At 73.4% G+C, this 42855-nt stretch carries 35 protein-coding genes; 20 read left to right on the plus strand and 15 right to left on the minus strand.

The window, feature by feature from the left end:
* The 5 genes from E1211_RS09200 to E1211_RS09220 all read left to right on the plus strand — a co-directional run.
* Nucleotides 1-2716: ATP-binding protein (locus E1211_RS09200; RefSeq protein ID WP_132347427.1), on the plus strand; the 2716-nt coding region annotated here is incomplete at its 5' end.
* A gap of 1 nt (nucleotide 2717) precedes the next feature.
* Complete coding sequence (locus E1211_RS09205) at nucleotides 2718-4655, plus strand: MFS transporter (RefSeq protein WP_132347429.1); 1938 nt, start codon at nucleotides 2718-2720, stop codon at nucleotides 4653-4655.
* Complete coding sequence (locus tag E1211_RS09210) at nucleotides 4652-5209, plus strand: hypothetical protein (protein WP_132347431.1); 558 nt, start codon at nucleotides 4652-4654, stop codon at nucleotides 5207-5209. The genes E1211_RS09205 and E1211_RS09210 overlap by 4 nt, the downstream gene beginning before the upstream one ends.
* On the plus strand, nucleotides 5206-6375 hold the full coding sequence (locus E1211_RS09215; protein WP_132347433.1) for a M23 family metallopeptidase: 1170 nt from the start codon (nucleotides 5206-5208) through the stop codon (nucleotides 6373-6375). The genes E1211_RS09210 and E1211_RS09215 overlap by 4 nt, the downstream gene beginning before the upstream one ends.
* A gap of 13 nt (nucleotides 6376-6388) precedes the next feature.
* Nucleotides 6389-6988 carry a hypothetical protein gene (locus tag E1211_RS09220; protein WP_132347435.1) on the plus strand — a complete coding sequence of 200 codons (600 nt, stop codon included), beginning with the start codon at nucleotides 6389-6391 and terminating at the stop codon, nucleotides 6986-6988.
* Nucleotides 6989-6992: 4 nt separating this feature from the next.
* Here E1211_RS09220 and E1211_RS09225 read toward each other — a convergent pair whose 3' ends face one another.
* Entirely contained in the window at nucleotides 6993-7553 is a 561-nt protein-coding gene (locus E1211_RS09225; RefSeq protein WP_132347487.1) for a hypothetical protein, read from the minus strand.
* 194 nt (nucleotides 7554-7747) lie between these two features.
* Here E1211_RS09225 and E1211_RS09230 point away from each other — a divergent pair, with 194 nt between their 5' ends.
* On the plus strand, nucleotides 7748-10357 hold the full coding sequence (locus E1211_RS09230) for an FtsK/SpoIIIE domain-containing protein (RefSeq protein ID WP_132347437.1): 2610 nt from the start codon (nucleotides 7748-7750) through the stop codon (nucleotides 10355-10357).
* Nucleotides 10354-11118 (plus strand): hypothetical protein, encoded by a 765-nt coding sequence (locus E1211_RS09235; protein WP_243709454.1) that lies wholly within the window; start codon nucleotides 10354-10356, stop codon nucleotides 11116-11118. Before E1211_RS09230 ends, E1211_RS09235 begins: the two co-directional genes overlap by 4 nt.
* A gap of 82 nt (nucleotides 11119-11200) precedes the next feature.
* Here E1211_RS09235 and folE read toward each other — a convergent pair whose 3' ends face one another.
* The 4 genes from folE to E1211_RS09255 form a co-directional block, all read right to left on the minus strand.
* On the minus strand, nucleotides 11201-11863 hold the full coding sequence (gene folE / locus E1211_RS09240; protein ID WP_132347439.1) for a GTP cyclohydrolase I FolE: 663 nt from the start codon (nucleotides 11861-11863) through the stop codon (nucleotides 11201-11203).
* Nucleotides 11864-11901: 38 nt separating this feature from the next.
* Complete coding sequence (gene ftsH / locus E1211_RS09245; RefSeq protein ID WP_132347441.1) at nucleotides 11902-13917, minus strand: ATP-dependent zinc metalloprotease FtsH; 2016 nt, start codon at nucleotides 13915-13917, stop codon at nucleotides 11902-11904.
* A 533-nt stretch (nucleotides 13918-14450) separates the two neighbouring features.
* Complete coding sequence (hpt, locus tag E1211_RS09250; protein WP_132347443.1) at nucleotides 14451-15026, minus strand: hypoxanthine phosphoribosyltransferase; 576 nt, start codon at nucleotides 15024-15026, stop codon at nucleotides 14451-14453.
* Between the two features lie 101 nt (nucleotides 15027-15127).
* Nucleotides 15128-15316, minus strand: coding sequence for a hypothetical protein (locus tag E1211_RS09255; RefSeq protein WP_132347445.1), 189 nt, complete (start codon nucleotides 15314-15316; stop codon nucleotides 15128-15130).
* Nucleotides 15317-15416: 100 nt separating this feature from the next.
* Here E1211_RS09255 and E1211_RS09260 point away from each other — a divergent pair, with 100 nt between their 5' ends.
* A complete protein-coding gene (locus E1211_RS09260; RefSeq protein ID WP_132347447.1) occupies nucleotides 15417-16379 on the plus strand; it encodes a GlxA family transcriptional regulator in 963 nt (320 codons plus the stop codon).
* Nucleotides 16380-16405: 26 nt separating this feature from the next.
* On the opposite strand, the gene tilS is transcribed toward E1211_RS09260, so the two are convergent.
* The 3 genes from tilS to dacB all read right to left on the minus strand — a co-directional run bounded on the left by tilS (nucleotide 16406) and on the right by dacB (nucleotide 20254).
* Nucleotides 16406-17389: a tRNA lysidine(34) synthetase TilS gene (tilS, locus tag E1211_RS09265; RefSeq protein ID WP_132347449.1), complete on the minus strand. Its 984-nt coding sequence runs from the start codon at nucleotides 17387-17389 to the stop codon at nucleotides 16406-16408.
* A gap of 10 nt (nucleotides 17390-17399) precedes the next feature.
* Nucleotides 17400-18467, minus strand: coding sequence for a zinc-dependent metalloprotease (locus E1211_RS09270; protein ID WP_132347451.1), 1068 nt, complete (start codon nucleotides 18465-18467; stop codon nucleotides 17400-17402).
* A 95-nt stretch (nucleotides 18468-18562) separates the two neighbouring features.
* A complete protein-coding gene (dacB, locus tag E1211_RS09275; RefSeq protein WP_132347453.1) occupies nucleotides 18563-20254 on the minus strand; it encodes a D-alanyl-D-alanine carboxypeptidase/D-alanyl-D-alanine-endopeptidase in 1692 nt (563 codons plus the stop codon).
* 360 nt (nucleotides 20255-20614) lie between these two features.
* On the opposite strand from dacB, the gene E1211_RS09280 reads away from it, so the two are divergent.
* Entirely contained in the window at nucleotides 20615-21121 is a 507-nt protein-coding gene (locus tag E1211_RS09280) for an inorganic diphosphatase (RefSeq protein WP_076467154.1), read from the plus strand.
* 34 nt (nucleotides 21122-21155) lie between these two features.
* On the opposite strand, the gene eccD is transcribed toward E1211_RS09280, so the two are convergent.
* Nucleotides 21156-22553 (minus strand): type VII secretion integral membrane protein EccD, encoded by a 1398-nt coding sequence (gene eccD, locus E1211_RS09285; RefSeq protein ID WP_132347455.1) that lies wholly within the window; start codon nucleotides 22551-22553, stop codon nucleotides 21156-21158.
* Nucleotides 22554-22656: 103 nt separating this feature from the next.
* Between eccD and eccCa the strand changes: the two genes are divergently transcribed.
* From eccCa to E1211_RS09300, 3 genes are all read left to right on the plus strand, one after another.
* Nucleotides 22657-26649: a type VII secretion protein EccCa gene (gene eccCa, locus E1211_RS09290; protein ID WP_132347457.1), complete on the plus strand. Its 3993-nt coding sequence runs from the start codon at nucleotides 22657-22659 to the stop codon at nucleotides 26647-26649.
* 76 nt (nucleotides 26650-26725) lie between these two features.
* Nucleotides 26726-28057: a type VII secretion-associated serine protease mycosin gene (mycP, locus tag E1211_RS09295; RefSeq protein ID WP_132347459.1), complete on the plus strand. Its 1332-nt coding sequence runs from the start codon at nucleotides 26726-26728 to the stop codon at nucleotides 28055-28057.
* 45 nt (nucleotides 28058-28102) lie between these two features.
* Nucleotides 28103-28861, plus strand: a complete 759-nt coding sequence (locus tag E1211_RS09300) for a phosphatase PAP2 family protein (RefSeq protein WP_132347461.1) — start codon at nucleotides 28103-28105, stop codon at nucleotides 28859-28861.
* 141 nt (nucleotides 28862-29002) lie between these two features.
* Here E1211_RS09300 and E1211_RS09305 read toward each other — a convergent pair whose 3' ends face one another.
* The 6 genes from E1211_RS09305 to E1211_RS09330 all read right to left on the minus strand — a co-directional run bounded on the left by E1211_RS09305 (nucleotide 29003) and on the right by E1211_RS09330 (nucleotide 34301).
* Nucleotides 29003-30181 (minus strand): MarP family serine protease, encoded by a 1179-nt coding sequence (locus tag E1211_RS09305; protein ID WP_132347463.1) that lies wholly within the window; start codon nucleotides 30179-30181, stop codon nucleotides 29003-29005.
* 63 nt (nucleotides 30182-30244) lie between these two features.
* Entirely contained in the window at nucleotides 30245-30937 is a 693-nt protein-coding gene (locus E1211_RS09310) for a CoA pyrophosphatase (RefSeq protein ID WP_132347465.1), read from the minus strand.
* A complete protein-coding gene (locus tag E1211_RS09315) occupies nucleotides 30934-31578 on the minus strand; it encodes a TlpA disulfide reductase family protein (protein WP_132347467.1) in 645 nt (214 codons plus the stop codon). Before E1211_RS09315 ends, E1211_RS09310 begins: the two co-directional genes overlap by 4 nt.
* The gene (gene nth / locus E1211_RS09320; protein ID WP_132347469.1) at nucleotides 31575-32363 is read right to left on the minus strand and encodes an endonuclease III; all 789 of its coding nucleotides are present in this window, start codon (nucleotides 32361-32363) and stop codon (nucleotides 31575-31577) included. The genes E1211_RS09315 and nth overlap by 4 nt, the downstream gene beginning before the upstream one ends.
* Nucleotides 32364-32418: 55 nt before the next feature.
* Nucleotides 32419-33582 (minus strand): CapA family protein, encoded by a 1164-nt coding sequence (locus tag E1211_RS09325; protein WP_132347471.1) that lies wholly within the window; start codon nucleotides 33580-33582, stop codon nucleotides 32419-32421.
* A gap of 56 nt (nucleotides 33583-33638) precedes the next feature.
* A complete protein-coding gene (locus E1211_RS09330) occupies nucleotides 33639-34301 on the minus strand; it encodes an adenosylcobinamide amidohydrolase (RefSeq protein ID WP_132347473.1) in 663 nt (220 codons plus the stop codon).
* 215 nt (nucleotides 34302-34516) lie between these two features.
* Between E1211_RS09330 and E1211_RS09335 the strand changes: the two genes are divergently transcribed.
* The 8 genes from E1211_RS09335 to E1211_RS09370 form a co-directional block, all read left to right on the plus strand.
* Nucleotides 34517-35194: a Crp/Fnr family transcriptional regulator gene (locus tag E1211_RS09335; protein WP_076467173.1), complete on the plus strand. Its 678-nt coding sequence runs from the start codon at nucleotides 34517-34519 to the stop codon at nucleotides 35192-35194.
* 155 nt (nucleotides 35195-35349) lie between these two features.
* Nucleotides 35350-36093 carry a metallophosphoesterase gene (locus E1211_RS09340; RefSeq protein ID WP_132347475.1) on the plus strand — a complete coding sequence of 248 codons (744 nt, stop codon included), beginning with the start codon at nucleotides 35350-35352 and terminating at the stop codon, nucleotides 36091-36093.
* 233 nt (nucleotides 36094-36326) lie between these two features.
* Entirely contained in the window at nucleotides 36327-36932 is a 606-nt protein-coding gene (locus E1211_RS09345; RefSeq protein ID WP_132347477.1) for a TetR/AcrR family transcriptional regulator, read from the plus strand.
* A 38-nt stretch (nucleotides 36933-36970) separates the two neighbouring features.
* On the plus strand, nucleotides 36971-37804 hold the full coding sequence (locus E1211_RS09350) for a TIGR03084 family metal-binding protein (protein ID WP_132347479.1): 834 nt from the start codon (nucleotides 36971-36973) through the stop codon (nucleotides 37802-37804).
* Entirely contained in the window at nucleotides 37801-39471 is a 1671-nt protein-coding gene (locus tag E1211_RS09355) for an acyclic terpene utilization AtuA family protein (protein ID WP_132347481.1), read from the plus strand. The genes E1211_RS09350 and E1211_RS09355 overlap by 4 nt, the downstream gene beginning before the upstream one ends.
* Complete coding sequence (locus E1211_RS09360) at nucleotides 39468-40664, plus strand: acyl-CoA dehydrogenase family protein (protein ID WP_132347483.1); 1197 nt, start codon at nucleotides 39468-39470, stop codon at nucleotides 40662-40664. The genes E1211_RS09355 and E1211_RS09360 overlap by 4 nt, the downstream gene beginning before the upstream one ends.
* On the plus strand, nucleotides 40661-42262 hold the full coding sequence (locus E1211_RS09365) for an acyl-CoA carboxylase subunit beta (protein WP_132347485.1): 1602 nt from the start codon (nucleotides 40661-40663) through the stop codon (nucleotides 42260-42262). Before E1211_RS09360 ends, E1211_RS09365 begins: the two co-directional genes overlap by 4 nt.
* 125 nt (nucleotides 42263-42387) lie before the next feature.
* Nucleotides 42388-42855: biotin carboxylase N-terminal domain-containing protein (locus tag E1211_RS09370; protein ID WP_305792199.1), on the plus strand; the 468-nt coding region annotated here is incomplete at its 3' end.

Below are 42855 nucleotides of genomic sequence, written 5' to 3' on the forward strand. Positions count from 1 at the left end.
GCCCGAACCCCGCCGACCGGCGGAGAGCCAGGCGGAACACCCCGAGCGCCCCGCGTCGACGTCCAATGGGCGCGAGGTCGCGCCGCCACGGCAGCGTTCACCCCAGCGGCGGGACAAACCGATCAAGCCGACCCGGGTGAAGCCGCCGAAGATCAAGTTCGGTGACCGCGACCCGTCGGTCGAGCTGGCCATCACCGAGATCGCCGGCCACCTCACCTTCACCCCGAACACCGTCACCGCCTGGTACTGGCTGCCCGAGGTCCGCTGGGCGTTCCGGCCGGACGCCGAGCGCGAGGCGCTGCTGGCCGCCATCGCCGAGCAGTACGCGGGCCTCGCCGGCTTCCGGTTGCACCTGCGCCGCACCACCCGGCCGTTCCCGGCTGACGAGTGGGCCCGCACCGTCGACACGCACACCGTCGCCCCGCTGCCCGACGTGCCCGGCACACCCAGCTGGGCCGATCACCTCGTCGCCGCGCAGCGACACCTGATGTCGGTCAACCACGCCGAGGGGCAGACGTACCTCGGGGTTACCTTCGCCCGCCGTTCCCTCGGCGACTCGCTCAGCGAGCGGCTGTTGCGGACCTTCGGCCGGGGCGTCGCCGAGGGCGAACGCCGTCGCCTGGGCCGCACGGTCGAGCAGTTCGACGAGGTGCTCGGCGCGTTCGGCATGCGCGGGCGACGGGTGACCGCGCAGGAACTGGAGTGGCTGCTCTACCGCTCGGTGGCGCTCTGCATGTCGCCGCCCGGGGCGCTCTCGCCGGTGACCAACGGGCGGTGGGAACGCGGCGACCTGCTCGCGCTCACCGAACAGATCGAGCGCTACCGCACGCCGTACGGCTCGACCGTGAAGCTGGTCAATCGGATGACCGGCGAGGAGCGACACGTCGCCGTGCTGGCCGTGGGGCGGATGGAGCCACTCGAGATCCCCGAGCGGCACGAGCCCTGGCTGCACTTCCACGAGCGGCTGCCCTGGCCGATGGAGCTGTCGACCCGGGTCGACATCCTCGGCTCGGGCGACTCGTTCCGCAACCTCGAGCACCGCCTGCGCATGATCCGCTCGCAGCAGCTCGACTACGCCGAACACGGCATCGACGCCCCGCCGGAGCTGGAACGGCTGGCCAAACGGGCGCTCGTGATCGGCGACGAGATGACCACCGGCCTGCCGGTCGACTCGGCCCGCGCGCACGGCTGGCACCGCCTCGCGGTCGGCGGCCGGACCCGCGAGGAGTGCATGGAGCGAGCCCGCCGGCTCATCCAGCTCTACTCGCGGGAGCTGCGCATCTCCCTGCAACACCCGAAGAACCAGGACTGGCTGGCCCGGGAGTTCATCCCAGGTGAGCCCATCGCCAACACCGGCTACGTCCGCCGGATGCCGGTGCCGCTGCTCGCCGCCGCCCTGCCGCAGGCCGCGTCCACCGTCGGTGACCGGCGCGGCGACCTGATCGGCCGCACCGCGGGGACCTGCCGTCGGCCCGTCTTCCTGGACCTGCATTACCCCATGGAGGTACGCGAGCGCTCCGGCCTGGCCGTCTTCGTCGCCGAGCCGGGCGGTGGCAAGTCCACCCTGCTCGGTGCGCTCGGCTACCTCGCCGCCCGGCGGGGCGTCCAGGTGACGCTGCTCGACCCGTCCGGGCCGCTCGCCCGGCTCTGCACCATGCCGGAGCTGGCCCCCTACTCCCGGGTGCTCAACCTCACCGGCTCCGAGCACGGCACCCTCGCCCCGTACGCGCTCATCCCGACGCCGCGGCGCAGCGAGTTCGGCACCGGCGCCGCGGGCGACCGGGAGTACGAGATCGCCGTCTCCAACGCGCGGGCCGAGCGGCGGATGCTCGTCCAGGACATCTGCATGATGCTGGTGCCGCCGCAGGTCGCCCGGGAGGCGTCGACCGCCACGCTCTTCCGGCACGCCGTACGCCAGGTGCCCGCCGAGGAGACGTCCACCCTGGACGACGTGGTGACCACGCTCAGCCAGCTCGACGACGACACCGGCCGGGAACTCGCCAACCTCCTGCTGGACACCGCCGAGATGCCGCTGGCGATGCTCTTCTTCGGCCGGCCACCCGAAGGGATGCTCGGTCCCGACGCCGCGCTCACCGTGATCACCATGGCCGGCCTGCGGCTGCCCGACCTCAAGATCGAGCGCGAGTACTGGTCGGCCGAGGAGGCGCTCGCCCTGCCGATGTTGCACACCGCGCACCGGCTCGCCGTACGCCGCTGCTACGGCGGGTCGATGTCGTCCCGGAAACTCGTCGGCCTGGACGAGGCGCACTTCATGGAGGGGTGGCGCTCCGGCCGCTCCTTCCTCGTACGACTCGCCCGGGACTCCCGCAAGTGGAATCTGGCCGCGCTGGTCGCCTCCCAGAACCCGCGCGACATCCTCGGCCTCGACGTGCAGAACCTCGTCTCGACCGTCTTCGTCGGCCGGATCGCCGAGGACAACGAGATCGCCTCGGAGGCGCTCCGCCTGCTGCGGGTACCGGTCAACGACGGCTACGAGGCCACCCTCGCCTCGCTCTCCACCGCCGATGCCACGTCCTCCACCCGGCTGGGCTTCCGCGAATTCGTCATGCGGGACGTCGACGGGCGGGTGCAGAAGGTCCGGGTGGACGTCTCGTACGTCGACGGGCTGCTGGAACACCTCGACACCACGCCCGCCGCGGTCGCCGCGGCTGCCGGGGTGTTGCCGAGCGTCCCCCTGCCGGATCTGGAGGCGTGACATGGCGAGGGCCCGAGCACGGATCACGGCGTTCCTGCTCGCGCTCGGCCTGCTGGCCGGAGCCACCATCGCGTGGCCGCTGATCGGGGCGTCCCCAGCCTCCGCCGCCCCGGCGGTCGCACAGGCGCAGGCCGACCTCTGCACCACCGAGGAATGGCAGGCCGACTTCCGCGCCTGCCTCAAGCAGCTCCAGCAGGTCGCCGAAACGGAGATCGAGTGCCGTAGGCCGCCAACCCCCAGCGCACCCGATTCCGGCCTCGCCGGATGGTTCGCCTCACGACCGGATTCCTCCAAGCAGCCCGGCCCGAAGGGCGTGTACAGCGACTACGGCTACGCCGGATACAGCTACACCACCTACGACATCGGCGGGTGCGCCTCCTCGGTGCTGCACCCGGACTACAAGTTCAGCAACACCGTCGCCAACGGTGAGTTCATGGTCGCGACGGCGATCATCGGTGCGTCGAACGCGTTGCGCGAGCGGGCCTGGGATCCGCGGTCGATGTGGAGTTGGGCCGACCCACTGGTGGAGCAGGCGACCAAGGCCATCTACCAGAAGGTGTTCAGCGTCTTCGGAATCGTCACGTTGTGCGTGGTCGGGCTCTACCTGCTCTGGCGATCGCGCCAATCCGACATGAGCAATGCCATGACGACGGCGGGTTGGGCCCTGTTCGTGATGGTGGCCGTGACGGCCCTGGCCGCCTGGCCGGTGAAGTCCGCCAACGTCGCGGACAACACGCTGATCAGCGGCCTCGGGGTGGTGCATGACGCCCTCGGGCCGGTATCCAGGGACACTCCTCCTGAGCAATGCGATGATCAAGAGAATCCCGAAGCGTGCAAGGACCACAGGCCGCCTGCGGTCCGAGCCAGCGACACCGCCACCGCCACCATGCTCTACCGCAACTGGCTACGCGGCGTTCTCGGCTCGGCCGATAGCGAGACGGCAAAGAAGTACGGTGCGGCGCTTTACGATGCTAAATCGCTGACTTGGGACGAAGCGGAGTCCATCCGCAAGAACACTGCTACCCGTGAAGTGGTCGTCAAGGCCAAACAGCAGCAGTGGATGACCATCGCGGACCAGATCAAGGACGAGGATCCGGAGGCGTACGAGTACCTCCAGGGGGTCCGGGACATGGACCGGGTGGGGGCCGGTTTCATCGCGGTACTGGCCGCGCTGCTCTTCGCCATGTTCGACCTGACGGCGTCGCTGCTGGTGCTGCTCGGTTTCCTCATCTTCCGCTGGGCCGTGATCGCCGCGCCGATCCTCGGCACCATCGGTCTGCTCAGACCGGCCAGCGCCGGCCTGCGCCGGCTCGGCAACGCGGTGGTTGCCGCCATCTTCAACATCGCCATCTTCGGCACCGGAGCCGCCGTCTACCTCTTCGCGGTCGATCTGATCATGAGCACGCCGAGCCTTCCGGGTTGGCTCCAGGTCGTGCTGGTCTGGCTCTGCGGCGTGGTCGGCTGGCTGCTGCTCCGCCCCTACCGCCGGATCACCCAGCTCGGCGGGAAGGACAGCAGCGAGGCGGTCGGCTCGGCCGGTTCGTGGCACCGCCGCTTCTTCCGGGACATGCGGACCGCCGCGCGGCTCGACCCGGCCGAGCCCGGCGGCACGGCCGAGCCCACCATGGGACGCCGGAAAGCGGTGGTGGCGGAGCAGACGAGGCTTCGGCCGGAGGCCCGGCACGAGGACCCGGCGCACACCGCCCCGAACGGCGACCGGCAGCGCTCCGACGAGGGCGACCGGGCCGAGGGCGCGCCCACGATCGAGGAGAACCCGACGGCCCGCCCGGCCGCGCCACGACCCCGACGCGGGCAGCCCGGCACCTGGACGGCGCCGGACGTGCCCGAGGAGCGCCCCTCCTACGTCGTCTACCGGCCCGGCTCCGGGGAGAGCGCGCCCGAGCGAACCGCACCGCGGATCCGTACCGAGGCCAGGTGATCGCGGTGCGACGGGCCCTCGAATTCCTCTTCACCCGGGTGCTGCGGTCCCGGCTCGGGATCGCCCTCGCCCTCGCCGTGGTCGTGTTCGGCATCATCGGCGCCGCCCGGCTCCTGTCGGGGCCGATCGACCCCTCCCTCGGGCTGAGCAACCGGCCGACGGAGCCGATCACCACTGTCGACCCGCATGCGGGCGACGACGGGCTGCTCGCTGGCGAGGAGCCACGCGACCCGGTCACCCGGCCCGGTGCGGTGAAGCCCGCGCAGACCGCCGACCGCTTCGTCAAGGCCTGGCTCGGCGAACCGGGGATGACCGCCACTGACTGGCGCGAGGGCATGCGGCCGCTGTCGACACCCGCGCTCATCGAAAAGCTGGCCGAGACGGTCCCCGAGGAGGTGCCGGCCCACCGGATGACGGACGAGGCCACGTTGCGGCCCAGAACCGAGACCTTCGTCGAGGTGCTGGTGCCGATGGACACCGGCCGGCTCCGGTTGGAGCTCGTGGCGCCCGACGGCCAGTGGCTGGTCGACGCGGTGGACTGGGAGCAGGAATGAACGACGAGAAGCCTCCCCGGCGTCGACGGCTGCCGCTGCGCGCGCTCGCCGGCGCGTCCACCGTGATGCTGGCACTCCTCTGCTGCACCGGCGGGACCGCCGCCTTCTTCCTCACCGAGCTCGGCGGGGAATCCGCGGAGCAGATGACGCCGATGAGCGTCGAGTGCACCGGAGACTTCCGGGTCGACGTGAGCGGGAAGATGCCGCGGATGGCCGACTACGGCGACAGCCAGCTCCGCAACGCGGCCCGGATCATCGGTACCGGCCAGCAGATGAAGGTGCCACCGCGCGGCTGGGTCGTCGCGGTGGCGACCGCCATGCAGGAGTCGGGCTTGCGGAACCTCGCGAACCGCACAGTCAAGGACTCGCAGGGGCTGCCGAACGAGGGCGTCGGCGCCGACCACGACTCGGTCGGGCTCTTCCAGCAGCGGGCCTCCTGGGGCACTGTGCGGCAGCGGATGACGCCGGAGTACGCGGCGAAGAAGTTCTATCAGAAGTTGCTCGCCATCCCTGGCTGGGAGCAGTTGCCGCTCACCGTGGCCGCGCAGCAGGTGCAGGGGAGCGCGTTCCCCGACGCCTACGCGAAGCACGAGCCGGTCGCCGCCCAGATCGTCGACGCGCTAGCCGGAGGCGCGGCGCGGACCGCGCTCCTGTCCGGTCGGGAGGTGTGCGACGCGGCCTCCGGCAAGGAGGTCGCGGCCTCGGGCTGGACCGCCCCCATCGCCGGCCGAGTGGGCTCGGGGTTCCGCACCAGCCAGCGCCCCGGCCACGACGGGGTCGACATCGCGGCGGATAAAGGCACCGACATCTACGCCGCGGCGTCCGGCCGGGTGCTGGTGTCGAAGTGCGATCCCGACAACAGCGGGCAGGAGAGCTGCCACGTCGACGGCTACCCCGGGAAGGGCGGCTGTGGATGGTTCGTCGACATCCTGCACTCCGGCGGAATCATCACCCGTTACTGCCACATGGTGAACAGCCCACAGGTCCGCGAAGGGCAACGAGTCGCGGCCGGCGAGGTCATCGGCGAGGTCGGCAGCAGCGGGAACTCCTCGGGCCCGCACCTGCACTTCGAGGTGCACGAGGACGGCGACCGGACCAGCCGGGGCGCGATCGACCCGGTGCCGTTCATGCGTTCGCGGGGCGCGCCGCTCAAGGCGAAGAAGTGAAACCCTTGCCGGTATGAACGAGCCACTGCCCGATCCGTTCGCGGACCGCCCGGACTGGGCACCGCGCCCACCCCGCCCCGTCGAGATCGTGCCGGCGACCGCCCGGGTCGGGCTACGCGGCCAGCGGGTGCAGGTCGGCCTGCCCGGGCTCGGGTGGCGCGGCGACCTCAGGGCGGACGACCGGGTGGTGCAGAGCAGCCGGACGTACGTGCCGGTCATCCCGGAGCACGAGTGGTACCGCGCCGAGACCGACCAGGTGGAGGTCTTCGCGCCCCTGATGCCGGTGGAGCGGGTCTGGGTCGAGACGGTCGGCGCGCCCCTCACCGGACCGGCCGGGCGCGACTCCGGCCTTCGGCTCGTCTCCCTCGACGGGCCGACTCACCGGCGGCCGACTCCGGTGATCGACGCCGATTCGGTGGTCGGGCGTCGGGTGGTCCACATGGTCGACTCGACCGAGCACCGCGACCTCCGCGCTGTCACCGAGACCTACTCCGGGGCCGACGGCGACATCTGCGTACGGGTCACGCCCGAGGCGGAGTGGTACCGCTGGGCCTGGCGAGGGCAGGCACCCACCACCCTGGAGGTGCCGGTGCACCTCCTATGGATCGAATAAGAACTCACTGAAGCTTTTGCGCGCCACAGACACGCCAGCCGTCTTCGTCCACCAGACGGAAGCTCCAATCCTCACGGCGGCTGCTTCGTGCCTGGCCATTCGCTGAACCGGAGATGGTCAAAGTTGTAAGCACTGATTCGCCGTTTTCTTCCTTCACCTGCGTCAGGGGCCCCCATCGCACCCGAACGACGACGTCGAAGTTCGCCTCACGCTGCTCCAACTCGCGTCGGAGACTGCGCGCCGCGTCGAGATTGCCACCATCTCGGCAAAGGAATTGCTCCGCTTTGATGTCATCTCGTTCGTTGAGAAAAGCCTGGATGTAGCTGGCTACGACGACGTCGGGGGCGCTGCGGTCCGGAGTGGTGGCCCGGTCGTAGAGCACATAGCCGGTGACCGCGCCGCCGAGGCAGAGCAGGGCGAGCACACCCCCGACCACCGTGAGGACGGTACGGAGCCGGTGCCGGGGGCGCTCCGGGGCCGGGGCGACCGGGACGGGTGGCAGCTGCTCGGAGGGGGGCCGCTGCGCCGGTACCCGGGAGACCTGGGAACCGGCGGGGGGCTGCACTGATTCCACGTGCTGAGGCTATCGGTCGAAGGCCGCGTACCCAATGCCTCATTTTTCGGCGGATCGTGACGGACCGCTCGCCTCCGGTGAGATGAGTGACGACACCTTCGTGCCGCCGCCCCACCTCCGAGGGAAGGGGCACCACCTGGGATACCGTCTCTGCTCGGGGAGGTTGCCAGCCTCGAACAGAGGGGGTGGACACGGTGGCCGGTCCGAAGGCACGTACGAATCGCGCCGCCGCACTGCACCGCCAGGCCGCTGCCACCGCGACGGCGGCCGCGAACATCCTCGACGAGATCCGGCCCGCCCCGGCCGACCAGCGACGGCAGTACGAGCTGGCCGGCCAGCTCCGCGCGGTGGCTGCGCTGGTGGCCCCCGGTTGGGCGGGGGACCCTCTGGAGATGCTGGCCGCTGATGCGCCGCCCGGTGAGGGCCCGCCGCTCTTCGTCCGGGTCGGCACCGCCGCGCCGCTGGACGACGCGCGCTTCCCCGCCCTGGTGCCGTTGGTCGGCACGGGTCACCTCAGCATCGACACCGACGTGCGGGACGCCCGCGTCGCCGGTCTGCTCCGCGCCGTGCTGCTGCGTTCGGTCGGGGCGACACCGGCCGGCGCGCTGCTGGTCCGCGCGGTGGACGCCACCGGCTCGACCCTCGCGCCGTTCGCCCCACTGGCGGACGCCGGTCTGCTCCCGCCGCCGGCGTCGGACGTGCCCGGGCTGCGAGCGGTGCTGACCGAGGCCGAGCAGTGGGTGGCCCCGGGTGCCAACGGGCGACGCCGGCATGACCGGACCCTGCTGCTGGTGTTCGCCGCCCTTCCCGAGTCGACCGCGCCGAGCGACCTGGCCCGGATCGAGGCGCTGGCCGAGCAGGGCCCGTCGGCCGGGCTGCACCTGGTGGTCGCCGGTTGGGCGGGTGCCGGCCCGTACGCGGACCGCCCGCCGCTGCCCCGGGCGACGACGCTCACGCTGCGCAACGCGTACGCGCTGCTCGGCGATCCGCCGGGCACCTCGTTCACCAGTCCCGGGGTGGACCCGCCGAACGGGCTGAACTCACCGGTCCTCGTCGAGCCGGACCCGCCGGCCGACCTGGTGGACGCGGTCTGCCGGCGGCTCGCCGCGGAGATCGAGGCGGGCTCCCGGTTGTCGCTCGCCAACGTGCTGCCGCTGACCGGCGACGTGCTCTGGTCGGCGGACTCGGCCGACGGGATGACGACCACGGTGGGCGACGCCGCCGGACGCCCGGTGCCGCTCGGGTTCACCGAGTTGACTCCGCACTGGCTGGTCAGCGGCCGCTCCGGCGGCGGGCGCTCGGCGTTCCTGACCAACGCCCTGCTCGGCCTGAGCGCGCGGTACTGCCCGGAGGAGCTGGCGCTCTACCTCGTGGACCTGGCCGACGGGGAGTCCTTCGTGGAGTTCCTCCAGACCGAGCGGGACCGGTCCTGGGTCCCGCAGGTCCGCGCGGCCGCGATGAGCGCCGACCGTGAGTACGTGCGGGATCTGTTCGCGCAGCTGGCGGCCGAGGTGCGCCGCCGCGAGGAGGCGGGACGCCGGGCCGGCGGGCAGCGCTTCGCCGAGCTGCGGCAGCACACCGCGCTGCCCCGCATCGTCTGCGTGGTCGACAACGTGGCGCTGCTCTTCGCCGAGCGGGACCGGCTCAGCGCCGACCTCGCGGCCCAGCTCGAAGCTCTGGCCCGGTCGGGGCGGACGTACGGCGTTCACCTGGTGCTGGCCGGGGCCGGGGATCTGGGGTTGGCGGGGCGGTCGGACGCCGGCCACCGGGACTCGCTGCTCGGGCAGTTCCCGGTCCGGGTGGCGCTGCCGGGCGGTGGCGCGGTCCTGGAACCCAGCAACGACTCGGCGGCCGGTCTGCCGCTGGGCAGCGCGGTGGTGAACACGGCCGGCGGGCTCGGCGGTCCGCGGGGCGCGGTACGCGGCCACGAGCGGTTGATCCGGTATCCGGACCCGCAGGACGAGCCGGAGACGGTGGAGCGGCTGCGTCACGAGCTCTGGTCGGCCCGGCCGGAGGGTTCCGCACCGCCTGTGGTCTTCGCCGGGTACGCCCGGCCGTTGCTGCGCAACGACCCCCGCTACCGGGCGGCGGCCGGGGGTCAGGCGCTCACGCCGGCCGCCCTGCTGGGCCGGGCGGTGGACGTGGCCCGGTCGACGGTGGTCGTACCGCTCGGTCCGGCGGCGGGGCGCAACCTCGCCGTCCTCGGGCCCGGGCCGGAGGCGGCCGCCCTGCTGGCCACCGCGGTCCGGAGCACCGCCGCGCATCACCGGCCGGGCACGGCCCGGTTCGTGGTCGCCGCCGCCGATCCGGCCTGCCGGCCGCTGGTGGAGGCGCTGACCGCCGAGCTGGCCGCCCAGCACGAGGCCACGAGCGTCGATGTCGCCGGCCTGCTCGGCGTCGCCATCGGCGCCGGGTCGTCCGGGAACGACACGGAGGAGGCCACACCGGCCGGTGGCCCGACGTACCTGGTGGTCTTCGGCGCGGGCCGGGCCGACGCCGAGGAGCTACCGGTCGAGCTGTTGCGGACGCTGCTGCGGGAGGGGCCGGCGACGAGTCGGCACCTGCTCGGCTGGTGGCGGGTGGTGCCGCCGTTCGCCGCCCTGCTCGGGCCGGAGGACGCCGTGGACAAGTTGGCCGCCGTGGTGGCGGTGGGTGTGCCGGGCGCCCAGCTCGCCAGTGTCTTCCACCGTCCGATCGAGTGGCGTCCGCGCCCGGGCCGGGCGGTGCTCTGGGACGGGCCGGACGAGCAGGGCCTGGTCCTGGTGCCGTTCGCCGAGGAGGAGCCGAGCGCATGAGCCGCAACGGGCGGAAGACGGCCACGGTCACCCGGGGCGAGGGGCAGAATCCGGCCGGGCCGGGCCGCCAGCGCACCGCGGAGCAGCAGGAGACGCTCCCGAAGCCGGTCGCGGCGGCTGACGCCGCGCTGGACGCCTGGCAGGACTACCTGGCGGCGGCCCGACAGTTGGACGGGGTGCGCCGGTCCGCCGCGGCCGCCGCCGGTGAGCAGGCCCGGTCGGTGCAGGCGGCCCGGGAGGAGTTGGCCGAGGTCCGTACCCGGCTGGCCGCGCAGCAGACCCGGTTGCGCGACCGGGGCGTACCGCAGATCTCGCTGGTGCCGTCGCCGCCGGAGCTGACCGAGGAGGCCCGCTCGATGACCGGCGGGCCGGCGGCCGTGCTGTCCGGGCTGCGGACCGCCCGTGACCGGGTCGACGCGGCGGACGGGGTACTGGTGGCGCGGCGTCCGCTCCGCCCGGGGAGCTGGCCCGCACGGCCGCGCAACCTGCTGGTCTACGGTCCGATCGCGCTGGTGGTACCGCTGATCCAGGTGGTGGTCTACGTCGCGACGGGTGCCGGTGCGGCGACCGTCGCCGCCCTGATCTGTGGCCTGCCGATGCCGGCGGTGGCGTTCGTGGCCGGGTGGATCGGTGTCGGGCGGCTCTTCCGGTCGACGGGCGCCGGCCGGGTGGACCGTACGTCCCGATTCGGCGCGCTGGTCTGCCTGGTGCCGGCGGTGCTGGTCACGGCGGGCCTGCTGCTCGCCATGCTGGCCGGCTGAAACCGCCGCCGGTCGGCGCGGGCGGGAACGGAACTGGCCGGCCGCCCTGGGTCCAGGTCGGCCGGCCGGGTGGTACGTCCTGTCAGCGGGGCAGGATCAGGGCCATCGCCTCGGCCCGGGACTTCGCGTCGTTCTGGAGCGTGCCACGCACCGCCGACGTGATCGTCTTGGCGCCGGACTTCTGGATGCCGCGCATGGCCATGCACATGTGCTCGCACTCGAGTACGACGATCACGCCCCGGGGTGCGAGCTTCTCCATCAGCAGGTCGGCGATCTGCGTGGTGAGCCGCTCCTGCACCTGCGGTCGGCGGGCGTAGACCTCGACCAGCCGGGCCAGCTTGGACAGGCCGGTGATCCGCCCGTCCGGGCCGGGGATGTAGCCGATGTGGGCGCTGCCGCGGAACGGCAGCAGGTGGTGCTCGCAGAGGCTCATCACGTCGATGTCCCGGACGATCACCAGCTCCTGGTGGTTGGCCTCGAAGGTGGTGCTGAGCACCTGGGCCGGGTCGACCCGCAGGCCGGCGAAGAGCTCGGCGTACGCCCGGGCCACCCGGGCCGGGGTCTGCCGGAGCCCGTCGCGGTCCGGGTCCTCCCCGACCGCGATCAGGATCTCGCGGACCGCCTTCTCGATCCGGGCCAGGTCGACGCTCTCCTCGACCGGGCCGCCGGTGAGCTTCCCGTTGATCAGCCGCGCGGCGATGTAGTCCAGCATGTCGTCGCCGGGCTCAGTCGCGGAGGCGGCCAGCCCCCGATGTTCGAGGCTGGCCGCCGGGTCCGTCGTGCTCAGTGCGTACCGTCCGAGTTGTTCGAGGCGTTGCCGCCGACCCCCGCCTGGGCGCCGTCGGCCTGGGCCTGCGCCTTGAGCGCCTCCTTCTCCGCCGGGGTGAGGACCGGCGGCTCGGTGGAGGGCTGGCGCTTACCGAAGCCGTTGTACGGCGCGAGCGGCGGTCGCTTGACCACCCGGGCGCAGATCCGGGCCATGTCGGCGGTGGAGAGGGTCTCCTTCTCCATCAGCTCGAGCACGATGTTGTCCAGGACGTCCCGGTAGTCGACCAGGATCTCCCAGGCCTCGTCGTGCGCCAGTTCGATGAGCGCCCGCATCTCGCCGTCGATCTCGGCGGCCACCGCGTCGGAGTAGTCCCGCTCGTGGCCCATGTTGCGGCCGAGGAACGGCTCGTCGCCGCTGGTGCCGTACTTGATCGCACCGAGCTTGGAGCTCATGCCGTACTGGGTGATCATCGCCCGGGCCAGCTGGGTGGCCTTCTCGATGTCGTTGCCGGCACCGGTGGTGGGCTCGTGGAAGACCAGCTCCTCCGCGGCCCGGCCGCCCAGCGCGTACGCCAGGGTGTCGATCATCTCGGCCCGGGTCTGGGTGTACTTGTCCTCCGTGGGGAGCACCAGGGTGTGGCCCAGCGAGCGACCGCGGGACAGGATCGTCACCTTGTGCACCGGCGCGGCGTGCGGCAGCGCCCAGGCGACCAGCGCGTGACCACCCTCGTGGTACGCCGTGATCTTCTTCTCCTGGTCGCTCATCACCCGGGTCCGGCGCTGCGGACCGGCGATCACCCGGTCGATGGACTCCTCCAGGGAGTCGTTGGTGATCGCCCGCTGGTCCTTGCGGGCGGTGAGCAGAGCGGACTCGTTGATCACGTTGGCCAGGTCGGCGCCGCTGAAGCCCGGGGTACGCCGGGCCACCGAGTCGAGGTCGACGTCGGGCGTGAACGGCTTGCCCTTGGCGTGCACCCGCAGGATGGCCTTGCGGCCCTCCATGTCGGGGGCGTCCACCGGGATCTGCCGGTCGAAGCGGCCCGGGCGCAGCAGCGCCGGGTCCAGGATGTCCGGCCGGTTGGTGGCGGCGATCAGGATGACGCCGCCCTTGGTGTCGAAGCCGTCCATCTCGACCAGGAGCTGGTTGAGGGTCTGCTCCCGCTCGTCGTGGCCACCGCCCATGCCGGCGCCACGGTGCCGGCCGACGGCGTCGATCTCGTCGACGAAGACGATCGCCGGAGCGTTCGCCTTGGCCTGCTCGAAGAGGTCACGGACGCGGCTCGCGCCGACGCCGACGAACATCTCGACGAAGTCGGAGCCGGAGATGGAGTAGAAGGGCACCCCGGCCTCGCCGGCGACCGCGCGGGCCAGCAGCGTCTTACCGGTACCGGGCGGCCCGAAGAGCAGCACGCCCTTCGGGATCTTGGCACCGAGGGCCTGGTACTTCGCCGGGTTCTGGAGGAAGTCCTTGATCTCGTGGAGCTCCTCCACCGCCTCATCGGCGCCCGCGACGTCGGCGAAGGTGGTCTTCGGCGTGTCCTTGGTGATCATCTTGGCCTTGGACTTGCCGAAGTTGAGCACCCGCGAGCCGCCGCCCTGCATCTGCGACATGAAGAAGAGCAGCAGAAGCACGAGCAGCACGATGGGGAGCAGGTTGACCAGCAGGCTCACCCAGATGCTGTCGGACGACACCTTCGTGTCGGCGGGACCGGTGATCCGGTTGGCCGCCTTGGCGTCGAGCACCTCCTGCCAGACCCGGCCGCCCACCTCGTAGGGGAACTGGGCCTCGATCCGGTCGGTGGTGGTGTCGCCGAACTTGGTCTTCTGGGCCAGCTTGAGCTGGAGCGTCTGCTCCTTGTCCTGGAAGACCGCGCTATCGATCTTGCTTGTGTGGAGTTGGTCCAGCGCAACGGAAGTGTCCACCCGGTGGTAGCTGGGTCCCGAGGTGAACAACTGACTGAGAACAACGGCGCCGAGGATGACCAGGATGATCCAGACCACCGGTCGGCGGAAGAAACGCGTACGTTCCATGCTGTTGTCGGGTGCCTGAGCGCCCGCATCCTCCTGATCGACGTCCTGACCGTCTGATTGGTGTCGCCGCCGGAGCGGCTGCCGGAGCCGCCGTGCGGGCCGGCCTCGACCGCCGAGGAGCGACAAATTGCCGCGCCGCGGTCATTCGACGGTACACCGTGTGCGCACGGAGTGAGCTTGCGAGCCCCGCACTCGACGCACGCCGGACATCGACGGCACGTCCCGTGGGCCGGGGCCCGCCAGCCCGCGCCATCCCGTACGACGGGACCGGGCGGAGACCGGCGTGGCGAGAAGTCCACTCCCGGCCACCCACGAACACCCGGTCGAAGCGGTCGAGGGGCCGGGCGCGGAGATGCCTCCACGCCACCGACGTACACGGTAGTCCGAACAGCTGAGAATCCGCTGAACGTCCGCTTGACGAGCGAGCCCTCTTCGAGCTCTCCCCGCCGGCCGCCGGACGGCGAGCTCAGCCGCGGGGCGCACTCGCCGTGCGATCCGGGTCGACGAGGGCCCGGCGTCGATGGGAGGAGGGCTCAGGAACGGGCGTAGACCTCCGGCTTGAGCACTCCCACGTAGGGCAGCTCCCGGTACCGCTCGCCGAAGTCGAGCCCGTAGCCGACGACGAACTCGGTCGGGATATCGAAGCCGACGTACTTGACCGGCACCGAGACCTTGACCGCGTCCGGCTTGCGGAACAGCGCGACGACCTCGACGCTCGCGGCCGAACGGGACTCCAGGTAACGCAGCAGCCAGGAGAGGGTGAGGCCGGAGTCGACGATGTCCTCGACCACGATCACGTGCCGGCCGGCGATGTCCCGGTCGAGGTCCTTGAGGATGCGGACGACGCCGGAGGAGGTGGTGCCCTGCCCGTACGACGAGACGGCCATGAACTCGAGCTCGGCGGGCGGGCCGTGGCGGCCCAGCGCCCGGGCGAAGTCGGCCATGAACATGACCGCGCCCTTGAGCACGCAGACCAGCAGGAGCCCGTCCTCGACGTGGGCGTGGTCCGCTGCGACCTGCTTGGCCAGCTCCGCGGTCTTCTCGCGGATCTGCGCCTCGGAAATGATCACGTGGTCGATGTCGGCGTCGTACCAGGAGCCGTCTGCCATGGCTCCTAGCCTGCCGTACGCCGACCGGCCCCCGTCGGCGGGGCCGCCCCTTTTGGCGCGGTCCCGCCCGGGATTTTCCGGTCGAATCAGACCAAGGGGCATCAGCAGGTACGGGAGTGCCAGCGACGCCCGGCCTCTGTCGGTTTCCAGTCGGCGGAGTCGCGGCTGTCGGCGGTGACGCCGGTCGCCCCGGCGACCGCGAGGACGATCAGGAACAGCACGAGGAACAAGAACTCCATGACGGCGCCCGCTTTCATCTGGTTGATATTGGTTTCGCCGCCGATGCGCATCGGATCTGAGCCCAGTCTGCGGCTTCTCTCCGAGCGGCGACAGTGGCAGGGATGCCACTGATCATCGATTTACTGCCACCCGGTGGGTTACCCTCGTCACATGCTCCGATCGGTAGCCGTCCTCGCCCTGGACCAGGTCGCCCCCTTCGAACTCGGCGTGCTCGCGGAGGTCTTCGGTACCGACCGGACGGCCGACGGATTTCCCGCCCACCGCTTCGACGTCTGCAGCCCGGACGGCGCACCGGTGCGCACGTCCGCCGGATTCCAGCTGGTCCCGCACGCCGACCTCGGCCCGCTGGAGGACGCGGACCTGGTCGCGGTTCCCGCGCACGACCGGTGCGCCACCGTTCCCGAGCCGGTCCTGGAGGCGCTGCGCCGGGCCGACGCACGCGGCGCCCGCCTGCTCAGCGTCTGCTCGGGCGCCTTCCTGCTCGGCGCGGCCGGGCTGCTCGACGGGCGCGACTGCACCACCCACTGGCGGTACGTCGACGAGCTGCAACGGCTGCACCCGGCGGCCCGGGTCCAGTGCAACTCGCTCTACGTGGCGGACGGCCGGCTGCTGACCAGTGCCGGCACCGCCGCCGGTATCGACGCCTGCCTGCACCTGATCCGTCAGGAGCACGGCTCGGCCACCGCCACCCGGCTGGCCCGCCGGATGGTGGTGCCGCCGCATCGGGACGGCGGCCAGGCCCAGTACGTCGAGGCGCCGATCCCCCGGACGCCGCAGGCCCCCACCCTGGAGCCGGTCCTGGAGTGGCTGATCGGGCACCTCGAACACCCCGTCACCGTCGACGGGCTCGCGGCCCGGGCCGGCATGGCGCCCCGGACCTTCGCCCGCCGGTTCCGGGCCGAGACCGGCACCACCCCGCACGACTGGCTGACCAACCAGCGGGTGCTGCTGGCCCGGCGGCTGCTGGAGGAGACCGGACTCAGCGTCGAGGCGGTCGCGGACCGGGCCGGCTTCGGCGACGCGGCCACGCTGCGCCACCACTTCACCCGCCGGGTCGGCGCCACGCCGCAGAGCTACCGCACCACCTTCCGCGACCGCGCCCACGTCGACTGACCGGCCGGGCCGACCAGCTCGGCGACTCAGGCGGGCATGAGGCGATCGGCGCGACGCAGCACCCGCAGACCGCCCGGCAGGTACGCGGGGCCCTGCCCCCGCCACGCCGTGACCAGCGCGTTCAACGCCGCCACGTGACGGTGGGAGAGCGCGCTCGGCGGGGCGCCCAGCTCCCTCGCCCAGGCGTGCAGCACTCGACCCCGTACGGCGGGGGCGAGCGCGGCGAGCTCCGGCACGGCGAGCCCACCCGCCGGGTCACGGACCGCCGCCAGGGCCGCCTCGGCGAGGTCGTCGAGCGCGGCATTGTCCTCGGCGACCAACCCGGCCGTCCGGGCCAGCCCGTCCAGAACCCCGGGCCCGAGGGCGCGGACCAGCACGGGCAACACCTCGGAGCGAACCCGCGCCCGGGAGTACGCGGGATCGCTGTTGTGCGGGTCGACCCACGGCTTCAGGCCGAGCACGACACACGCCGCCCGGGTCTGCTCACGGGTGATCCCGAGCAGCGGGCGGAGCAGCGGCACCCCGGCCAGGTCCCGGCGGGCGGGCATCCCGGCCAGACCCCGGGGACCGGCACCCCGGGCCAGCGCGAGCAGCACCGTCTCGGCCTGGTCGTCGCGGGTGTGTCCGGTGAGCAGGGCGGCAGCGCCGTGCCGCACGGCGGCGGCCGCCAGCGCCTCGTAGCGAGCCTCCCGGGCGGCCGCCTCCGGGCCACCGGGCCGCCCGGCCACCTGCACCCGGACCAGCTCCACCGGAGCCAGTCCCAGCTCGCCGGCGAGCGCGGCCACCTCGGCGGCCCGTTCGGCGGAGCCCGCCTGGAGCCCGTGGTCGACCGTCACCAGGCCGGCACGGCGACCGAGGCGCGGCGCGACGAACGCCGTGGCGGCGGCGAGCGCCAGCGAGTCGGCGCCACCGGAGCAGGCGACCAGCACCGGCCCCTCCCCGGACAGGTCGGTCAGCGCGCGGCGCACCGCCACCCGGATCGCGGCCACCGGCGGAGCGAGTACGGCCACGGACGTACCGTCAGCCGGCCGACGGCAGCGGACCGGCGGGACCGTGCACCCGAGCCACCCAGGCGTCCGGGTCGCCCAGCTCGTCGATCCGGGGCAGGGTCAGCGGCGAGCCGAACACCTTGTTGAAGCCCTCCATGCCGACCCGCTCGACCACCCCGTGCACGAACTTGCGGCCCTCGGCGTACTGGCGCATCTTGACGTCCACCCCCAGCAGCCGGCGGATCGCCTTCTCCAGCGGGTTGCCGGCCTCGCGCCGGCGGTTGAACGCGGCCCGGATCCGATCGACGCTGGGAATGACCTGCGGGCCGACGCCGTCCATCACGAACTCGGCGTGCCCCTCGAGCAACGTCATCAGCGCGGTGAGCCGGTCCAGCACGGCCCGCTGCCCCGGCGTCTGGACGAGATCCAGCACGCTGGTGCGGCTCTCCGGGTCACGGATGGCGTCGGCGAGGGTGCCCACCCCGCGGCGCAGCCGATCCACCAGGTGTTCCTCCCCGGAGGAGGCGTCCACGAACGCCTGCACCTCGCCCAGGAAGTACGCCCGCATCCACGGCACGGCGGTGAACTGGGTCCGGTGGGTCACCTCGTGGAGGCAGACCCAGAGCCGGAAGTCGCGCGGGTCGGCGCCGAGCTTCCGCTCCACCTCGACGATGTTCGGCGCCACCAGCAGCAGCTGACCCGGGTCGCCGGAGAAGACCTCGTACTGGCCGAGCACCCGACCGGAGAGGTACGCGAGCACGGTGCCCGCCTGCACCCCGGTCAGGCGGGAGCCGATCGCCTCGGTGAGGGCGCCGGGCCGCTTGTCACCGCTGAGGCGCCCGACCAGCGGGCCGATCACCTCACGCAGCCCGGCGATGTTGGCCGCGGCCCAGTCGCGCCGATCGACGACCCGGACGGGCGGATGGCTCACCTGCGCCCGCAGACCCGTGTAGTCGGCCACGTGCCGGGCCGCCTCCTCGGTGAGTCGCCGCAGGTCACCGACCACCTCGGTGGCCTCGGCGTACGACACCCGGGGACCCGACTTGCCGAGCGCCCCCGCGGTGGCGGCGGCGAGATCCCAGTCCACGAACTGCGCCATGCACCCACCGTACCCGGGTGGGAACAGCCCGAACCGGGCCTGCGCGGCGCGCGGTCGGAGGGTGCCGCGTGTCGCCCCCCCTGGCACGGGGTGGGTCAGCGGCAGCCGCAGTTCGCCAGCGTGGCGGTGATCCGGTCCAGTGCCACCCGGGCGGAGTCGTTCCCGCCGTCGGGCACCCGGTCGGTGAGCACCGCGAAGGTGAGCAGCCGCCCGTCCTTCGTGGTGACCAGCCCGGCGATCGCGTTGACGCTGCTCAACGTCCCGGTCTTGGCGCGGACCACCCCGGCGCCACTCTCGGTGTCGGCCGTCTCGTACCGGTCGCTCAGGGTGCCGGACCAGGCGGCGACCGGCAGGCCGCCGAAGATCGCGGCCAGCTCGGGGCGGCTGCCGTTGCCGGCGAGCGTGATCAGGTCGGTGAGCAGTGACGGGCTGATCCGGTTGGAGCGGGACAGCCCGCTGCCGTCGGCGAGGGACAACTCGTCGGCGGGCAGGCCCAGCTCGCCGGCCACCTCGTCCATCGCGGCGCCCGCGCCGACGAACGAGCCGGGCTGGTTGCGGACCAGCGCGACCTGGCGGGCCAGGGCCTCGGCGATGATGTTGTCGCTGTCGGTGATCATGATGTCGACCAGTCGCACCAGCGGCATCGACTCGACAGTGCCGAGCTCGCTGCCCGGGGCGCCGGCCGTGGCGTCGGCCCCGGCGGTGGGCGCCGTGCCACGGGAGACCGCGCTGTTCGGCAGGCCGAGCAGCCGGGCGAACGCGCGTCCGGCGGTCAGGTCGGGCTCGGAGACCCGCACGGCCGCGTGGTTGCCCGCCTCGTGGTCCCGCTTGGCCCGCGCCACGTCCCGGCGCGCGCCGTCGGTCATCAATGCGGTGATGGGTGAGCCGTAGCCGCCGGTCGGAATGTCCTCGTCCCAGCCCGGCTCCAGGCCGGGGCCGGAGTAGAGGGACCCGTCGATGATCACCTTGGTCGGCTTGGCGCCGCCGAGCGCCTGCTCGACCTGGCCGGCCAGGTCGTCCAGCCGGGCCGCGCCCGGGTAGAAGCCGTTCTTGTCGACGGCCAGGGTGGGGTCGCCACCCCCGACGAGGACCACCTCACCCGGGTTCGCCCCGGCGACCACCCGGGTCGGGATGCGGTACCCGGGCCCGCGCGCGGCGAGCACGGTGACGCCGGTGACCAGCTTCGTCACCGAGGCGGGCACGGTGCCGTCGTCCGCGCCCCGGCCGAAGAGGGACTGGCCGGTGACCACGTCCGCCACCGAGACGTTCACCCGGTCGCCGAGGGCCGCCGCGCGGACCAGCGGGTCGAGCGCGGCGCGCACCCCGTCGGGCGTGGGCTCCGGCGCGTTCGGGTCGGCCCCGGCCAGGACTGCCGGTGGCAGCGGCTCCGGTGTCCCCGGCTCGGCCCGCGTCTCCTCGGCGCCGCCGCCGAGCCAGTCGGCGACCGGGCCGGGGCGGACCACCGCCACGCCCACCCCCGCGAGCACGAGCAGGAGCACGACGGCGAGCACCACCGGCAGCCGGCGACGGGGTGCGGGACCGGTCGGGCCCGCGGCGTCCGGGGGCACGCTCACCGGGCTGTCGGGAGCGCCGAGCCGGTCCGGACCGACCGGGACCGTGGGGTCGGTGGGAGCGGCGGCGGTCGGGGCGCCCAGCGCCGCCCCGGCGTACTCCTGGACGGCGGGCCGCTGCTCGCGGCTCGGGCCGGCCGGCGCCGGACTCGTCGGGATGCCGGAGGTCGGCGCCGGCCCCTCCGACTGGGTGTCGGGGAAGATCGGAGGGACCATGGGCCGCTCCGGTCCCACGACGGGGAATCGTCCCGTCGTGGGCGAGGAGGTCCCGGTGGGTGGTTGCCCCGCCGATGACGCCTGCTCCGGGGCCGGGTCGGAGGGGTGGGTGCCGGGAACCCTTACGCGCCCGGTGGCACCACCGGAACCAGATCGCCCCGTACCGCGTCCAGACCCCTCGTCCGGGCGGTAATGTGAATCTTCCCTCCCCACAGCCCCCTCCTTCCCCTGCGGAAATTGGCTTGGGTGACACTACTTCGGTCCGAACACTATGCGGCGGCCACGACCGGCGGGTGAATTCGCCCTCCGGCGGTGCCGGCGATTCCGTTGGCCAGCGTGGGCAAACGAGGGAGCGTGCACATGGATTTCGACGTCACGGTTGAGATCCCGAAGGGTCACCGCAACAAGTACGAGGTCGACCACAAGACCGGCCGGATCCGGCTGGACCGCACCCTCTTCACATCCACCCAGTATCCAGCGGACTACGGCTTCATCGAGGGCACCCTCGGCGAGGACGGCGACCCGCTGGACGCGCTCGTGCTGGTGCCCGAGCCCACCTTCCCCGGCTGCCTGATCCGCTGCCGCACCATCGGCATGTTCCGGATGACGGACGAGAAGGGCGGCGACGACAAGGTCCTCTGCGTCCCCTACGAGGACCCGCGCCAGGAGCACCTGCGCGACATCCACCACCTGGGCGAGTTCGACCGGCTGGAGATCCAGCACTTCTTCGAGGTGTACAAGGACCTCGAGCCCGGCAAGTCCGTCGAGGGCGCCACCTGGGTGGGTCGCACCGAGGCCGAGGCGGAGATCCGCGCCTCCTACCAGCGGGCCAAGGAGGCCGAGGAGCGCGGCGAAGGCCTGCACTGATCGCACCGAGACCCGGAACGGGCCCAGGGATCGCTCAACCGAGCAGCCCCTGGGCCCGTTCGTACAGGTCCAGCACCGCGCAGGCGACCGGCACCACGGCCACCACGAAGGCCGTGTCGGCCAGGTCGGCGACCCGGCCGAGGTACGGCGAGACCGGACGACGGGCGTACGTGGTACCGGCGCTCACGGCGAGCAGGGCCAGCGCCACCCCGGTGGCGGCCAGCCCGAGCCGTGCCGTGTCACCGGCCCGGTCGGCGAGGACGGCGCCGAGCACCGCGTACCCGGCCAGACCACCGATCACCGGTGGCACCCGGTGCCGGAGCGCCACGAAGAGCCGGGAGCGCAGCAGCAGCACGGCGGCGGTGACCGCGACCAGTACGGCGCCGGCGACACCACCGGTGACGGCCAGCACCACCGCCGCCGCCACGGCCAGCACGGCGTGCCCGAGCAGCATCCCGGTGAGCATCTCCTCGGTGCGGGCCACCGCGGCGTACACCCGGCCCCGATCGGGCAGGTCGCGCACCGGCGCGCCGTCCTCACCCGCCGTCGGCAGGGTGATCGGCGGCAGTGGCAGCTTGCCGAGCCGGATCGCCAGCAACGGGATCACCCCGACGGCGAAGACCAGCACGCAGAGCAGCACCGCGGCGGCAGCGGACGGGCCGAGCGCCAGCCCGACGAGGGCCGCCGGGGCGCCCGCCAGCCCGACCGTCGCGCCGGCCACGAAGACGCGAAGCCGGCTGGCGACCCCGAGCAGGCCGAGCACCGCCGCCAGCAGCAGGGCCACCGTGCCGGCCAGCACCTCCGCGGCGCCGACCCAGCGCAGCGGCCCGAACGGACCGACCGGGTCGCCCGAACCGACCGCCAGCGCGCCGGCCGCGGCCGCGTACGGCAGCGCGTAGCCGCCGAGCGTCGCGGCGCTCACCCCGTCGCCGTGCGCCCGGGAGGCGATCGTTCCCGCGACGAGCAGCAGCAGCGCCCCGGCGGCCGCGGCGAGCCAGCCAGCCCGGTGTTGCGGGCCGCCACCGAGCAGGGCGAGCAGCCCCACGGCGAGCGGCACACCGGCACCGGCCAGTACGACAGTCCGGGTGGCCGCCGTCGACCACGCCCCGCCCCGGCGCCGCGCACCGTCCACGATCGCCTCGACCACGTCGTCGTACTCCAACTCGGGCCAGTGGGCGCGGGCCGGGACCAGGTGCAGCACCTCACCGTCGCGGATGCCCTGCGGATGCAGTCCCTGGGCGGTCGACAGCGGCGCGCCGTCGGTGCGCCGCAACACCCAACCCCCGTGCCGTTCGCCGTCGTCGGCCAGCCCGACACCCGCGTGGCGCAGCACGTCCGGGAGCAGCTCCGCCAGCGGAACCTGCTCCGGCAGGGCGACGTCGAGCCGACGTCGCGGGGCGTTGATCGTGACGCGGGCCAACCCGGATGACATCGGCCTGTCTCCATATCGAACGGGATCGGTGGCTGCGCGGACGACAGGACTTTACCTACGATGAGCCAGCTTCGGGTTACCGAGCGTCGTGGAAGGAGGGTCCGTGGCCACCGTCGTCGTCAAACGGCCGCCCCGCCGACCGGCACCGGAGATCCCGGTCGGCGAGTTGCCCGTCGAGGCCCCACCGGAGATCCCATCGGTGGCCGGCGGCCGCTGGCAGCAACTACTCATGCTGCTGCCCATGCTGGGCGGCACCGTGGCGATGGCGATGATGTTCGGGCGCGGCGGCGGCGCCTACTCGTACGTGGTGGGCGCGATGTTCGGGCTCTCCTCGCTGGCGATGCTGGTGACCTCGTGGGGCAGCGCGTCCGGTACGCCACGGAAGTCGGAGATGATGGCGGCCCGCCGGGAGTACCTGCGGCACCTGACCGCCCTGCGCCGCCGGGTCCGGGAGACCGCCGGACGGCAGCGGGAAGGGCTCTACTACCGGCATCCCGACCCGGAGCGGCTCTGGTCGACCGTGACGAGCCACCGGGTCTGGGAGCGCCGCCCCGGCGATCCGGACTTCGCGGTGGTACGGGTCGGCGTCGGCCCGCAGACCCTCGCCACCCCGCTGGTGCCGCCCGTGACCCGGCCACTGGAGGAGCTGGAGCCGATGACGGCCGGTGCCCTGCGCCGCTTCCTCGACGCCTACTCGGTCGTGCCCGATTTGCCGGTGGCCCTCTCGCTGCGCAGCTTCGCCCGGGTCTTCGTACGCGAGGTCACCGTCCCCACCACCGGCGACGACCCCGGCACCGCGCCGGCGGCGGACGGCGGCCCCGCGCGGGGTGCGTCGGCGCGGGCGGTGGTGCGGGCGGTCCTCACCCAGCTGGCGGTCTTCCACGCCCCGCAGGAACTGCTGATCGCGGTCTGCGCCGGGCCGGAGCGGCGGGCCGCCTGGGAGTGGGTCAAGTGGCTGCCGCACGCCCAGCATCCGGACCGCACCGACGCCCTCGGTCCGGTGCGCCTGGTCACCAGCTCCGCCGCGGAGCTGGAGCAGCTGCTCGACGAGGTGCTGGCCAGCCGCTCCCGGTTCAGCCCGGCCGGCCCGGCGACGGACGGGCCGCACGTGGTGGTCGTCCTCGACGGCGGCGACCTCACCGGCGCCACCGACATGACCGGGGACAGCGGGATCGACGCGGTCACCGTGCTCGACCTGGACACCCCGCCGCCCCGGCTGCTCGACCGGTACGCGCTCCTGCTCGACCTGCGTGACGGGCGGCTGCACTCGTACGCGGCGCAGGGACACGCCGAGGTGGGCGCCCCGGATCAGCTCGACCGGGCCGACGCCGAGGCGGTGGCCCGACGGCTGGCCCCGCTGCGCCTCGCCGGCACGGCCCGCGGCCCGGACGCCCCGCCGCACGCCGAACCGGGGCTGCCCGAGCTGCTCGGCCTCGGCGACCCGGAGGGCTTCACCGCCGAGCAGGGCTGGGCGCCCCGGCCGGCGCGGGACCGGCTGCGGACGCCGATCGGCGTGGGCACCGACGGCGGAACCGTCGAGCTGGACCTCAAGGAGTCCGCACAGGACGGCATGGGCCCGCACGGGCTCCTCATCGGCGCGACCGGCTCCGGCAAGTCCGAGCTGCTGCGGACACTGGTGCTGGGGCTGGCCGCCACGCACAGCTCCGAACAGCTCAACTTCGTGCTCATCGACTTCAAGGGCGGGGCCACCTTCGCCTCGTTCGACCGGCTGCCGCACACCGCCGCCGTGATCACCAACCTGGAGGACGCCCTCCCGCTCGTCGACCGGATGGTCGACGCCATCAACGGCGAGCTGATGCGCCGGCAGGAGCTGCTCCGCCGGGCCGGCAACTTCGCCGGCGTACGGGAATACGAGCGGGCCCGGGCCACCGGCAGCACCCTCCCTCCGCTGCCGTCCCTGCTGCTGATCTGCGACGAGTTCTCCGAACTGCTCTCCGCGAAGCCGGACTTCATCGACCTCTTCGTGCAGATCGGCCGGTTGGGACGGTCGCTCGGCGTACACCTGCTGCTCGCCTCGCAGCGGCTCGAGGAGGGGCGGCTCCGCGGGCTCGACACGCACCTGTCGTACCGGATCGGCCTGCGTACCTTCTCCGCGCTGGAGTCCCGGACGGTGCTCGGCGTGCCGGACGCCCACGAGCTGCCCCGCACCCCGGGCCACGGCTACCTGCGCTTCGGCACCGAGCCGCTGGTCCGGTTCAAGGCCGCGTACGTCTCCGGCGCGCTGCCCCGGCGCGGCCCGGCGGCGGGTCCCGACGTGGACGGGCCACCTCGCCTGCTCAGCTTCGACACCCACTTCGTGCCGGTGCCCGAGCCGGGCGCCGAGACCACCCCGACGTCCGAGGAGGAGGGCCGGGAGAGCCTGCTGGACGTGCTGGTGGGGCGGCTGGCCGGCCAGGGGCCGCCGGCCCACCGGGTCTGGCTGCCTCCGCTCGACCAGCCACCGGCGCTGGACGAGCTGCTCGGCCCGGTCGGCGCGGATCCGGCGCGCGGTCTCAGCGCCGGCAACCCGGAGCTGCACGGCGCGCTCGGCGTTCCGGTGGCCGTGGTGGACAAACCCTTCGAGCAGCGCCGTGACCTGCTCTGGCTGAGCCTCGACGGGGCGGCCGGGCACGTGGCGGTGGTCGGCGCCCCGCAGAGCGGCAAGTCGACGGTGCTGCGGACGCTCATCTGCGCGCTGGCGCTCACCCACACCCCGGCGGAGGTGCAGGTCTACTGTCTGGACTTCGGCGGCGGTGGACTGGCCGCGCTCCGCGATCTGCCGCACGTCGGCGGGGTGACCGGGCGGGCCGACCCGACCGCAGTCCGTCGCACCGTCGGCGAGGTCACCACCCTGCTCACCGAGCGGGAGCGCCGCTTCGCCGAGCTGGGCGTCGAGTCGATGGCGGCGTACCGGCGGTGGCGCAGCGGGGCGGCCGGCGTCGGCCGGCCGGACGTCGACCCGTTCGGCGACGTCTTCCTCGTGGTGGACGGGTGGACGACGCTGCGCGCCGAGTACGACGATCTGGAGCCGCTGATCACCGACCTGGCGACCCGGGGGCTCTCCTACGGGGTGCACGTGGTGACGACCGCGCTGCGCTGGCTGGACTTCCGCCCCGCCATCCGGGACCTCTTCGGGTCCCGCCTGGAGCTGCGCCTCGGCGACCCGAACGACTCGCTGGTGGCCCGCCGGGCGGCCGCGAACGTGCCGGAGAAGGCTCCGGGCCGGGGCGTCACCGCGGAGGGCCTGCACTTCCTGACGGCGCTGCCCCGGCTCGCCCACGCCGACACCGCCGACCTCGTCAAGCAGGTCGCTGATGCGTGGAACGGTCCACCCGCGCCCCGCGTACGGCTGCTGCCGCCGGTGCTCCCCTACGCCGACCTGGACCTCACGGCGGCGACCGGGTTGCGGCTGCCCGTCGGGATCGCCGAGGCCGACCTGCGACCGGTGGCGCTCGACTTCGCCGCCGAACCGCACTTCGTGGTCTTCGGTGACGCCGAGTGCGGCAAGTCCTCGTTCCTGCGGGCGCTGGCCGCCACCATCACCGCCCGGTTCACCCCGGAGCAGGCCCGGGTGATCCTCGTCGACTACCGGCGCAGCCTGCTCGGCGCGATCGCGACGGACCATTTGATCGGCTACGGCACCGCGGCCGCGCACACCACCGACCTCGTCGAGTCGGCCGCCGGCTACCTCGCCCGCCGGATCGCCGGCCCCGAGGTCACCCCCGAGCAGCTACGCGACCGTTCCTGGTGGTCGGGGCCGGAACTGTTCGTGCTCGTCGACGACTACGACCTGGTGGCGACGGGGCCGGCGAACCCGTTGCGCGCGTTGGAGGAGTACCTTCCCCAGGCTCGGGACATCGGCCTGCACCTGGTACTGGCCCGCCGCTGCGGCGGCGCCGCCCGCGCCCAGTACGAGCCGATCGTCCAGCGTCTGCGGGAGCTCGCCACGGCCGGTCTGGTGATGACCGGCAGCCCCGACGAGGGGGCGCTGGTCGGGCCGGTCCGCCCCGGTCCGCTGCCACCCGGGCGTGGTCGGCTGGTCACCCGGCGGGAGGGCGTACGCCTGGTCCAGCTGGCACACCTGGCGGTGCCGTGAACCGTGTCCTGCGGATCGTCCCTCGAACGGGCCGGGAACCGGTAATCTCCGATCGTTGTGGTTCCGCTGGCGATGAATGGCTGAGGATGTGACTGGGGTTCGGCGCAGCTGCCCGGCAGCGGGTCGACGGACCGCCGGCCGGGCACTGCTCGGCGTGACGGCGGCCGTCGTCGCGGTGGCCGGTCCCGCGGTGCCCGTGGCGGCGGCTCCGGCGCGCGCGAACCCGGTCGCCGCCACCCCGTTGGCGTACGCGCCGGGCGAGGCGCCGGACCGGCCGGACCAGATCCGCGACGAGCAGTGGCAGATCGACGAGTTGAACGCGGCCACCGCCTGGCGCACGTCGACCGGGCGCGGGGTGACCGTCGCCGTCGTCGACTCCGGAGTGGACGCCACCCATCCCGACCTGGCCGGGCAGGTGCTGCCCGGGTACGACCTGGTGTCTCCGGGCGGCAGCGAGCAGGCGGACCCGGTGGGCCACGGCACCACTGTCGCCGGACTGATCGCCGGCCGGAAGGACGACAAGCGGGGCGTGGTCGGCCTCGCGCCGGACGCACGCATCCTGCCGGTCCGCGTCCTCGACGACGAGAACCGCTACGACGACGCGCTCATCGTGGCGCGCGGCGTGCGGTGGGCGGTCGACCACGGCGCGCGGGTGATCAACCTGTCGCTCGGCGGCAGTGGTGACAGCCCTGCGCTCGCCGCCGCCCTGGACTACGCCTTCGCCCGCGACGTGGTGGTGGTGGCCTGCACCGGCAACGTCGCCAGCTCGACGACGACCGACGTCTGGTATCCGGCCCGGGAGCCGGGGGTGATCGCGGTCGCCGGCCTGGAGCGCAACAGCGAGAACCTCTGGTCCGGCTCGATCACCGGCCGCGCCGCGGTGCTCTCCGCGCCGGCCACCGGGCTCGTCGGCGCCCGCCCCGGCGGCTACTGGCGGGTGCAGGGGACCAGCTTCGCCGCGCCGCTGGTGTCCGCCACCGCAGCCCTGGTCCGGTCCCGCTATCCGCAGATGTCGGCCGGCGACGTCGTGAACCGGCTGATGTCGACCGCTCGCGACCTCGGCCCCACCGGGCGGGACGACCGCTTCGGATTCGGCCTCGTCGACCCGGTGGCGGCGCTCTCCGCCGACGTGCCGCCGGTGGCCGGCAACCCGCTCGACGACAACGACTCCCCCGGCGTGGCCGGTTTCGGGCCGGCGCCGGGCCTCACCCAGGGCGACGATGCGGCCCGCATCGGTGACGCGCTCGGCTTCAACGCCCCACAGCAGCAGACCCGGTGGACAGCCCGCCCGGCCGGCGGCGAGGACGACTCCGAGCCGGAGCGGTTCTGGGCGGGGGCGGCGCTCTTCGTCGTCCTGCTCGCCGGGGCGGCGTTGCTGCTTCGCCGGTTGCGCCACCCGCACCGCTGAGGCGGTGGGGGCTGATCGACCGTCCGGTCGGGTAGAACGGATGCCATGAGTACGACCGGTCCGCGCATCCTCGTTCCCGGCGCCGGGACGTCCTGGCGGCGACGCCGACTCGATCCGGCCCAGCCGCGCGGACTGCGCCTGACCCTGGCCGTGGCGGCCGTGTTCCTGGTGCTGGTGCCCTTCACCTCGCTCGCCCTGCTCGTGCTCGGGGCGTGGCCGCCGCTGCACCGGCTGGACACCGCGGTGACCGGGGCGCTGCACGACCATGCGCTGGAGCACCCGGGTTGGGTACGGCTGACGGGGATCTGGACCGACGTCTTCGCGCCGATGCCGCTGCGCGCCGCCGCCCTGGCGCTCGTGGTCTGGCTGGTCCGCCGGGACGCCCGCCGGCTGGCTCTCTGGGTCGTGGTGACCATGCTGCTGGGCGGGCTGCTCGGCCCCCTGCTCAAGCTGCTCGTCGGCCGGAACCGGCCGGAGCTGCTCGAACCGGTCGCCCGGGCCGCAGGGTACGCCTTCCCCTCCGGGCACGCGCTCAACGCCGCGCTGGCCGCCGGAGTGCTGCTGGTGGTCTTCCTGCCGTTGGCTCGTCAGCCGGCGCGACGCGCGGCTCTCTGGGCCACGGCCCTGCTGGTCGCCGTGTTGACCGGAGCGAGTCGGGTGGCCCTCGGTGTGCACTGGACCAGCGACGTGGTCGCCGGGTGGCTGCTCGGTGCGGCAGTCCTGGCCGCCACCGCGGCCGGCTTCACCGTCTGGCGGCACACCCCACAGCTCTCCGAGCAGCCGCCCCCGCCGCCCCGCTCGTAACGACAGCTTCCGGGAACGAGTGCCCTCCGCCGCGCCGCTGGCCGCTCTTTCCGGGCGCGATTTCCCTCCGCCGGCGCCGACGGCCACTCTTTCCGCGAATCAGGCCCCTCCCGGCCGACGGCGCGAAGGCGCGGGGGTGGGTCAGGTGCACTCGCCGGTGTCCACGGGGCGGGTGCGCTCGGCGCCGGCCAGGGCCACCGGGCGGGCCTCCGCCGAGGTCACCGCGAAGCCGGTGTTGGGGTCGTCGGCGGCCGCCGCGAAGATCACCCCGAGCACCAGCCCGTTCGACGAGACCAGCGGCCCGCCGGAGTTACCGCTGCGGACCAGCGCGCGGATCGTGTAGATCTCCCGGGTCACGTCCCCCGACGAGTAGATGTCGGGCCCGGTGATCCGGTCCACGTCGCGGATCCGGGCGGACTGGGCGTTGTACGGCCCGTCGAGCGGAAAGCCGAGCACGATGGCGTCCGCGCCGGTGCCCGCGTTGCCGGCGGCGAACCGCATGGACGGGCCGGGGAGCCCCGGCACGTGGAGCACGGCGAGGTCCCGGTCGGGGTCGTAGACGACCACTTCGCCGTCGTACCGGTCGCCGCCGAGCTCCACGGCCACCGAGCGGGTGCCGGCGACGACGTGGGCGTTGGTCATCACCCGGTCGTCGGCGTACACGAAGCCGGAGCCCTCGATGCGGCGTGAGCAGCTCGGCGCGGAGCCGAGCACCTTGACCACGGAGCGCTGTCCGTTGACCACCACCTGCGAGCCGGCGAGCGCCGGGTCGGGCGGCTCCACCTGCCGTGCCCGGGTGGGCGCGAGGTCGCCGAAGACGTCGGGGAAGCCGTTCGTGTCGACGGTGTCCCGCAGCGCGGTGGAAAGCCGCTGCGCCTGGTCGGGCAGGACCCGGTCGACCACGTTGAGCAGGGCGCTGTTGCGCACGGAGGAGGCCAGCCAGGGCAGTGAGGACGAGCCGAGCGGCACCGCGACCAGCCAGGCGACCAGCAGGACCGCGAAGAGGGAGACGAACGCGCCGCCGACGTCGTCGATCTTGCGGAAGACGCGGCCGGTGATCGCGGCCCGGAGGTTCGAGCCCAGCCAGCCGGCGAGTGCCTGCCCGGCCACGGCGAGGCCGAAGACGGCCACCAGCGAGATCAGCACGCGGGTGCCGCTGTCGACGAACTGGCGGGCCAGTATCGGCCCGGCCTGGAGCCCGATCAGCGCGCCGAGGAAGAACCCGGTGAACGACAGGATCCCGATGACGAAACCCTGGCGGTATCCGCTGATCGCGAACACGAGCATGAGCATGAGCAGGACGAGATCGACGGCGGACACGGGTCAAGCGTACGGGCCGGCGGCCCGTCGGATGACCATCGCTTGCGGAAGGTGACCGCGTGATCAGCGTACGGGTGTCTCGTCGACCTCGTCGGTGCCCGCGGAGGGGGCCGGTGTCGCCCCGGTGGGCGGCAGGTCGACCAGCCGCCCCGGTGACCAGGGGCGCGACCAGCCGCCCAGGTCGAGCAGGGTGCTCAGCACCCCGGCGGTGAAGCCCCAGACCAGCATGCCGCGTACGGCGAAGGCCGGGCCGATCCAGCCGCTCGGGTGGCGTACGCGCACCCGGTTCGCCGGGTCCACCAGCTCGGCGATCGGCAGCCGGGCCACGTGCGCCACCTCGGCGGGCTCGCAGGGGCGCACCGGGTGCGGCGCGTGCCACCAGGCGAGTACGGGAGTCACCACGAATTCGCTGACCGGGATCCAGAGCTTCGGCAGTTCGGCCAGGACGGTGACGCTGGCCGGGTCGAGGTCGACCTCCTCGTTCGCCTCCCGCAGGGCGGTCGCCCGGGCGTCGGTGTCCTCCGGGTCGGCCGCCCCACCGGGGAAGGCGGGCTGGCCGGCGTGGGTCCGCAGGGTGGCCGCCCGTTGCAGGATCAGCACGTCCGGGCCGGTGCCGGGCTGCTCGCCGAGGAGCACCAGCACGGCGCTCTCCCGCCCGCCGCTCTCCGGCGTGACCAGCCGGGTGAAGTCCTCGGCCCGGGCCGTGCCGACCCGGGCGAGCAGTGGCGCCATCCACTGCGGCGGTCTCCGGGTCACGCCGGCACCGCCACCCCGAGGTGTTCCCGGACCAGCTCGCCGAGGCGCGCGTCGTCCAGCGCGCCGGAAGCGTCGGTGTGCACGACCCGCCCCTGCGCGTCGACGAGGAGGGTGAGCGGGAAGGCGTTGCGGTTCAGCGCCCGTTGCAGCGCCGTGCCCTGGTCGACCAGCATCGGGAAGCCGACGCCGAGGTCCTCGCCGATGGACTGGGCCGCGCTGCGGCTGTCCTGGCCGTTCACCCCGATCACGTGGAGCCGGTCACCGGCCCGCTTGCTCAGCCGCTGGAAGGCGGGCAGTTCCTTGCGGCACGGCGGGCACCAGGACGCCCAGATGTTGATCACTGCGGGGCCGCGTACGTCGCGGAGGGCGACCGGTGCCCCGCCCGTGAAGCAGGAGAGGGTGAGCGCGGGCAACGGGTCCCCCGTGCCGCCGGTCGGATCGGCGGCGTCGGGTGTCGCCGTACCGGAGGTCGGGGTGGCGGCGGCCACCGGGGTGGTGAGTTTCGCGCAGTCCTCGAACGGTGACGGCCGCTCGGCCCGGGGCCGCGACGGCGTGGCGGCCTCCTCGGCGCCGGTGGCGGTGCAGGCCGCAGTGCCGGCCAGCAGCAGCGGCAGGAGCAGGGCGATGATCCGGCGGTTCACGGCACCTCCGCGCTGACCGCCTGGGCCGGCACCAGCTGCGGATCGATCCCGGCGGCGACCGCCAGGTCGCGGGCCCGGGGCCCCTTGAGCAGCTTGACGGCGGCCGTCGGCTCGGTCGGTCCGGTGCCGTACGACGGACAGAGCCGCGCCAGCGTGCAGGCCCCGCAGGCCGGCTTGCGCGCGTGGCAGACCCGACGGCCGTGGAAGATCACCCGGTGCGAGAGCATGGTCCAGTCGCGCTTCTCGTAGAGCGCGCCAATCGCGTGCTCGATCTTGACCGGGTCGGTCTCGTTGGTCAGCCGCCAGCGGTGCGTCAGGCGCTGGAAGTGGGTGTCGACGGTGATCCCGGGCACGCCGAACGCGTTGCCGAGGATGACATTCGCGGTCTTGCGCCCGATTCCGGGCAGCGCCACCAGGTCGGCCATCCGGCCCGGCACCTGGCCGTGGTGGCGCTCGACCAGCGCCTGCCCCAGCTTGATCAGCGAGTCGGTCTTGTTCCGGTAGAAGCCGGTCGGCCGGATCAGCTCCTGCATCTCGCCCCGGTCGGCGGCGGCGTAGTCGGCGGCCGTCGGGTAGCGCGTGAAGAGCTTCGGGGTGACCTCGTTGACCCGCTTGTCGGTGGTCTGCGCGGAGAGGATCGTCGCGACGGCCAGCTCCAGCGCGTCGGAGTGGTCCAGTTCGCAGTGCGCGTCGGGGTGGGTCTCGGCGAGCACCCGGCCGATCCGCCGAGCGCGTCGCTTGCGCCCGAGGTCGGTCTCGTCGACACCGGGAGAGCTACGGGTCACGACGGCCAGCCTACGTCGCCGCGCGGGCTCCTTCCGGGCCCACGCCCCGGAGCACCTAGCTTGGATCAAGCGGGCTGATCTTGCCGGCGGCGTCGAAGCGGGCCCCGGTCTTCGGGAAGTCGCCGCGGGTGAGCTGCTTCACCAGGCCCAGGCCCCGACCGTCCGGGTCCATGGTCGGCTTGCCCGCCCCGTTCATGTACGTCGAGGTGAACGAGCCCCCCGCCCAGCTGCCGTCGCGGCGCAGCGACACCTTGAGGACGCCACCCCAGCCGAGCCGGCCGTTGTTGCTCAGCGAGCCGCCCCCGCCCGCGAAGTTCCCCAGGCTGTAGGCGATGAGCCGGCCCTTGTAGAACTCCATCCCGCGCAGCACGTGCGGGCCGTGCCCGACGATCAGGTCGGCCCCGGCGTCGATCATCGCCTTCGAGAACGTGACCGGATCGCCCCGGTTCTCGCCGAGGAACATCTCGGTGCCGGGCCGGACCCGCGTCTTGTCCGAGCCTTCGGCCCCCATGTGCACCTGCACGACGACGAGGTCGGCCAGGGTGGCCGCCTTCGCCACGACCCGCTTCGCGGCGGCGATGTCGACGAGGCTGTTGGACCAGACGTACGACGAGAAGCCCGCCACCGCGATCTTGACGCCGTCGGCCTCGACGACGGTGATCTGATCCGGTGCGCCGGTGTGCGCCAGGTCGTACTTCTCGAGGGCCCGCTGGGTGTTCCGGTAGCCCTTCGGGCCGTAGTCGTAGCCGTGGTTGTTGGCCTGGTTGAGCAGGTCGAAGCCGGCTTCACGCAGGTGGGCCGCGTACTCGGGCGGGGCCCGGAACTGGAAGCAACGGGTGGAGTCCGCCCCGCACTTGCCGGTGCCCGTGTCGACCGTCAGCGGCTCCTCCAGGTTGCCCATCACCACGTCGGCGGCGAGCGCCTTGGTGACCGAGTTGAAGAAGCCCTTGCCGCCGTTGGCGGGCAGCCGGTTCGGGGCGTTGCCCATGATGATGTCGCCGGTCGCGGAGAGCGAGACGACGCCGTCCTCGGCGGCGGGGGTGCCACTCGCCGGTGGGGTGACGCCGGGCACCGGCGTACCGGGGGCGCCACCGCCCGCACCGGGCTGCCAGACCGGGGAGGTGGCCGGCCCGCCACAGCCGGCCATGAGCACGGCGAGCAGCCCGCCGAGGACGAGGGTGGTCCGGCGGCGGCGCGAGGGGTGGGCGGCACCGTACATCGTCCGCGACCCTACCGGGCAGGTTCCACCGAAACGACGGCCGATCGGCCGGAAGTTCAGCCGTTCAGCCGGTCCGACCAGGGCACGACGGTGCGGGAGCCGCCGGCGAGCACGGCGGCGTGCACCGCGCGGGCGAGTGGTGCCCCCCACGTCGAGCGGGGCCCGCCGTAGGCGAACTCGGGACCGTCGGCGGGGCAGAGCACGGCGACCGCGTCCGTCGGGGTGCCGGTGGCGGCCAGACCCAGTTCCGAGATCGCCTGCGCCTTCGCCTCGGTCGCGGTCGCCACCGCGTTGACCAGTGCGGCGTCGCCGAGCCGGGCCGGCACGTGCACCACGATGTTGACCGTGCCGACCCGCTCGCCGAGCACCTCGGGTGCCGACTCGGCGGCCCGGACGGGGGTGCCGAGACCGACGGTCGCCCAGGCCCGCACGCCGCCGTCGGTCCGGGCGACCACCTCGGCGACGTCGACGCCGGTCAGCAGCCCCACGCCGGGCCCGTCGAGCCCGAGCCCGTGGGCGAGCGCGGCCAGGTGGTCGGCCGGCTCGTCCCGGTCATACGACATCGGCACTGTCGCGTTCACGACCCAGTGCCGTACGCCAATCCCGCCGCCCAGCGACGCGCTGCTCACGGCGCGTAGCGGCGTGGCGGCCCGCCACACCAGCATCGGAACGTCGAGCCCGTCCTCGTGGCGGGTGGTCAGCAGCGGCTCGCTCAGCACGCGGTGACCCTACGGGCCGCCGGCCAGGGTGACGGCGGCGGTCGGCTGTCGGCGTCCCCGCTGGTCAGGCGGAACGGGCGGATTACGCCCAACGATCACGTTTCCAGGGGCGACCTCTGATTCCGGCTCACGTGCGCCTAGACTTGTCGGCGCGCGAGGGACCAGCGGACGGCGGACCCGGCCGAGGGACGGCAACGCGCAACCGGAGGTGCGCGATGGACGAGGTACTGGCCCGCAGCGGGATCTTCCAGGGTGTCGACCCGGAGGCTGCCGAGGCGCTCGCCAAGGAGATGGAGACGATCGAGGTCCGCAAGGGCGAGGTCGTGTTCAACGAGGGCGAGCCCGGCGACAGTCTTTACATCCTGCTGTCCGGCAAGATCAAGGTTGGCCGCCGCGCGGCGGACGGCCGGCAGAACCTGATCGCGGTGATGGGCCCGTCGGACATGGTCGGCGAGCTGTCACTCTTCGACCCGGGCCCCCGCACGGCGACGGCCACTGCGGTGACCGACACCCGCCTGGTCCGGCTGCGCAAGCAGGCGCTGCGGCCGTGGCTGGCCAACCGGCCGGAGATCGCGGAGCAGCTGCTCCGGGTGCTGGCCCGCCGGCTGCGCCGCACCAACGACTCGCTGGCCGACCTGATCTTCACGGACGTGCCGGGCCGGGTGGCGAAGAACCTGCTCCAGATGGCGGGGCGCTTCGGCACTCGTGACGGCGGTGTGCTGCGGGTGACCCACGACCTCACCCAGGAGGAGATCGCCCAGCTCGTCGGCGCCTCCCGGGAGACGGTCAACAAGGCGCTGGCGGACTTCGCCTCGCGGGGCTGGCTGCGCCTGGACGGCAAGAGCATCATCATCCTGGACCCGGAGCGCCTGGCCCGCCGCGCACGGGTCTGAGCAACCCGTCGGGGCGCTCGCCCTGTCCCGGAGCATTCGGCCCGGACCGCCCCTCGCGGTCCGGGCCGCTCCGCGTCCGCCGCGGCAGAGAGGGCCCCGTCTGCCCGAGGCAGAAAGGCTGGACGCCGGCCTCGGCGCGGCGGGAGGGTGGACCGATGGTGAACCGGGTCGCCGTCCTCTCCGACATCCACGGGGTGCTGCCCGCGCTGGAGGCCGTGCTGGCCGAGCCGGACGTGGCCGCCGCCGATTTGATCGTGCTCACCGGTGACATCGCCGCCGGCCCGCAGCCGGTCGAGGTGCTCGACCGGCTCGCCGGCCTCGGCGATCGGGTCCGCTGGGTCAGCGGCAACGCCGACCGGGAGCTGGTGGAGGCACGGGCCGGCCGCAGCCTCCCGATCGAGGTCTCGAACTGGGCGGCGGCGCAGCTCCGCGACGACCAGGTCGACCGGCTGGCGGCGCTGCCCCGCACGGTGACCCTGCCGGTCGACGGCCTCGGTCCGGTGCTCTTCTGCCACGCGACGCCCCGGGACGACGAGGAGGTCGTGCTGGTCGACTCCCGGATGTCCCGCTGGACGGAGGTCTTCACCGACCTGCCGGCGGAGGTGCGCACGGTGGTCTGCGGGCACACCCACATGCCGTTCGCGCGACTGGTCGACCGCCGCCTCGTGGTGAATCCCGGCAGTGTCGGGATGCCGTACGGCGGCCCCGGCGCGTACTGGGCGCTGCTCGGTCCGGGGGTGCAGCTGCGCCGTACCGACTTCGACGTGGACGCGGCCTGCGCCCGGGTGGCCGCCGAGTCCGCCTTCCCGGACGCCGCCGGTTTCGCCGACGAGTACGTCCGCTCGCGGCACAGCGACGCCGACGCGCTGGCCGTCTTCGCCCCGCGCGACGGACGCTGAGCGGACCGGCCCCAACCCCGCCGAACAGCGCGCCGGGAGACGTTCCGAGAGAGGTAGGGATATGGTGCGCGGCGCCTTTGGAGCTGAATCGCCTACGACATCGGCTCCAGAGGCTCCGCGCACCAGCACTCGGTGCCCGCCGACACCGATCGGGGGTCCGCAGTGGATGCCCGATCACGGGCACGAAAAAAGTCAGGCTTGACTGTTTGTTTCGGCCCCGGCACGCTGTTGCCGTGTCCGCCGCATCGATCCGCGTCCCTCGGCAGCAGCGCAGCCGCGCCACGCAGGCGCGACTGCTGGAGGCGACCGTCGAGTGCCTGGTGGAGCATGGCTGGGCAGGCACCACCACCACGTTGGTGGCGGCCCGGGCCGGGGTCTCGCGCGGCGCGCAGCTGCATCACTACCCGACGAAGGCCGCACTGGTCACCGCGGCCGTCGCGCACCTGGCCGAACGTCGCGCGGCCGAGCTGCGCACCGAGGCGCAGGCCCTGCCGGCCGGGCCTCGGCGGCTCGACCGGGTGATCGACCTGCTCGCGGTGGCGTTCACCGGTCCGCTCTTCGTCGCCGCGCTCGAACTCTGGGTCGCCGCCCGCACCGACCCCGAGCTGCGTCGGGCACTGATCCCCCTGGAGGCCCGGGTGGGCCGGGAGATGCACCGGCTCACCGTCTCGCTGCTCGGCGTCGACGAGCGACGTCCAGGCGTACGCGAGGCGGTCCAGGCCACCCTGGACCTGCTCCGCGGTCTGGGGGTGGCCAACCTGCTCACCGACGACAGCGTCCGCCGCACCGCCCTGCTCGACACCTGGAAGCGGCGGCTCGCCACGCTCCTCACGCCCTGACCCGCCCGCGCCGAGGGCACGACCGGACCGGAGGCACCATGGTCGACCTGACGGAGCTGCTCGCCGACCTGGCCGAGGAGTCCCAGACGCTGGAGGCTCTCGTCCGTCCACTACCACCGGCCGACTGGTCCCGCCCGACCCCGGCGGCGGGTTGGACCATCGCTCACCAGATCGCGCATCTCGCCTGGACCGATCACGTGGCGCTGCTCGCCGGCACCGACAGCGCGGCCTTCTTCGCCTCCGTGAACGCCGCCCCGGACCCGGCCCGGCTCGTCGAGGTCGGCGCGCAGGAGTTCCTCGCCCCGCCGGCCGACCTGCTCATCCGCTGGCGGGCCGGCCGGGCCTCCCTCGCCGCCGTCCTCGCCGCCCACCCACCCGGGGAGAAGCTGCCCTGGTACGGCACCCGGATGTCGCCCGCCTCGATGGTCACCGCCCGGATCATGGAGACCTGGGCGCACGGCGAGGACGTCGCCGACGCGCTCGACGTACGCCGGCCCGGCACCGACCGGCTCCGGCACGTCGCCCACCTCGGCGTACGTACCATCGGGCACAGCTTCGCCACCCACGGCCGGCCCGCGCCGACGGCGCCGGTGCGGGTGGAGCTCGCCGCGCCCGGCGGTGGAACCTGGAGCTTCGGCCCGGCCGACGCCACCGACCGGGTCACCGGACCGGCCCGGGACTTCTGCCTGCTGGTCACCCAGCGCCGGCACCGCAGCGACCTGGCGCTCGACGTCACCGGTCCGGTCGCCGACGAGTGGCTCGACGTGGCGCAGGCGTTCGCGGGCCCACCCGGCACCGGCCGTCCGCCACTGAACACACGACCCGCGCACTCGTCGACGGCCGCGGCGCGGACGCGCGGGGTGCGGGCGTGATCCGCATCGGCAACGCCTCCGGCTTCTACGGCGACCGCGCCACCGCTTGGCGAGAGATGCTCGACGGCGGCGAGCTGGACGTGCTGACCGGCGACTACCTGGCCGAACTCACCATGCTGATCCTCGGCCGGGACCGGCTGCGAGACCCCTCGCTCGGGTACGCGCGGGGCTTCCTCCGGCAGCTCGAAGGTTGCCTCGGCACCGCGCTCGACCGTGGCGTCACGCTCGTCACCAACGCCGGCGGGCTCAACCCGGCCGGGCTGGCCACCGCGATCAACGCGCTCGCCGACCGGCTCGGTCTCACCGTCCGGGTCGGGTACGTGGAGGGCGACGCGCTGGCCCGGCCGGACGCGCTCACCACCAACGCGTACCTGGGCGCGTTCGGGATCGCCGCCTGCCTCGACGGCGGGGCCGACGTGGTCGTCACCGGCCGGGTCACCGATGCCTCGCTGGTGGTGGGCCCGGCGATAGCCCGGTACGGCTGGACCCGCGACGACCTCGACGCGCTCGCCGGCGCGACCGTCGCCGGGCACCTCGTCGAGTGCGGCGCGCAGGTCACCGGCGGCAACTTCAGCTTCTTCACCGAGCTGCCCGACGGCGGCCGCCGCCCCGGCTTCCCGATCGCCGAGGTGCACCCGGACGGTTCCTGCGTCATCACGAAACACCTGGGCACCGGCGGCGCGGTGACCGTGGAGACCGTCACCGCCCAGCTGCTCTACGAGGTGGGCGGGCCCGCGTACCTGGGGCCGGACGTGGTGACCCGGCTGGACACGGCGATCCTGCACGCCGAGGGGGAGGATCGGGTGCGGGTCTCCGGCGTACGCGGCACACCGCCCCCGGCCACCCTCAAGGTCGGTGTCAACAATCTGGGCGGCTTCCGTAACTCGATGACGTTCGTCCTCTGCGGACTCGACATCCCGGCCAAGGCCGCCCTCGTCCGGGAGCAGCTCGAAGCCGCCGTCGGCCCGGAAGGGCTGGAGTTCACGCTGGCCCGCACCGACCATCCCGACTCGGGCGACACCGAGACGGCGAGCGCCCTGCTGCACGTACACCTGCGTGACGGCGACAAGGCACGGGCCGGACGGGCGTTCTCGGCGGCTGCGGTGGAGCTGGCGCTCGCCTCCTACCCCGGGTGCACGCTGACCACCCCGCCCGGCGACGCGACTCCGTACGGAGTCTTCACCGCGGACCTCGTGTCGCAGGATTCGGTGTCGCACGTCGCGGTGCTTCCCGACGGCACCCGCGTGCCGATCCCACCGCCCCCGGACACCCGCCCGCCGGAGACCGCGCCGCGACAGGACGTGTCGACGACGGCCTCCATCCGCCACCGCACCCGCCGGGGCCCGCTCGGTGAGCTGGTCGGGGCGCGCTCGGGCGACAAGGGCGGCGACGCGAACCTGGGGGTCTGGGCCCGCGGCGACGCCGCGTACGACTGGCTGCGCGGCTGGTTGAGCGTCGAGCGGCTGGCCGAGCTGCTGCCGGAGACGAAGACGCTGACCGTCGAGCGGTACGAGCTGCCGAACCTGCGCGCGGTCAACTTCCTGATCCGGGGCCTGCTCGGTCCGGGCGTGGCCGCGTCCACCCGCTTCGACCCGCAGGCCAAGGCGCTCGGTGAGCTGCTCCGCTCCCGGATCGTCGACCTGCCGATCCTGGAGACGACCGCATGACCATCGTGGACACACCGGAACGGCGTCAGCTACGCGAGCTGACCCGCGCCTTCGTCACCCGGGAGGTGCTGCCCTACCTGGACGACTGGGAGCGGGCCGGCGAGGTCCCGCGCCAGCTGCACGCCACCGCCGCGAAGCTCGGCCTGCTCGGCGTCGGCTTCCCCGAGTCGGTCGGGGGCAGCGGAGGTGACCTGCTCGACACGATCATCGTCACGGAGGAGATCATCCGGTCCGGCGGGTCATCGGGGCTGGTCGCCGCGCTCTTCACGCACGGCATCGCGCTCCCGCACATGGTCAGCGCTGCCGGCGGCCGGACCGGCGGCTCGCTGGGCGGCCGGCTCGGCGCCGTCGGGAACCCGGGCGACGACGACCTGGTCGACCGGTACGTCCGCCCCACCCTGGCCGGGACGATGATCGGCGCGTTGGCGATCACCGAGCCGGACGGCGGCTCGGACGTGGCCGGCATCCGCACCACCGCCCGCCGGGCCGGCGACCACTACGTGGTGAACGGGTCGAAGAGCTACATCACCAGTGGGGTCCGGGCGGACTTCGTGACCACCGCGGTCTGCACCGACTTCCCGGGCAGCGGTGAGCTCGCCCTGCTCGTGATCGAGAAGGGCACGCCCGGCTTCACCGTGGGCCGCCGGCTGGAGAAGCTGGGCTGGCACTGCTCGGACACCGCCGAGCTCTCCTTCGTCGACGTCCGGGTGCCGGTGGCGAACCGGATCGGCGCGGAGGAGACCGGCTTCCTGTCGATCATGCAGCACTTCGCCACCGAGCGGATCTCGCTCGCCACGCAGGCGTACGCGACCGCGCAGCGCTGCGTCGAGCTGGCCGTGCGCTGGTGCCGGGACCGCGCCACGTTCGGCCGGCCGCTGGTCAGCCGCCAGGTCGTCCGGCACCGGTTGGCCGAGATGCACACCCGCACCGAGGCGGCCCGTGCGTACGTGCACGACGTGGCCGCTCGGGTCGCCGCCGGCGAGCCCGTGGTGACCGAGGTGGCGATGGCCAAGAACGTCGCCGTGGCGGCCTGCGCCGAGGTGGTGGACCAGGCGCTCCAGCTGCACGGCGGCTTCGGCTACCTGCGCGACGCCGAGGTGGAGCGGCACTACCGGGACGCCCGCATCCTCGGCATCGGGGGCGGCACCACCGAGATCATGAACGAGATCATCGCGAAGGGACTGGGGCTGTGACCGTACTGGGCAGCGCGCTCGACCCGTCCTCGCCGGGGTTCGCCGACAACCGGGCGGCGCTGCTGGAGCGGCTGGCGGAGCTGGACGCGGCACAGGACCAGGCGCGGGGCGGGGGCGGCGAGAAGTACGTGGCCCGGCACCACTCCCGGGGCAAGCTGCTCCCCCGGGAACGGGTCGAGCTGCTGCTCGACCCGGACAGCCCGTTCCTGGAGCTGTCGCCGGTGGCCGCCTACGGCACGGACTTCCCCGTCGGGGCGAGCGTGGTGACCGGCATCGGCGTGGTCGAGGGCGTCGAGTGTCTCGTCGTCGCGAACGACCCGACGGTGCGTGGTGGCGCGGTGAACCCGTGGTCGCTCGCCAAGACGCGGCGGGCCGGCGAGATCGCACTCGCCAACCGGCTGCCGATGGTCAACCTGGTCGAGTCGGCCGGCGCGGACCTACCCACCCAGGCGGAGATCTTCATCCCGGGCGGGCGGGTCTTCCGTGACCTGACCCGGCTCTCGGCGGCGCGAATCCCCACGGTCAGCGTGGTCTTCGGCAACGCGACGGCGGGCGGGGCGTACGTGCCGGGGATGTCCGACCACGTGATCATGATCCGGGAGCGGTCGCAGGTCTACCTGGCCGGGCCGCCTCTGGTGAAGATGGCGACCGGCGAGGTCACCGACGACGAGTCGCTCGGCGGCGCGGCGATGCACGCCACCCGGTCCGGGCTCGCGGATTTCCTCGCCGCCGACGAGCGGGACGGCATCCGGCTGGCCCGGCAGTGCGTACGCCGGCTGAACCGGCGCAAGCAGGGCCCACCGCCGCGCAACCGGTTGCCGCAGCCGCCGAAGTACGACCCGGAGGAGCTGCTCGGCATCGTCAGCTCCGACCTGAAGGTGCCGTTCGACCCGCGCGAGGTGCTCGCCCGGATCCTGGACGGCAGCGAGTTCGACGAGTTCAAGCCGGCGTACGGCAGCGCGCTGGTCACCGGCTGGGGTGAGCTGCACGGCTACCCGATCGGAGTGCTGGCCAACGCGCGGGGTGTGCTCTTCAGCGAGGAGGCGCAGAAGGCCGCCCAGTTCATCCAGCTCGCCAACGCGGCCGACACCCCGCTGCTCTTCCTGCAGAACACCACCGGCTACATGGTCGGCACCGAGTACGAGCAGCGCGGCATCATCAAGCACGGCGCACTGATGATCAACGCGGTGTCGAACTCGACGGTGCCGCACCTGACGGTGAACCTCGGCGCCTCGTACGGGGCGGGCAACTACGGCATGTGCGGGCGGGCGTACGAGCCGAGGTTCCTCTTCACCTGGCCGAACGCGCGCTCGGCGGTGATGGGGCCGGCCCAGCTCGCCGGGGTGCTCTCGATCGTGGCCCGGCAGGCCGCGGCCGCCCGGGGCCGTCCGTACGACGAGGAGTCCGACGCCGCGATGCGGGCGATGGTCGAGCAGCAGATCGAGTCGCAGTCCGGCGCGCTCTTCCTCTCCGGCCGCCTCTACGACGACGGGGTGATCGACCCCCGGGACACCCGTACGGTCCTCGGCCTCTGTCTCTCCGCCGTCCACAACGCCCCCGTGCGGGGCGCCGACGGCTTCGGCGTCTTCCGGATGTGACCCCGTGAGCGCGAGGAAGGCAGCGCAGCGAAGTCCCGCAGTCGCGAACGAAAGGCAGGCCCCGTGAGCGCGAGGAACGCAGCGCAGCGAAGTCCCGCAGTCGCGAACGAAAGGCAGGTCCAGCGGTGACGATCAACCGACTCCTGGTGGCGAACCGGGGCGAGATCGCCCGCCGGATCTTCGCCACCTGCCGGCGGCTCGGCGTCGAGACGGTGGCCGTGCACTCCGACGCGGACGCCGACGCGCCGCACGTCGCCGGGGCCGACCGGGCGGTCCGGCTGCCGGGCGACAGCCCGGCCGAGACGTACCTGCGGATCGACCTGATCCTGGAGGCGGCGCGGCGGACCGGCGCCGACGCCGTCCACCCCGGTTACGGCTTCCTGGCGGAGAACGCCGAGTTCGCCGCGGCGGTTATCGACGCGGGGCTGACCTGGGTCGGGCCGTCGGCGAAGGCGATCGCCGCGATGGGCGACAAGGTGGCGGCGAAGGCTCTGCTCGCCGACGCCGGCGTGCCGATGCTGCCGACCTGGACCGAGCCCGACCAGGTCAGCGACTTCCCGGTGCTGGTCAAGGCGGCCGCGGGGGGCGGCGGG

It is taken from the genome of Micromonospora sp. 15K316 (assembly GCF_004348525.1).
Lineage (GTDB): Bacteria > Actinomycetota > Actinomycetes > Mycobacteriales > Micromonosporaceae > Micromonospora.

Coding starts and splice junctions, on each gene's coding strand:
- E1211_RS09205 (WP_132347429.1), top strand. CDS start 2,718: ATGGCGAGGGCCCGAGCACGGATCACGGCGTTCCTGCTCGCGCTCGGC.
- E1211_RS09215 (WP_132347433.1), top strand. CDS start 5,206: ATGAACGACGAGAAGCCTCCCCGGCGTCGACGGCTGCCGCTGCGCGCG.
- E1211_RS09220 (WP_132347435.1), top strand. CDS start 6,389: ATGAACGAGCCACTGCCCGATCCGTTCGCGGACCGCCCGGACTGGGCA.
- E1211_RS09235 (WP_243709454.1), top strand. CDS start 10,354: ATGAGCCGCAACGGGCGGAAGACGGCCACGGTCACCCGGGGCGAGGGG.
- ftsH (WP_132347441.1), bottom strand. CDS start 13,917: ATGGAACGTACGCGTTTCTTCCGCCGACCGGTGGTCTGGATCATCCTG.
- hpt (WP_132347443.1), bottom strand. CDS start 15,026: ATGGCAGACGGCTCCTGGTACGACGCCGACATCGACCACGTGATCATT.
- E1211_RS09255 (WP_132347445.1), bottom strand. CDS start 15,316: ATGCGCATCGGCGGCGAAACCAATATCAACCAGATGAAAGCGGGCGCC.
- E1211_RS09260 (WP_132347447.1), top strand. CDS start 15,417: ATGCTCCGATCGGTAGCCGTCCTCGCCCTGGACCAGGTCGCCCCCTTC.
- E1211_RS09270 (WP_132347451.1), bottom strand. CDS start 18,467: ATGGCGCAGTTCGTGGACTGGGATCTCGCCGCCGCCACCGCGGGGGCG.
- dacB (WP_132347453.1), bottom strand. CDS start 20,254: ATGGTCCCTCCGATCTTCCCCGACACCCAGTCGGAGGGGCCGGCGCCG.
- E1211_RS09280 (WP_076467154.1), top strand. CDS start 20,615: ATGGATTTCGACGTCACGGTTGAGATCCCGAAGGGTCACCGCAACAAG.
- eccD (WP_132347455.1), bottom strand. CDS start 22,553: ATGTCATCCGGGTTGGCCCGCGTCACGATCAACGCCCCGCGACGTCGG.
- mycP (WP_132347459.1), top strand. CDS start 26,726: ATGGCTGAGGATGTGACTGGGGTTCGGCGCAGCTGCCCGGCAGCGGGT.
- E1211_RS09300 (WP_132347461.1), top strand. CDS start 28,103: ATGAGTACGACCGGTCCGCGCATCCTCGTTCCCGGCGCCGGGACGTCC.
- E1211_RS09325 (WP_132347471.1), bottom strand. CDS start 33,582: ATGTACGGTGCCGCCCACCCCTCGCGCCGCCGCCGGACCACCCTCGTC.
- E1211_RS09335 (WP_076467173.1), top strand. CDS start 34,517: ATGGACGAGGTACTGGCCCGCAGCGGGATCTTCCAGGGTGTCGACCCG.
- E1211_RS09340 (WP_132347475.1), top strand. CDS start 35,350: ATGGTGAACCGGGTCGCCGTCCTCTCCGACATCCACGGGGTGCTGCCC.
- E1211_RS09350 (WP_132347479.1), top strand. CDS start 36,971: ATGGTCGACCTGACGGAGCTGCTCGCCGACCTGGCCGAGGAGTCCCAG.
- E1211_RS09360 (WP_132347483.1), top strand. CDS start 39,468: ATGACCATCGTGGACACACCGGAACGGCGTCAGCTACGCGAGCTGACC.